This window comes from Rhodococcus sp. Leaf225, from assembly GCF_001426145.1.
Taxonomy (GTDB): Bacteria; Actinomycetota; Actinomycetes; order Mycobacteriales; family Mycobacteriaceae; genus Rhodococcoides.
Map to the genome: position 1 here is coordinate 54598 of NZ_LMRN01000008.1, position 57671 is coordinate 112268.

General features: G+C 65.7%; 56 protein-coding genes (1 of these 56 running past the window's edge). 32 read left to right on the top strand and 24 right to left on the bottom strand.

Features of this window, described 5'->3' with window-relative positions; genetic code table 11:
- The first annotated feature begins 25 nt into the window (after positions 1 to 25).
- Positions 26 to 475 carry an SDR family NAD(P)-dependent oxidoreductase gene (locus tag ASG69_RS03695; RefSeq protein WP_235578841.1) on the top strand — a complete coding sequence of 150 codons (450 nt, stop codon included), beginning with the start codon at positions 26 to 28 and terminating at the stop codon, positions 473 to 475.
- Positions 476 to 555: 80 nt separating this feature from the next.
- Complete coding sequence (locus tag ASG69_RS03700) at positions 556 to 1458, top strand: oxidoreductase (protein ID WP_056449107.1); 903 nt, start codon at positions 556 to 558, stop codon at positions 1456 to 1458.
- Between the two features lie 873 nt (positions 1459 to 2331).
- Here the strand turns inward: ASG69_RS03700 and ASG69_RS03710 are convergent.
- The 10 genes from ASG69_RS03710 to ASG69_RS03755 all read right to left on the bottom strand — a co-directional run bounded on the left by ASG69_RS03710 (position 2332) and on the right by ASG69_RS03755 (position 13181).
- Positions 2332 to 3414 (bottom strand): hypothetical protein, encoded by a 1083-nt coding sequence (locus tag ASG69_RS03710; RefSeq protein WP_056449112.1) that lies wholly within the window; start codon positions 3412 to 3414, stop codon positions 2332 to 2334.
- Positions 3415 to 3515: 101 nt separating this feature from the next.
- The gene (locus tag ASG69_RS03715; protein ID WP_162246795.1) at positions 3516 to 4370 is read right to left on the bottom strand and encodes an EAL domain-containing protein; all 855 of its coding nucleotides are present in this window, start codon (positions 4368 to 4370) and stop codon (positions 3516 to 3518) included.
- Between the two features lie 760 nt (positions 4371 to 5130).
- Entirely contained in the window at positions 5131 to 5919 is a 789-nt protein-coding gene (locus ASG69_RS03720; RefSeq protein ID WP_056449119.1) for an alpha/beta fold hydrolase, read from the bottom strand.
- A gap of 298 nt (positions 5920 to 6217) precedes the next feature.
- Positions 6218 to 8050, bottom strand: coding sequence for a siderophore-interacting protein (locus tag ASG69_RS03725; protein ID WP_056449122.1), 1833 nt, complete (start codon positions 8048 to 8050; stop codon positions 6218 to 6220).
- A 42-nt stretch (positions 8051 to 8092) separates the two neighbouring features.
- Positions 8093 to 9106 (bottom strand): ABC transporter substrate-binding protein, encoded by a 1014-nt coding sequence (locus tag ASG69_RS03730; RefSeq protein ID WP_056449475.1) that lies wholly within the window; start codon positions 9104 to 9106, stop codon positions 8093 to 8095.
- 32 nt (positions 9107 to 9138) lie between these two features.
- A complete protein-coding gene (locus ASG69_RS03735) occupies positions 9139 to 9936 on the bottom strand; it encodes an iron ABC transporter ATP-binding protein (RefSeq protein WP_056449125.1) in 798 nt (265 codons plus the stop codon).
- Positions 9933 to 10910 carry an iron chelate uptake ABC transporter family permease subunit gene (locus ASG69_RS03740; protein WP_056449128.1) on the bottom strand — a complete coding sequence of 326 codons (978 nt, stop codon included), beginning with the start codon at positions 10908 to 10910 and terminating at the stop codon, positions 9933 to 9935. The genes ASG69_RS03735 and ASG69_RS03740 overlap by 4 nt, the downstream gene beginning before the upstream one ends.
- A 10-nt stretch (positions 10911 to 10920) precedes the next feature.
- Positions 10921 to 11886, bottom strand: coding sequence for an ABC transporter permease (locus ASG69_RS03745; RefSeq protein ID WP_056449130.1), 966 nt, complete (start codon positions 11884 to 11886; stop codon positions 10921 to 10923).
- A complete protein-coding gene (locus ASG69_RS03750) occupies positions 11876 to 12835 on the bottom strand; it encodes a siderophore ABC transporter substrate-binding protein (protein ID WP_056449133.1) in 960 nt (319 codons plus the stop codon). The genes ASG69_RS03745 and ASG69_RS03750 overlap by 11 nt, the downstream gene beginning before the upstream one ends.
- Positions 12836 to 12902: 67 nt before the next feature.
- Complete coding sequence (locus tag ASG69_RS03755) at positions 12903 to 13181, bottom strand: hypothetical protein (RefSeq protein ID WP_156380426.1); 279 nt, start codon at positions 13179 to 13181, stop codon at positions 12903 to 12905.
- A 150-nt stretch (positions 13182 to 13331) separates the two neighbouring features.
- On the opposite strand from ASG69_RS03755, the gene ASG69_RS22035 reads away from it, so the two are divergent.
- Positions 13332 to 13556 (top strand): DUF2510 domain-containing protein, encoded by a 225-nt coding sequence (locus ASG69_RS22035; RefSeq protein WP_082544716.1) that lies wholly within the window; start codon positions 13332 to 13334, stop codon positions 13554 to 13556.
- 129 nt (positions 13557 to 13685) lie between these two features.
- On the opposite strand, the gene pabB is transcribed toward ASG69_RS22035, so the two are convergent.
- The 3 genes from pabB to ASG69_RS03770 are packed head-to-tail and all read right to left on the bottom strand — an operon-like array spanning position 13686 to position 16175.
- The gene (gene pabB / locus ASG69_RS03760; RefSeq protein WP_200933757.1) at positions 13686 to 14846 is read right to left on the bottom strand and encodes an aminodeoxychorismate synthase component I; all 1161 of its coding nucleotides are present in this window, start codon (positions 14844 to 14846) and stop codon (positions 13686 to 13688) included.
- A complete protein-coding gene (gene folP / locus ASG69_RS03765) occupies positions 14827 to 15708 on the bottom strand; it encodes a dihydropteroate synthase (RefSeq protein WP_200933759.1) in 882 nt (293 codons plus the stop codon). The genes pabB and folP overlap by 20 nt, the downstream gene beginning before the upstream one ends.
- Before the next feature lie 59 nt (positions 15709 to 15767).
- Positions 15768 to 16175, bottom strand: coding sequence for a 5-carboxymethyl-2-hydroxymuconate Delta-isomerase (locus ASG69_RS03770; protein WP_056449139.1), 408 nt, complete (start codon positions 16173 to 16175; stop codon positions 15768 to 15770).
- Positions 16176 to 16517: 342 nt separating this feature from the next.
- On the opposite strand from ASG69_RS03770, the gene ASG69_RS03775 reads away from it, so the two are divergent.
- The 6 genes from ASG69_RS03775 (at position 16518) to ASG69_RS03800 (ending at position 22670) form a co-directional block, all read left to right on the top strand.
- Complete coding sequence (locus tag ASG69_RS03775) at positions 16518 to 17690, top strand: oxidoreductase (RefSeq protein WP_056449142.1); 1173 nt, start codon at positions 16518 to 16520, stop codon at positions 17688 to 17690.
- Positions 17691 to 17846: 156 nt separating this feature from the next.
- The gene (locus ASG69_RS22040; RefSeq protein ID WP_235578842.1) at positions 17847 to 18365 is read left to right on the top strand and encodes a winged helix-turn-helix transcriptional regulator; all 519 of its coding nucleotides are present in this window, start codon (positions 17847 to 17849) and stop codon (positions 18363 to 18365) included.
- A gap of 201 nt (positions 18366 to 18566) precedes the next feature.
- Positions 18567 to 19502, top strand: coding sequence for an NAD(P)H-binding protein (locus tag ASG69_RS03785; protein ID WP_056449145.1), 936 nt, complete (start codon positions 18567 to 18569; stop codon positions 19500 to 19502).
- Between the two features lie 67 nt (positions 19503 to 19569).
- The gene (locus tag ASG69_RS03790; RefSeq protein ID WP_056449148.1) at positions 19570 to 20931 is read left to right on the top strand and encodes an aminomethyltransferase family protein; all 1362 of its coding nucleotides are present in this window, start codon (positions 19570 to 19572) and stop codon (positions 20929 to 20931) included.
- Between the two features lie 7 nt (positions 20932 to 20938).
- On the top strand, positions 20939 to 21811 hold the full coding sequence (purU, locus tag ASG69_RS03795) for a formyltetrahydrofolate deformylase (protein ID WP_056449151.1): 873 nt from the start codon (positions 20939 to 20941) through the stop codon (positions 21809 to 21811).
- Positions 21801 to 22670 carry a bifunctional 5,10-methylenetetrahydrofolate dehydrogenase/5,10-methenyltetrahydrofolate cyclohydrolase gene (locus ASG69_RS03800; RefSeq protein WP_056449154.1) on the top strand — a complete coding sequence of 290 codons (870 nt, stop codon included), beginning with the start codon at positions 21801 to 21803 and terminating at the stop codon, positions 22668 to 22670. The genes purU and ASG69_RS03800 overlap by 11 nt, the downstream gene beginning before the upstream one ends.
- Before the next feature lie 57 nt (positions 22671 to 22727).
- Here ASG69_RS03800 and ASG69_RS03805 read toward each other — a convergent pair whose 3' ends face one another.
- Positions 22728 to 24092, bottom strand: a complete 1365-nt coding sequence (locus ASG69_RS03805) for an MFS transporter (RefSeq protein WP_056449157.1) — start codon at positions 24090 to 24092, stop codon at positions 22728 to 22730.
- A gap of 47 nt (positions 24093 to 24139) precedes the next feature.
- Positions 24140 to 25081 carry an NAD(P)H-binding protein gene (locus ASG69_RS03810; RefSeq protein ID WP_056449160.1) on the bottom strand — a complete coding sequence of 314 codons (942 nt, stop codon included), beginning with the start codon at positions 25079 to 25081 and terminating at the stop codon, positions 24140 to 24142.
- Positions 25082 to 25324: 243 nt separating this feature from the next.
- Between ASG69_RS03810 and ASG69_RS03815 the strand changes: the two genes are divergently transcribed.
- The 8 genes from ASG69_RS03815 to ASG69_RS03850 all read left to right on the top strand — a co-directional run bounded on the left by ASG69_RS03815 (position 25325) and on the right by ASG69_RS03850 (position 32291).
- Positions 25325 to 26524, top strand: a complete 1200-nt coding sequence (locus ASG69_RS03815; RefSeq protein WP_056449484.1) for an acyl-CoA dehydrogenase family protein — start codon at positions 25325 to 25327, stop codon at positions 26522 to 26524.
- 68 nt (positions 26525 to 26592) lie between these two features.
- Positions 26593 to 27060, top strand: coding sequence for a flavin reductase family protein (locus ASG69_RS03820; RefSeq protein ID WP_082544735.1), 468 nt, complete (start codon positions 26593 to 26595; stop codon positions 27058 to 27060).
- Entirely contained in the window at positions 27057 to 27341 is a 285-nt protein-coding gene (locus ASG69_RS03825) for an antibiotic biosynthesis monooxygenase family protein (protein ID WP_042574427.1), read from the top strand. Before ASG69_RS03820 ends, ASG69_RS03825 begins: the two co-directional genes overlap by 4 nt.
- Before the next feature lie 142 nt (positions 27342 to 27483).
- Positions 27484 to 27675 carry a ferredoxin gene (locus tag ASG69_RS03830; protein ID WP_042574547.1) on the top strand — a complete coding sequence of 64 codons (192 nt, stop codon included), beginning with the start codon at positions 27484 to 27486 and terminating at the stop codon, positions 27673 to 27675.
- On the top strand, positions 27672 to 28883 hold the full coding sequence (locus ASG69_RS03835) for a cytochrome P450 (protein ID WP_042574428.1): 1212 nt from the start codon (positions 27672 to 27674) through the stop codon (positions 28881 to 28883). The genes ASG69_RS03830 and ASG69_RS03835 overlap by 4 nt, the downstream gene beginning before the upstream one ends.
- Positions 28880 to 30271, top strand: a complete 1392-nt coding sequence (locus tag ASG69_RS03840; protein ID WP_056449163.1) for an MmgE/PrpD family protein — start codon at positions 28880 to 28882, stop codon at positions 30269 to 30271. Before ASG69_RS03835 ends, ASG69_RS03840 begins: the two co-directional genes overlap by 4 nt.
- Complete coding sequence (locus tag ASG69_RS03845; RefSeq protein WP_056449166.1) at positions 30268 to 31089, top strand: FAS1-like dehydratase domain-containing protein; 822 nt, start codon at positions 30268 to 30270, stop codon at positions 31087 to 31089. The genes ASG69_RS03840 and ASG69_RS03845 overlap by 4 nt, the downstream gene beginning before the upstream one ends.
- Positions 31086 to 32291 (top strand): NAD(P)/FAD-dependent oxidoreductase, encoded by a 1206-nt coding sequence (locus ASG69_RS03850; protein WP_056449169.1) that lies wholly within the window; start codon positions 31086 to 31088, stop codon positions 32289 to 32291. Before ASG69_RS03845 ends, ASG69_RS03850 begins: the two co-directional genes overlap by 4 nt.
- Positions 32292 to 32296: 5 nt before the next feature.
- Here ASG69_RS03850 and ASG69_RS03855 read toward each other — a convergent pair whose 3' ends face one another.
- Positions 32297 to 33232: a LysR family transcriptional regulator gene (locus ASG69_RS03855; protein ID WP_056449172.1), complete on the bottom strand. Its 936-nt coding sequence runs from the start codon at positions 33230 to 33232 to the stop codon at positions 32297 to 32299.
- A gap of 92 nt (positions 33233 to 33324) precedes the next feature.
- Here ASG69_RS03855 and ASG69_RS03860 point away from each other — a divergent pair, with 92 nt between their 5' ends.
- The 11 genes from ASG69_RS03860 to ASG69_RS03910 all read left to right on the top strand — a co-directional run bounded on the left by ASG69_RS03860 (position 33325) and on the right by ASG69_RS03910 (position 44351).
- Positions 33325 to 34530: an FAD-dependent oxidoreductase gene (locus ASG69_RS03860; RefSeq protein WP_056449175.1), complete on the top strand. Its 1206-nt coding sequence runs from the start codon at positions 33325 to 33327 to the stop codon at positions 34528 to 34530.
- A gap of 33 nt (positions 34531 to 34563) precedes the next feature.
- On the top strand, positions 34564 to 35724 hold the full coding sequence (locus tag ASG69_RS03865) for a CaiB/BaiF CoA transferase family protein (RefSeq protein ID WP_056449178.1): 1161 nt from the start codon (positions 34564 to 34566) through the stop codon (positions 35722 to 35724).
- 1 nt (position 35725) lies between these two features.
- On the top strand, positions 35726 to 36565 hold the full coding sequence (locus ASG69_RS03870; protein ID WP_056449490.1) for an HpcH/HpaI aldolase/citrate lyase family protein: 840 nt from the start codon (positions 35726 to 35728) through the stop codon (positions 36563 to 36565).
- Positions 36566 to 36720: 155 nt separating this feature from the next.
- Complete coding sequence (locus ASG69_RS03875; RefSeq protein WP_056449181.1) at positions 36721 to 38199, top strand: aldehyde dehydrogenase; 1479 nt, start codon at positions 36721 to 36723, stop codon at positions 38197 to 38199.
- Complete coding sequence (locus ASG69_RS03880) at positions 38196 to 38588, top strand: nuclear transport factor 2 family protein (RefSeq protein ID WP_042574437.1); 393 nt, start codon at positions 38196 to 38198, stop codon at positions 38586 to 38588. Before ASG69_RS03875 ends, ASG69_RS03880 begins: the two co-directional genes overlap by 4 nt.
- Positions 38589 to 38628: 40 nt before the next feature.
- Positions 38629 to 39645, top strand: coding sequence for a fumarylacetoacetate hydrolase family protein (locus tag ASG69_RS03885; RefSeq protein ID WP_056449184.1), 1017 nt, complete (start codon positions 38629 to 38631; stop codon positions 39643 to 39645).
- A 2-nt stretch (positions 39646 to 39647) separates the two neighbouring features.
- On the top strand, positions 39648 to 40853 hold the full coding sequence (locus tag ASG69_RS03890) for a VOC family protein (protein ID WP_056070631.1): 1206 nt from the start codon (positions 39648 to 39650) through the stop codon (positions 40851 to 40853).
- Between the two features lie 50 nt (positions 40854 to 40903).
- Positions 40904 to 41701, top strand: a complete 798-nt coding sequence (locus ASG69_RS03895) for an SDR family NAD(P)-dependent oxidoreductase (RefSeq protein WP_056449187.1) — start codon at positions 40904 to 40906, stop codon at positions 41699 to 41701.
- Complete coding sequence (locus ASG69_RS03900) at positions 41698 to 42405, top strand: alpha/beta fold hydrolase (RefSeq protein ID WP_056449190.1); 708 nt, start codon at positions 41698 to 41700, stop codon at positions 42403 to 42405. Before ASG69_RS03895 ends, ASG69_RS03900 begins: the two co-directional genes overlap by 4 nt.
- Entirely contained in the window at positions 42402 to 43472 is a 1071-nt protein-coding gene (locus ASG69_RS03905; protein ID WP_056449192.1) for a maleylacetate reductase, read from the top strand. The genes ASG69_RS03900 and ASG69_RS03905 overlap by 4 nt, the downstream gene beginning before the upstream one ends.
- A 9-nt stretch (positions 43473 to 43481) precedes the next feature.
- Positions 43482 to 44351: a dioxygenase family protein gene (locus ASG69_RS03910; protein WP_056449195.1), complete on the top strand. Its 870-nt coding sequence runs from the start codon at positions 43482 to 43484 to the stop codon at positions 44349 to 44351.
- A 4-nt stretch (positions 44352 to 44355) separates the two neighbouring features.
- Here ASG69_RS03910 and ASG69_RS03915 read toward each other — a convergent pair whose 3' ends face one another.
- The 6 genes from ASG69_RS03915 to ASG69_RS03940 form a co-directional block, all read right to left on the bottom strand.
- Positions 44356 to 45279, bottom strand: coding sequence for a LysR family transcriptional regulator (locus ASG69_RS03915; protein WP_056449198.1), 924 nt, complete (start codon positions 45277 to 45279; stop codon positions 44356 to 44358).
- Positions 45266 to 45796, bottom strand: coding sequence for a hypothetical protein (locus ASG69_RS03920; protein WP_235578844.1), 531 nt, complete (start codon positions 45794 to 45796; stop codon positions 45266 to 45268). The genes ASG69_RS03915 and ASG69_RS03920 overlap by 14 nt, the downstream gene beginning before the upstream one ends.
- A 445-nt stretch (positions 45797 to 46241) precedes the next feature.
- Positions 46242 to 47456, bottom strand: coding sequence for an FAD-dependent oxidoreductase (locus tag ASG69_RS03925; RefSeq protein WP_056449205.1), 1215 nt, complete (start codon positions 47454 to 47456; stop codon positions 46242 to 46244).
- Positions 47457 to 47674: 218 nt separating this feature from the next.
- The gene (locus ASG69_RS03930; protein ID WP_056449208.1) at positions 47675 to 48994 is read right to left on the bottom strand and encodes an oxidoreductase; all 1320 of its coding nucleotides are present in this window, start codon (positions 48992 to 48994) and stop codon (positions 47675 to 47677) included.
- 82 nt (positions 48995 to 49076) lie between these two features.
- Complete coding sequence (locus ASG69_RS03935; protein WP_056449210.1) at positions 49077 to 50015, bottom strand: VOC family protein; 939 nt, start codon at positions 50013 to 50015, stop codon at positions 49077 to 49079.
- Between the two features lie 29 nt (positions 50016 to 50044).
- Positions 50045 to 51565 (bottom strand): bifunctional 3-(3-hydroxy-phenyl)propionate/3-hydroxycinnamic acid hydroxylase, encoded by a 1521-nt coding sequence (locus ASG69_RS03940; protein WP_162246796.1) that lies wholly within the window; start codon positions 51563 to 51565, stop codon positions 50045 to 50047.
- 124 nt (positions 51566 to 51689) lie between these two features.
- On the opposite strand from ASG69_RS03940, the gene ASG69_RS03945 reads away from it, so the two are divergent.
- Entirely contained in the window at positions 51690 to 52547 is an 858-nt protein-coding gene (locus ASG69_RS03945; protein ID WP_056449217.1) for an ABC transporter substrate-binding protein, read from the top strand.
- A 52-nt stretch (positions 52548 to 52599) separates the two neighbouring features.
- Here the strand turns inward: ASG69_RS03945 and ASG69_RS03950 are convergent, their stop codons facing one another.
- Together ASG69_RS03950 and ASG69_RS03955 are read right to left on the bottom strand one after the other, a co-directional pair.
- Positions 52600 to 53082, bottom strand: coding sequence for a cupin domain-containing protein (locus tag ASG69_RS03950; RefSeq protein WP_156380427.1), 483 nt, complete (start codon positions 53080 to 53082; stop codon positions 52600 to 52602).
- 134 nt (positions 53083 to 53216) lie between these two features.
- Positions 53217 to 54233 carry a fumarylacetoacetate hydrolase family protein gene (locus ASG69_RS03955; RefSeq protein WP_056449223.1) on the bottom strand — a complete coding sequence of 339 codons (1017 nt, stop codon included), beginning with the start codon at positions 54231 to 54233 and terminating at the stop codon, positions 53217 to 53219.
- Positions 54234 to 54452: 219 nt separating this feature from the next.
- On the opposite strand from ASG69_RS03955, the gene ASG69_RS03960 reads away from it, so the two are divergent.
- The 3 genes from ASG69_RS03960 to ASG69_RS03970 all read left to right on the top strand — a co-directional run.
- Complete coding sequence (locus ASG69_RS03960; RefSeq protein WP_200933765.1) at positions 54453 to 55463, top strand: ornithine cyclodeaminase family protein; 1011 nt, start codon at positions 54453 to 54455, stop codon at positions 55461 to 55463.
- An 82-nt stretch (positions 55464 to 55545) separates the two neighbouring features.
- The gene (locus ASG69_RS03965; protein WP_200933768.1) at positions 55546 to 56508 is read left to right on the top strand and encodes a dihydrodipicolinate synthase family protein; all 963 of its coding nucleotides are present in this window, start codon (positions 55546 to 55548) and stop codon (positions 56506 to 56508) included.
- Between the two features lie 27 nt (positions 56509 to 56535).
- Positions 56536 to 57671, top strand: partial view of an NAD-dependent succinate-semialdehyde dehydrogenase gene (locus ASG69_RS03970; RefSeq protein WP_056449233.1) — the 5' portion only. Its footprint extends 310 nt past the window's final position; 1136 of the gene's 1446 nt are visible here — the first part of the coding sequence; its start codon is at positions 56536 to 56538; its stop codon lies off the right edge, out of view.

The following is a 57671-nucleotide window of genomic DNA, read 5'->3' on the forward strand; positions in this document are numbered from 1 at the left end:
GGCACTCTGCCCCGCCGTCGACACCGTGTCCCTCACCGACGCCGATCTGGAAGCGACACTTGCCGTCAACGTCCGGGCACCGCATGTTCTCACCGCAGCCCTGGCGCCGGCAATGGCCGAACGAGGCACCGGCGCGATCGTGGTCATCGGGTCGTGGATGGCCACGGTGGGCCATGCATTCGTCGGCCTGTATTCCGCCACGAAAGCGGCCGAAGCGCAGCTCGCTCGAAGCTGGGCCGCCGAGTTCGGACCGCAAGGGGTGCGAGTGAACACTGTTGCGCCGGGCGCCACGCGCACTCCGATCAACGACTCGAGTAGCGACGTCATCAGTCAGATGACGGCCGGCATTCCGGCCCAACGTCCAGGTAGGCCGGAAGAGATCGCGTCGGCCATCGCGTGGGTGGTCTCGGATGAGGCGGCTTACCTGCACGGGGCGACGATTCCGGTGGACGGTGGCATCACCGCAACCCGTTAGGCGGCGGTGGCTGAGGTTCTCGTGGAGTGCACCTTTGCAGTTCGCCGAGTGACCCGCCGCGCACGGCTACTGTCGGACCGGTGACCTCGACGTGGACGACCGCAGACATCCCGGATCAGACGGGGCGGCGTTTCGTCGTGACCGGCGCCAACAGTGGCTTGGGTGCGGCCACGGCCCGAGCCCTGGGTGCTCGTGGGGCGGAGGTGGTACTCGCGTGTCGCAATACCGACAGGGGAGAGGATGTCGCCCGCGAGATCGGGCCGACTGCGACCGTTCGCGAGCTCGATCTCGCCGATCTGGCCTCCGTGAGACGCTTCGCCGACGCAACCGAGCCCTTCGACGTCCTGGTCAACAACGCCGGTGTGATGGCGCTGCCGCAGAAGAAGACGGCCGACGGTTTCGAGATGCAGTTCGGGACCAATCACCTCGGCCATTTCGCGTTGACCGGACTGCTCGTCGACCGCATCTCCGACCGGATCGTCACGCTCTCCAGTCTCGCGCACACGAGCGGACACATCTCGATCGACGACCCCAACTTCGAGCACCGCCGCTACAGTCGCTGGGCTGCCTACGGCCAGTCCAAGTTGGCGAATCTGTTGTTCGCGTACAAGCTTCAGCGGCGCCTGTCGGAAGCGCGCTCCTCGGTCGTCTCCGTCGCGGCGCATCCCGGTATCTCGTCCACGAACCTGGCGTCCCATACCGAATCTGCCCTCGACAAGATTTTCTCGTTGGGAGCGGGCGTCATCGGTCAGAGCTCGAACATGGGAGCATTGCCGCAGCTTCATGCGGCGACGGTCGCCGGCGTCGCGGGAGGCTCGTACATCGGACCCGACGGGTTCCGGGAGATGCGCGGCCATCCGACAGTCGTCTCGTCCAGTAAGCGTTCGCGCGACTTGAAGCTCGCGACCGCTCTGTGGAATCTGTCCGAGCAGCTGACCGGGGTGAGCTACACGAGCCTGCGCCGGGACCCGCCGATTGCCTGAGGGCTCCACTGCCCGGGGGAGCACGCTGCCGAGATGCTGTTCACAGGCAGTCGCGTCACAGCGGAGACCAGCTTCCCATCGGACTCGCGAACCGGGTGATTCCGGCGGACCAGCCAGCACATCGGTGCAGGCTCAGATGGACCTCCGCGCGTGCGGATACCCCTCACAAGGTCGCATTCGGTGAACCATCATCCAAGCCTCTGTCCGCGCCCGGTTCTCGGGCAGATCCACCGCGAAACCGAGGTGCCGTGACAACGTGGTCAGGCGGTGAGCCACACTGCTGTGGTGCAGGTTCACTAGCCCTGCTGCGCTCCGGAGCGTTCCGGAGTCGCGGTAGACCTCCAGCGTCGACACGAGTTCGGCTCCGTTGTACATGTCGTCCAACGTTCGGATACGCACGAGGTCGGCGATGTAGTCGTGGTCGGGTGGGTGTTCGTCCGCGAGGAGGTCGCCGAGCACCGAGGTCGGTCGCATCGACGACCGGACGGGTAGTCGTGGTCTGGTGGTAGGAGAACTTGCTGTGCCGACGAGGCGGTGAGCCGTCGCTGCTGGCGCCGGAAGCGAAATACCCATTGCCACGGTTAGAGTCGTCGTGCCGGCAGGCAGATGTTCCGCGTCGGCGAGTGCCCTCCGCGGCTGCACGATAGAAGCCGCGGTCGGAGCCATTCGATCGACGAGCATGTCATCGAGTGAAAATGGCGTGCCGATCCGCTCGATCCTGACGGTTCCGACGACGATGTCGTCGATAACGACGACTCTCGTGGACGACGTCGAATGGCGTGATGTCAGCAGATCTATGTCGACGTCGGAGGCGTGGAGCGTGCTGACTGCCGCCCCGCACAGTGCACCGCACGCTTCGAGAATCCCGCCTGTTCACTCTTCCTGCGTGTTGTCGTGTCGCTGGCGCTGTCTGGTTCCGTAGGCGGCTTCCTTGACTGCGTCGTCGTCTTCGAGGCCGGATCCGAGGGCGCCGCCGATGGTGGCGATGGAGGCGAGGAGCCAGCTGAGCTCGAGGTAGTCGGCGGTGGTCGCGTCGTGACCGAGGGTCGAGGACAGGACGTGCGCTCGGAGGGAGAGTAAGGCGGTGAAGAGCAGCAGACCGAACAGGGCGATGTGGAGGACGACGACACCGATGGTCAGGGTGATGACGGTCGCGGTGTTGTACAGCCTGGAGCGTTCGCGTTCCTCGTCGGATTCGGGCCGTTCCCACAGTTCGTGATCGATGACGAGCCAGAGGATGAGCGCCACCGTCGACAGGATCGTCGCCGCACACAGGCGCCATCCGCCCATGGTGTCGGCGAACCACCAAATGGTGCTGGTGGACAATGCGAATGCGCCGGTGGCGAAGGCGCCGACGAGCACTTTGGACAGGCCGGTGACCAGCCGCCAAGGCCGGTTGGCTCGCACCATTCCGGAGACCAGTCGGAGCGTGCGCAGTCCCTTCGGTGCGAGGTACCGGGTGCCGGTTTCGTGCTGTTCGGCGGGGAATCGTCTCGCGGCGCTCGTCGGTGCGAGTTCGGGTTCGCCGAGGATGCGTGCAAGGGCGAGTTCGACGACGGTGGTGACGCGTCGAGTGAGGTCGATGCCGCCGACGGCGGCGATGGAGATCAGTGCGAACTTGTGATCGGCGCTGACCTCGCCGATGACGGGGACGGTGTTGTCGCGGCGGGGGAGGTCGGTGAGGTAGACGACGATGTCCTCGTGGTTGGAGTCGATGTCGACGGTGTCGATCACGTCGTCGAGTGAGGCGTGTTCGTCGGAGACGAGGGGTTGTCGGCGCACGGTGGTGGTCCATCGGCGGGGCGGTGATCCTCGTTCGGTGAGGCGTCGGGGTAGGTGGTCCGAGAGGTGCTCGGCGAGGTCTGCGGGTTTGCCGGGGTCGGCGATGAGCAGTACCGAGACACCGTCTCCCGCTGGGCGGGTGGGTCCTTTTCGGTGTGGGTCGTGGTCGGTCATCGCCCGGTGCTACCCGGTCGAGACAAGTCGAAACGTCCGAAAGACGAGCAGACTGTCAGCTGTCCGACCTCCGCCAGGGAGCTGACCGACGACGTGTGCGATCACCCGCGGGCGACCCGACTGCAGTGACGCCGATCGTCAGCTGACCCCAGGGTCGCAGAGGCTTCGGTGCGGCGAGAATGTTCACTACAGGGGGGGGTTCCGTGAGCGGCGGGGGCGGGACGCCCGAGGTGATACCCCTGCAGGAGATGGGCGCCGAGACGGCGGACGGTGCGCAGTTCGGCATCGGACTCGACGCCCTCGAACACCACGGTCATGCCGAATTGCTCGGCAAGGGTCACGGTGCCGGCAGCGATGGCTGCACGCAAAGGATCGGTGTCGATGTCGTGGGTGACGAACGCGTCGATCTTGATCATCTCGGGTCGGACGGTGATCACCTGCCGGAGCCCGGACTGACCGGCGCCGACGTCGTCGAGGGCGATGACCACACCGGCGCCGCGTAGGTCGTTGACCCGTGTGAGGACGGTGTCGATCTCGTGGATGTGGGTGCGTTCGGAGACCTCGAGGATGATGCGGCGATGTCGGGCGGCGTGGCGCAGCGGCTCGGCGAGCAGAGGGTCGTCGGTGAGCGCGGCGGGGGAGAGGTTCACCGCGAGGAACATTCCCGGCGGGAACGATGCCGCTTCGTTCAGAGCGGAGAGCAGCGCGGCGCCTTCGAGTGCCCCGGACAGTCCGCTCTGCGCTGCGCTGTCGAACCACTCCGCGGGGCACGCGGTTGCGGTGGGGAACCGCGAGAGCGCTTCGTAGCCGACGACGTTCAGGTCTGCGGCGTCGACGATGGGTTGGAACACCATGGTGGGTCCGCCGCGACGTACAAGGTCGCAGATGTCATCAGCGGTGACCGGCCGCTGCTGGGCGCGGCCGGAGCGGCTTCCGTCCCCGTCGAAATCAGTCACCGGGAACGCTTGCTCGCACACGACGCCGCACCGGCGGGCGGAACGAGCACACGTGGACTGCAGCCGGCGGCGCATCGTGTCGGGTCTGAGAGATGAGGACGTGGTACCCCCCATTCGCAGAACGGATGCACCACCCCTGAAAGGGTGACAAGCACAAATTCTGCTGGCCATGCTCGCCGTAGGCATGACGTCCCGTCACGCCGGAAGCGGCACGACGGAACCGGCTACGCACTGGGACGGTGGGGACACGCGTGGTGATTGCCGAGGGCGGCTCGGGAACCGACACCCTCCGAGTAGCACCGACGATGCGGCCCTGCTCACGATGCCCATTCCCGGGCAGCGTCGCGGCGACCTCGCCGCCGAGGACCGGGGCGACATATTCGGCCGGCCCCGACTCGTTCAGCATGTCAGCAGTAAGCAGGCACCCGCGCCAGGCAATGCGCCGGGTCACGACCACTCCTGAGCCTCATGCCCGATTGCACGAAGATCGTCGACTCGCTCAGTTCGGGGGAATGCCGGAGGCGTGCTCGTGTGCCACCTGTGAAGTCACCGGACGAGAGGAATGGCGGCCCTCCGGCCCTGCCCGCACGCCGCCTCCGATCTGATGTGCGGGCCCGTACGGATCCCCCGGTGGGACGCGCCGCGACCCTCCCGCGACACCGGGACAGTCGTCACCACGCAGCGAGTTCGCCGGGGGCCGGTCGAGGTCGCCGGCGAATGGTGACCCGCGATCGACATGCACTGGTCGGACCTTTGAGAATCATCCTCCCTCGGTGCGGTCGAGAATCAATCGAGTGGCTTCTCGAGGTGCGTCCCACTGCGGAAAGTGACCGCACCGCTCGAACCAGTGCAGAACGGCATCGGGGAACAGTTCCGATGCGCGTGTGGCTTGCCTCGGCACTGTCACCAGATCTCGTCGTCCCCAACCGATCGTGACCCGCCCGGGCACTGTGCCGGACGGTGCGCCTTCCTGCTTCGGCCCGTGGATGAGGGCGTTCAGAGCGGCCCCGGTCGACGGGGAGTCGGCGAGCCCGCGCACGTCGGGCAACACGGTGTCGCGCGAGAGTGCCCATGGCCGCGCGGACAATTGAGCGAGCAGCAGGGTCCTTCCCGCAGGGTTGCCGAGAAGTGCAGGTAGGAAACGCCGCAACATGTTGACAAGGGCTATGGACGGCCGGAGTGTGGCGCCGAAGACAGCACGTTCGCGGTCGCTCCAGAAACCGCCCGGGTCGAGTGCCACGGTGTCGCCGCCGACTCCCCGTCGAGCAAGTTCGAGGACGATTCGACCGCCCATGGATTGACCGACGGTGGAAATGCCACTCAGATCGTGTTCGCGAATGAAGTCCGCGACGGAGTCGGCGAGAGCAGCGATCGATACTTCGCCCGTCAACGGCGGCGTGTCGCCGAACCCCGGTAGGTCGACCGCGATGACGTCACGGTGTTCCGCCAGTTCGTCGATGATCGGGGACCAGGATCGCCATCCGACGCCCAAGCCGTGTACCAGCAACAGCGGGCTGCCATGTCCGAATCTGACATAATTTAGCGTCATATACTTGACGGTACGCGAATGCCCGGTCGACGCACGGGTTCCGGAAGACCGATGGCATCCGCTCACCCAGCGTTCGAGTCGGCCACTCTTCGCCGGGTACGACTGTTCGGGACCACGTCCCCGGCGTGGCGATTCGCGTTCGCTGATGATCTCGAGATGCCCCGGAGGCGACAGCGCGTCTTCGCGTTCCGGCTCGTCCCGCGGTGAGAACGCAGGTACCTGTCCGGGTCGTCGAGGCCGCGTGCGCGAGGCAGCCGGTCGGCTTCCGGCGAGGTTCAGACGAGAGTCGTCCGGCCCATCACGTCGACGTCCCCGACCGGCCCCGAAATTCGACCACCGTGGACCCCCACCCCAGGCTTCCGACACGTGCGTCGGCACCGAGGGACTCGGCAATCAGCTCGCGCACTTCGGCTTCGGTGCGTCGCCCGGATCCGTACAGGCACAGTCGGACCAAGTCGTCTTCGGTGTCGTGATCGTCGGTGGTCGCCGGGTCGAGCACGTCGGTGACGAGGACGACCCTGCGCGCGGAGGTCGCCAGCATCGACAGCAGCAGGAGGGCGTCAGCGTCCGGGTGAGCGTCGATCAGGTCGACGGCGATCGCGAGGTCTACGGGGGATCCCGACGGGGTGATATCGGTGGAGTCGATGCAGTGCACCGCACCGCGCCGCTCGTCGGCCACGTCTGCCAGGTTCCGGCGGTTGCGGTCGGGATGTCCGACGAGCGTGATCTCGAGGTCGGGACGTTCCCGTACGAGGGTGTCGGCGTAGACGCCTGCCCCGTCGCCGTGGAGTGCGACCGTCCGGACTCCGTCGAGATCGACCGCGTCGGGCAGTGCGGGAGCGCGGTAGACAGCGGAGAACGCCGCTTCCTCGTGGAACTCGTCCGCGACACCGGGCTCGGCCATCTTGTCGGCGAAACGATGTGTCGCAGCGGGTGTCCCGGTCCGGATCGTCTCGGTGAGTCCGAGGAGCGACAGTTCGAGTCGGGTGTGGATCCTGTCGTCGTGCAGCGACTGGTTGAGAAGCGCGTCCGGGTCGGCGAGCAGGGACCCCATCTCGGTGAGGGCGCAACGCTGACCGTCGGTGGTGAGAAGGTCGAGCAGCACGAGGTGCCGCACCAGCTTCGCCGTGGCGCCGGGGTGAGTGCTGCATGCTGCGGCGATCGCGTCGACGGTGTCGGCGCCGCCGTCGACAGCAGCGAACACCCCGAGCGTCACCGCGGTCCTGATCACCAGCGGGGTCGCCAGGTCCGCCATCTCGTGCAGGCGCGCCGCGGCGTCCCTCGCCTGGCCGCTCTCGGCCGGGGACGCGTCCGTTCGTTCCTCGCGTCTACGCCAGTACCCGGCGATCTCGACGAACTTCTTGTCGATCTGCTTGTCCTGCTTCGCCCATCGACGTAGCGGCGTGATGGTCTGTGCTTCGCCGGCCACCCACAGGTACGGCTGCCCGGGTCGCCACGGCGCCGTTCGGACCGCGTCGACGAGCCGGGAGTCGCCTCCGGCTTCGGACCGGTACAGCCAGGTGATGTCGACGTCGGCAGCCGAGCGCAGCTCCTGCCGGTGCGAGCGCTCGGCCACTTCGACGACCACCGTCGCCGGCAGATCAGCGGGCAGCATCTCGAGGCAGTGCGCGATGGCGGGCAGGGCGGTCTCGTCGCCGGCGACGAGCATCCACTCCACCTCGCGCGGCAGGCTCGCGGAGTGTTTCGGTCCGGCGATCAGCACCGTGTCGCCGGGCTCCACCGTCCGGGACCACGTCGCGGCGAGTCCGCCCTCGTGCGCTGCGAAGTCCAGCACCATCTCTCGCTCGGCCTCGTCGAACCGGCGCACGGTGTACGTCCGTGCGTACGGGAACGATCCAGAGGGCCAGTCGACGGTGCCGTCGTCCTGATTCCTGGGAACCGGGAACGGCAGGATCCCGGTGACCGGGTCGACCGGAAGAATCTTGATGTCGTCGTCGAATCCGGTGGTCCGCACCGGAGGCAGCTCGACACCGTCGCGCACGTGCCGGTCCATCGACGGCCCACCCACCACGACCCGTCGCATCCCGGGGGTCACGTCCTCCACCCGCAGGACATCGAGTTCTCGCATGCAGATCGGAAAGACCTGAACGTCGCGCACTGTGCCCGCCATAGGAATCCCTACCTCCTGATCCGTTCTCACCGAGTGGCACTGCTACGCGGCGAACGTCTGCTGGATCTGGTCCAGCGTGGCCATGACCGCGTCGTAGTCGGGTCGGTAGCTCGTCGCCGGGAGCTCGTGGACAGTGCTCGCGGCGAAGGCCGGCAACACCGCGTAGGCCGGATCCTGCTTGAGCTGCTCGAGGGTGCGCCCGGCAACCGGGACGACGAACATCACCGGGGCGGTGGCGACGGAACCGAGCAATTCGGGGCTCACGATGAACGAGTCCCCGGAACCGTACAACTCCGGATTCCCGGCCTTGGTGAGAATGTCGTCGGCTTCGAAACCGACTTCCGACAACAACGTCGGCAATGCCGCGGTCTGTGGAATGAAGGAGGGTTCATTGGTGCTCAGCGACAGGAAATAGGCGACGGGAGACCCGGGAACGGTGATGGAATCCCTGACATCGGCGACCTTGTCCTCGTATGCCTGCAGGAGAGAGTCGACCTTGTCGCTCTCCCCGGCGGCGTCGGCGACTGCCGCGAGTTCGCCTTGCCAGGTGGTGACCGTGGACGGGATCAGCACGGTGGGTGCGATCGCGGCGAGCTGATCGTAGGCATCATTGGCCAGGATGGCGGAGTAGCCCTGCCCGCCACCGATGATGAGATCAGGTTCGGCCTGCGCAATGGCTTCGATGTTCAGCGATTCCCCCGCCGGCAGTTCCACTGTGCCCCGGGCCTCAGCCTTGTCGGCCCACTGTGGAGGGAAGCCGCCGTCGAGGTTGGTCACACCGAGCAGTCGGGTGTCGGTGATGGCGACGGGCGCGTCGAGTGTGTAGAGGTATCCGGCGAATCCGGCGGAGAGGACCGCGATGCGCCGGGGGTCGGCGGGCACGGTCACCTCTCCTTTGTCGGTGGCGATCACGCGGGTCTCGCTCGGTGTCGGCTCGACAGTTGCAGCGGTGTCGTCGGCGGTCGAACTGCACGCGGACGCGCCGAGGACGACGAGCGCCATCGACGCAGCGGCGACGAGGCGGACGCCTCGCCGGCGAAGGGGGGAGTGCACCATGGCGAATCCTTTCGAGAGCACTGTCGTGCGTGTCATGGTTGTGTCGAGGCCGCGATACGCACCTCGTTCCGAGGGCGGGCGTACACGGCGGTCCGCGCGCCGTCGATGTCGTGGACGCGCACCCGGGTATCGAACACGTCGCTCAGGATGTCGTCGTGCATGATCGCGCCGGCGGGCCCGCTGACGACTATCCGGCCGTCCCGCATCGCGACGATGTCGTCCGACCAGGCCGCCGCGAAGTTGATGTCGTGCACCACGAGCACGATCGTGCGCCCCAACTCGTCGGCCGCGCGTCGGAGATGGCCCATCATCGCCACCGAGTGCTTCATGTCCAGATTGTTCAGCGGCTCGTCGAGCAGGACGTACGGAGTGTCCTGCGCGAGAACCATGGCGACGAACGCCCGCTGGCGTTGACCACCCGACACCTGGTCGAGGTGGCGCCCAGCGAGGGTGTCGAGGTGCAGGAAGTCGAGCGCACGGTCGACGTGTTCGTGGTCGTGTGCGCGGAGTCGGCCGCCGCAGTGCGGGAACCGGCCGAACGAAACGAGCTCGCGGATGGTGAGCCGCGCGGTCAGGTGGTTGTCCTGGCGCAGCACCGAGACGATGCGGGCCAAGTCTCTCGTGGCCGTGTGCTGCACCACGGCGTCTCCGATGGTCACGGTTCCGGTGGTCGGCTCGAGCAGTCTGCCCATGATCGAGAGCAGGGTCGACTTGCCCGCTCCGTTGGGCCCGACGACCGAGGTGATGCCACCCTCTGCGATGGTGCCGCTGACCGGTCCGAGCACCGTCTCGCTCTGGTATGTCTTGGAGACGTCCGAGAACGTGATCACAGTCTGCCTTTCCGGAGGACGACGACGAGGAAGAGCAGTCCACCCGCGAATTCGATGACGACCGTGAGGAAACCGGCCGCGTAGAACACGTGCTGCATGACGAACTGTCCGACGACGAGCGTGAGCATGCCGAGCAGGAATGCCATCGGCAGCACGTACTGGTGTTTGTAGCTGCCGGTCACCTGATAGGCCATCGTCGCGACGATGAAGCCGAAGAAGGTCATCGGCCCTGCCAGCGCGGTGGAGAACGACACCAGCAGCGCCACCAGAACGAGCACGAGCGTCAGTTCACGCTTGTGGTCGACGCCGATGGTCGTCGCGGAGTCACGGCCGAGCAACAGCGCATCGAGCCGGAAGCGTCTGCGCCACAACACTACTCCCACCGCGACGCACACCGTGAACGCGAGGGGAAGCATGCCCGGATCCACCCCGCTGAGGCGACCGAACAGGCGAACGGACAGGAGGTCGTACTCGGTGGGGGAGAGCAGACGCTGCAGGAACGTCGAGAGGCTGTCGAAGGCCAGCCCCAGGACGACGCCGACGAGCAGCATCGTGAAGAGACTGCCGAGGCGACCGGAGAAGAGCCAGCGATAGAGGATCGTGGCGAACAGGACCATGGTGAGGGTCTGTGCGATCACTTTCGGGGTGCCGTCGGTCCGCGCGATGACGGAGCCGCCGAAGACGAACACCATGACGGTCTGCATCAGCACGTACAGCGAGTCGAAACCGACGATGGACGGAGTGAGCAATCGGTTGTCGGTGACGGTGTGGAAGACGACGGTGCCGAGCCCGTGGGCGAAGGCCGCGACGGCCATGGCGCCCAGCATCGTGGCGCGGCGTTCCACCGCGAACTCGAAGGAACCCCGGACGAACAGGAGAAGGAAGCAGGCGATCGCCCCCGCCAGCACCGCGGAGGCCACGAGAAGTCGTCGGCGCGGACGTGGTCCCGAGTCGGTGCGTACCAGCGTCGACATCGAGGGTGATTCACGCAAGAACATGACGTCGCTGCCTCACCGCGAGAAGGACGAAGACCGCGGCGCCGAGCGCGCCGAGAATCACCGAGGCCGGAATCTCCATGGGCGCGACCACCGTGCGCCCGATCAGGTCGCACGCCAGCAGCAGTCCGACGCCCAGCACCGACACCCACGGGAGGTTCCTCCGTACGTCGTCTCCCAGGACCATGGACACGATGTTCGGCACGATGAGGCCCAGGAACGGGATGAAGCCGACCACCACGCTGGTGACACCGGTGCACACCGCCACCATCGCGACGCCGAGCACGACGGTCGCGTCGTAGTTCAGTCCGACCGTGGTGGCGAGGTCCTTCCCGAGGCCGGCGACGGTGAAGCGGTGCGCGAGCAGGCAGACGAGCACGGCGATGACGACGACGGCCCACAAGGGTTCGTAGAAACCGCGCACGATGCCGCTGAATCCGCCGGACCGCCACGCGGACATGGACTGCAGCAGGTCGAATGTGCCGGCGAGGAAGGTGGTGATCGCGCCGACGACGGCGCCCAGCATGATGCCGACCAGGGGGACCACCAGTTGTTGTTCCAACGAGATTCGACGCAGGACGCCCACGAACAACATGGTGCCGACGAAGGCGAACGCGGTGGCGATCAGCATCTTCGGCATCGGCCCCAGATTCGGCGCCAGCAACAGGGCCGCGAGAATGCCCAGCCCCGCCCACTGGCTCGTGCCGGCGGTGGTGGGCTCGACGAACTTGTTCTGAGTGATCATCTGCATGACCACGCCGGACACCGCCATCGCGACGCCGGCGAAGATCAATGAGAGGGTCCGCGGGACGCGAGAGATGAGGAACATCTCCCGCGCCACCGGGTCGGTGAGCAGTGTGCCGAGCGAGATGTCGAACTCGCCGACGAGCAGCGACGCCGCGACCAGGGCGGCGGTGACGACCGCCGAGCCCAGAAGTGCTGTCCTACGATGCATTCGAGAAGGCGTCCGCGAGCTGCTCGTACGTCTCGGCGTACGCCTGGATGCTCTCGCGCGTGTAGAAGTACGGATCGAGGTAGACGATCTGGTCCTCGGACGCGAACGTCGTGCGGGCGAACGCTTCCTGCGCATCGATCACCGACTTCGCCGGAGCTGCACCGGGTTCGCCGGCCGCGGCGTCGCGGTCCAGCACGATCATCCACTCCGGGTTCGCCGCGGCGACGGCCTCCGGCGCGAGGCCGGAGTCGCCGTGCACGTCGCCGGCCTCACCGGCGAAGACGTCGCGCAGGTTCAGTGGTTCGATGATCCGACCGATCCGTCCGGCACCGTTGTCGATCTTGCCGCCCGAGACGACGGACAGGAACACCGACTGGCCGGTGGTCCGCTCCGCCGCGTTGTCTTCGGCGGCGTCGAGAGCCGCAATGATCTCGGCCGCCTGCTCCTCGCGGTCGAAAACGACGCCGAGAGAGGCGGTCTGGCGCTTCAGTGACTCGACGTAACCACCCTCGGCATCGTCGGACGGCGCGATGTCCAGCGTCGGGGCGATACGACCGAGTTCGTCGGTGTACTCCGAGAAGCGGTAACCGCCGATGATGAGATCGGGTTCCGCCTCGTTCACGATCTCCAGATTCGGCTCCCTGTGCGTCCCCACGTCGAGGATGGCGTCGTCATCGATCCAGTCCTCGAACCCTTCGTACGGCATGATCGGCTTGGGCAGCGCCACCGGTTCGACGCCGAACGCGCGCAGGGTCTCCAGCGACGTGTTGTCGAGGGCGACGACACGCTGCGGGTTCTGGGGGACCTCGACAGGTCCGGTGGCGGTGTCGATCGAGACGGTGGTGGCGGAGTCCGCGGACGTGGTGTCGTCGGTGCTGCAACTCGCGAGCGCGCTCACCGTGATCACGGTGGCGAGGAGGGCGAGGATCGGGGTTTTCGGGGTCTTCACGAGGCTCCAGAGGGTGTGATGTCTTGACCGAACCTTTACTCGCTGGAGCGTAGCGACTTAGGTAAGGCTACGCAAACCAGTCCCGCGTGGTTGTGACGGTCTCATGGTCCGCGCGTGAATCGGCGTCCTGTCTGAACCACCGACATGTCACCCCGTACGACGCTCCGAGCCGCACGGCGGTCACCGTCAGCATGCTGCTGAGGCTGTTGCTGCCGGAGAACATCGTGACGGCGATAGCGACGATCAGCACGGCATAGTTGATGGCCACGAACATCATTCGGTATCTGGACCGGCCAACTGCGGCGCGGCGGTCGGCGAGGGAGGCGCTGAGAACGGAGCTGCTCATGACAATGGCATACTTTTCCGTCCGAACCGGGGAGCGTTCGACGCGCTCGCAAGGGGGCGCACCACGCTCAGTTCAGATCAAAGGGTCCGCCAACCCGGTGCTGTGATGTACGCCTTCGCACCACACCGAGCGGTCTGATGTGTATGTCCGGTGTCGATCGGTGCGGGGTGGTACCCCGACCCTGCAGGCGAAGCGCAGCACCGGTGGTGGGACGGTACGCAGTGGACTTCCGACACTCGGAGCCCAGACGATCGGCCGCCATCCCTTCGAGGCGGGAGGGTGCTTGGGGGCACACCGGCCCGTCGCGTCGCGTCGCGCGGACATTCACAAGTGTCGACCGGCACCGGGAGGCCGAAGCGCGCTGCTGTGGCGTAAGGGATGCCGCGGGCGTGGAGGAGGCCTCCGGATTCGACTGATGTGAGCAAGCCACTCGATGTGTCGACGGTTCTCATTCACCAGCCGATCCGGATCGCCACGATCCGTCCAGGACCGGTCCGATATCGATCACTCGACCTCGCGCGCGTCCAAGACTGCTGCCTTGGTGAGCATTTCGTCGTACTCCAGGTCGGCTCGGGAGTCCCACGTGATCCCACCGCCTACACCGTAGGTAGCGACACCGGTGACACGGTCTGCCACGACCGTACGAATCGCTACCGAGAATCTCATCCGCACCTCCGAACCCGGCGGCGCCAGCACACCGACGGCGCCGCAGTAGACGCCGCGCGGTGACGGCTCCAGTTCTTCGATCAGTGCCATCGTCGATCGCTTCGGCGCGCCGGTGATCGACCCGCACGGGAACAGTGCGCGAAAGATATCCGTCAGCCCGACCGCCGGGTCGAGCTGCGCCTCGATGTCCGAAGTCAACTGATGCACAGTTTCGTACATCTCGCATCGAAGCAGATGCGGAACTCGCACAGATCCGATTCGTGCGATGCGCGCGACGTCGTTGCGCACGAGGTCGACGATCATGATGTTCTCAGCACGTTCCTTCTCGCTCCCGAGCAGTCGACGAATTGCAGCCTCGTCCTGCATCGAGGTGCGTCCTCGCGGAGCGGTTCCCTTCATGGGCCGCATCAGGATCCGATCCCCGCGTACCTCGAAGAACAACTCCGGACTGGCGCTGGCCACGACGAATCTTCCAAGGTCGAGGTAGGCGTTGTACTTCCCGCCCTGGGCATTGACCAGAGCGCGATACAGCTCGAAGGGATGACCGGTGAAGGGCGATGTCATCGCGGTGGTCAGGTTGCACTGGTAGCTGTCACCCGCGGCGATGGCGCTACGAACTCTGTCGAACGCTGTCGCATAGCGAGTCCTGTCCCACTCTGCTCTCCACGGTCCCCACCCTCGACTGTCGAGCGGTGGCTCGACGACCGGCTCGACGACAGGTGCGCCGGTGATCGCGAACCACACCAGCGGGAGGCCCTTCACTGTCGGGCCACTTGCCAACGTGTCGTCCAGCCCAGCGGCCGCCTCGTACGCGATGAATCCGTGAGCCCAACGCCCCCGGGCGACCGCTGCCTCGACTCGATCGAGGGCTCTTGTCACATCCTGGCGACGATGGGTGGCGACGATTTCCTCGGCTGTGCCGAAGACCTGTGCAGAACCGGCCACCGCATCGTCGAAGCGCGCGCGACCGGTCACCACGTCACCGTGGGACTCGACCACGGCCACCGACTTCGGTCTCGACGCCGTGCCGCAGGTGTGACAGCACTGCGATCGCGTCGACCGATGCGCTCGCCTGGTGCACCCGGACACCCCACACGCCGGCAAGCGCCGCTGCGATGGTGACCGCCACCGTCGCGTCGTCACGATCTGTCGCCGCTCTGTGCTCGCCGCCCCGAATTGCCGCGGCCAGGAACCGTTTTCGGGATGCACCGACCAGAACAGGAAGTCCCAGATCGACGAGGACGTCCAGGTGCGCAAGGAGGTCCCAGTTCTGTCGACCGTACTTCGCGAATCCGAGACCGGGATCGAGTATCAGTGAGGACTGCGGCACACCCGAATTCACAGCGTCCTCCACCCTCATCACTAACTCGTCCCGAACCTCCGACACCACGTCGGTATAGACTGCAGAGGCGTACATGTCCCGCGACGTCCCCCGCGAATGGTTCAGGACCCACACAGCGCCGGAATCAGCGACCACGTCGGCCATAGCCGGATCCGCCAGGCCCCCGCTGACGTCGTTCACCACTGTCGCACCCGCGTCGACACAGCGACGAGCCACCGAGGCGCGCGTGGTGTCCACACTCACCACGACGCCTGCAGACGAGAGTTCGGTTACCACGTCGAGGACACGCAGGAGTTCGACCTCTGCGCTGACTCGCCCAGCCCCCGGGCGAGTCGATTCACCCCCGACGTCGACAACCGCCGCGCCTTGCTCCCACAACAATGCCCCACGCTTCACCGCTGCGTCGATCGACTCGAAACGCCCGCCGTCGGAGAACGAGTCGGGGGTAACATTGACGATGCCCATCACCACGGGCAGGCCACCGGGGGTCGGTGCAACCACGTCGTCGACCGATGTCATCACCAGTGGTTCGCGTAGCCGGGGCGGCCGAATGCGAGCTCGATGGACGCCATCGACCGCTACCGCTCAGGCCGCGGTACGAACACGGGCGAGCCTGCAATACTGCCACCCGAACGAGTGATGGCCGGATCGAACTCGAACACCTCGAGTTGGAAACCGACCGGTCGAGCGGTACACAGGTCGGTCAGAGCGGTGGACAGAGACGCATAGAGCTCGTCGACGATGCGGCGGGTGGTCTCCTCGTCGCGCCCGCCGGCGATCTTCACTCTCACGTGGACGTATCCATTGGCCCCTCCGACGGCGTCGTCGGCGATACGAAACATGTCGACGGTAGATGCGAATGTCCTGATGCCCCAGTGCGGAAACACTTCTGATCGCTGCGCCGTCGAGTGCAGTGCGTCGACAAGCGTTGGAACGTCCAGACTGTCGACCAGGTTTGCCGTGTACTCGATCGCGATGTGCGGCATCGAAGCGATCCTCTCTCGACCAGGGCAGCGTCGTTCACCCGACGCGGGTCAGTGGCAATTCCGGTCCCTCGTCTGCGACACGACCGGTCCGTTGTCGGCCCTGCGATTACCTTGTCTTTCTCCTCGACGTTCTACAACACCGCAACGTTGTCCGTCACCATGCGTAGGACGCATGATCTGTTCTCAGCCGTGTGACCGGAGTCGGTCGCCGAAGGAACCACAAAGTTCCTGATTGTCAGGCTCATTGTGACGCACGTAACGTGACCCGGAACACCCCCTTGATGGTCGAAAGGCATTCACATGCAACCGGATACGTTATTGGCCGACTCGAATTCGCCGGCGGTGGACACTCTGTTCTCGCCCATGATGCTCAACAAGACCACGGTTCGGAACAGGTTCTTCCTGCCGGCGATGCAGCGAGGTTCGCGCGGCTACAAGCCGACAGTCGGGATGGCGAAGACCCTGCGTACGACGGCCGAACAGGGCCCGGGCATCATCATCACCGAGGGCGCGGCACCGGAACATCCCGCCGCGTACTGGCAGCCTGCGTTCAGCATTCTGGGGCGCGAGACCACCGACGAATGGGGCCACGTGGTCCGAAAGGTCCTCGACACCGGAGACGTCGTCGTCCTGATGCAGTTGTGGCATCCAGGTGCGTTGCGTCTCGTCGTCGATGGCATCGAGAATCCGTATCCGGATCACCCCGCCTGGAGCCCGTCGGGTCTCATCCAGTCCGGGCGGCCCAATGGTGTGGCCATGACCACGCGGGATTTGGAGGACACCAAGAAGGCGTACGTGGACAGCGCCGTCATCGCGCACTCGCTCGGCGCGCACGGGATCGAGTTGCACTGCGCGCACGGTTACCTCCTCGATCTGTTCCTGTGGCACGAGACGAACATCCGTAGTGACGAGTACGGTGGCGGCACTCTGACCGAGCGCGCGTCGTACCCAGCCGAGATCATCGCGGCGATTCGTGCGGCAACGGGGCCCGACTTCGTCATCTCGGTGCGGTTCTCACAGTGGAAGGAAGTGGATTACGGTGCTCGGATCGCGCAGCATCCGGACGATCTCGGTCCGTTCCTCGAGCGGTTGGAACTGGCCGGCGCGAACGCTTTCCACATCTCGGCGCGGCGGTTCGATGCGCCGGGTTGGCCCGAGCTCGACCCGAGGCGCAGTGTGGCGTCCTTCGTCAAGACCATGACGAACGTGCCGGTCATGACCATCGGTAGCGTCGGTCTGTCCACAGATCTGGCGAGCGACGTCTTCGACAACAAGGATCCGATGCTCCAGGTCGAGGACGACATCATCCGGGTGCGCGCGGGATTGGACGCCGGCGACTTCGATTTGATCGGTGTCGGCCGTGCACAGATCTCGAACCCCGATTTCGTCGACCGTGTGAGGCGAGGCGACTACGCCGACCTGCGGGAGTTCAGAAAGTACCGAGATCTCGCAGAGGCATACGAAAGTTACTCCCACGAAGGCCAACTGGTGGATCAGTCTCGTAAAGGCGACTGATCGACCGGCCTCGAGCATGCCGTGGATGGAGATGGCCGCTGATGGGGCAGAACGCGAGGTCGATACGTCGAAGCGCACCCATCGCGCCGCTGCAGCTCTAAGGTGAGGGACCCAACACCTTCGCGCCACCCCGACGGGTCGAGGAGTAGAAGTCTCGTGGACTCTCACGGCACCGCCGCCGGCTCGTCGCCGGTGGACCTCGTGATGAACGACATCGAACTCATCCTTCGGGGGGTACCGGCGCCGTCGGACGGGCGAGAAGAACTCTTCCGAAATCTTGCCTCTCTCCTCACCGAGTTCGACCGAGACAGGGGAGCTCCGGTCGTCGGGGTCGTGGGGCACGTCGGAAATTACTGGCGAAACTGGCTGCTCGTCATATCCCGCGCCGGCCCGCTACGCCCTTCGGCCATGCGCCGCCTGCTCGAAACCCTGGACCCCACGCATCCGTTGTCGCAGAAAATGCTGACTCAGAATCTGCGAATTCTGGAGCGTGACGGCATGTTCACGCGGACGGTCATCGCCGACGTTCGACGGCACGTCGACTACAGCCTCACACCGCTGGGTCGCGAACTGTCGGATCTCATCATGAATCTCATCGACTGGGGTTTCCGGCATTCGGGCGAGATCGATCAAGCCCGTCGGGCATTCGACGAACGGCTTCCGCGCGTCACCTGAGGTCGCGCAGGGCCCGTACGGCCTGACGTCATCACGTCCGTGATCCAGCCGCGGGCGGGATCATGCGTGAGAGACATGGTGCCGTCGACAGGGTCGGCATTGTGCTGTGGGCCCGTCGAGCCGCACTCTGTGATCCAAGCAACTTTTTCAACATTCGTTCGCATCGCTGGCTCAACGAGGGCCGAGAATCGAGGAAACACAGTGAGTCGAATAGTCATCAGTGGCGCGTCGGGCGATCTCGGCCGGCGCGTCACGCTCGACCTCCTGCACCGGGACCCTCATCGCGATCTGACACTGGTGACGCGAGACCCGGCGAAACTGACCACCGAGGGCGCCGGAGTGTCGGTCCGACCGGGCGACTATCAAGATCGTTCGTCACTGGACGAGGCGTATCGGGGCGGTGACATCTTGTTTCTCATCAGCGGCCTCAATCTGGGAAGGCGTGTCGAGGAACACCGGAACGCCATCGCTGCCGCCTCTGCAGCGGGGATCCGCCACATCGTCTACACCTCGGTGGGCGGCGTACAACCGGGCAATCCGGCGCTCTCGGCGATCGATCACCTACAGACGGAGTCCGACCTGCGCGACAGTGGGATCACCTACACGATCCTGCGGAATCAGTTGTACGCAGAAATAGTCGCGTCCATCTGGCTTGCGCCCGCCGCCGAGCAGGGCGTGCTGGAGATGGCCACCGGGCACGGCTCTCTGGCGCCGGTGTCCAAGATGGACATAGCCCGGGTGGTGGCTGCCGTGCTCGCCGATCCCACGCGCCATGCAAACGCGGTGTACGAGATCACCGGTCCGGACTTGTTGTCCATGGACCAGATCGTGGAGCTCGGCCGCGCGGTGTGGAACAAGGACATCGAGTACCGGCCGGTGTCGGAGAACGCGCGGCTCGCCTTCTTCGACTCGGTAGGCCTCCCACGCACGTACGACCCCGCGATGCCGCCCAGCGCAGACGGTCACCTCTGGGCCAGTGACGAATTGGTGTCCGCGGATCTGGCGGTGGCCCGGGGTTACCAAGCAGTCCTGTCCGGTCACGTCGAACAGATCACCGGCCAGGCGCCCGTCGCGCTGCGCTCGATACTCGAGCACTTGCAGGGCGTCCGGTACGACGAGATCGCCCTCTCCCGCTGACCACCCCACCGATCAACAGATAAGCGAGTGTGTTTCCACCATGTCCGTACAAGATGAAACTGTCTCGATGCCACTGACCGCATCGCTGTCCGATGTGCCCGCGTATCCCGACGTGCCCACCTATCTGAACATCCTGGGGAGCCTCCACGTGTGGGAGGGCGACGGATGGAAGAAGGAGTCCATGTCGTGGAAGGAAGGGGCATATATCGGGTCGAACCTCAGCGGAATACCCGAGATGACGTTTCGAGGACCGGATGCGCAGGAGTTCCTGTCCCGGCTCAGCATCAACAACGTCCACACATGGCCACTCGGGAAGTCCAAGCATCTGGTCATGCTCGACGACGACGGTTACATCGCCAATCATGGTCTGGCAGTCAGGGATGGCGAGGAGTCGTTCCGACTGTTCGCGTCCATGCCGTGGCCGCTCTACAAGTTGCCGACGATGGGCCTGAACGTCGACGTCGCGCTGCGCGACATCTTCATATTCCAAGTGGCCGGTCCGCAGTCGTTGGCTGTCCTCGAGGAACTGACGGGGACCCCGCTGCGATCGTTGGCGTTCCTGGGCATTCAGACGATCGAGGTGCCGGGAACCGACGCATCGGTCGAAATCGAGCTTTCGCGAATCGGGATGTCCGGCACATTGGCCTACGAGGTGCGCGGACCGCTCGAGTACGGGCCTGCGGTGTTCGACGCTGTGTACAAGGCAGGTCGTGCATTCGACATCACGCGTCTGGGTTGGCGCACCTACGTGGTGAATCACACCGAGGGTGGGTTCCCGCAGCAAGGTTGCACCTTCCTTCCTGCCGCGTTCAAGGATCCCGGTTTCGTGTCCCACCCGATGTTCGGGGCCACGCTTCCGCCGCATCAGGTCAACGGACAGTTGAGTGGAAGTGCGGAGTCGGCGGACATCACGAAACGGCTCCGCACACCCTTCGAGGTCAACTGGGGGTGGATGGCGAAGTTCGACCACGACTTCATCGGTCGCGCAGCTCTCGAGGCCGAGGCGGCGTCGCCTCGTCGTAAGACCGTCGTCCTCAAATGGAACAAGGATGACGTTCTCGACGTGTTCGCTTCCCAGTTCGAGCCGGGCGAGGAGTACCGGAACTTCGAGTTTCCGACGACTCCGCAGTCGCCCGCGGGAGACCACGCTGACATCGTGACGAAAGACGGTGTTGAAGTAGGGATTTCATCTCTCGCCGTATATTCGTACTATTACCGTGAGATGTTGTCGCATTCGACGATGGACGTCGGTCTGGCAGAGATCGGCACCGAGGTGGTTCTCCACTGGGGCCATCACGGCGAGCGGGTCAAGCAGATCCGGGCCACGGTCGAGCGGTTCCCGTACCTCGATCTTCCTGCCAACAAGGACATCGACCTGGTCTCTGCGGGAACGACTGTCGTCGGTTCGTCCATCAGCGCGGAGGCATGAACCGGCGATGACACAGGAGAGCTTGAATTCTGCCGACCTGGGCACTCTGGTCATTCAGGGTGCCGATCGTGAGGGGATCGTCGCGTCGGTGTCGTCCCTGTTGACGAAGTACGGTGCGAACATCGTGTCGCTGGACCAGCATTCCACGGATCCCGAAGGGGGTCGCTTCTTCCAACGCACGAGATTTCACCTCGACGATCTCCCGGTTCGACTGCCGGCGCTGAGGGAAGACCTCGATCAAGTTCTGGGGCAGTTGGAGCAGACTTACAAATTGACCGAGGTACGGACACCGAAGCGAGTCGCGATCATGGCGTCCAAGACGGATCATTGCCTTCTGGACCTGCTCTGGCGCCGACGTCGTGGAGATATACACATGAACGTGGCAATGGTGATCTCCAATCATCCAGACCTGGGTGATGACGTCCGCGGGTTCGGAATCCCTTTCTTTCATGTGCCGGTGGACAAGTCGTCCCGCGAGTCGGCGGAGGCCCAGCACCTGAAACTGCTCCGAGGCAATGTGGATCTGGTCGTGCTGGCCAGATACATGCAGATTCTCACCGGCGACTTCCTGGACGAGGTCGGCGTTCCCGTCATCAACATCCACCACTCGTTCCTCCCCGCCTTCATCGGTGCCGGCCCGTATCAGAAGGCCAAGGATCGTGGAGTCAAGTTGATCGGTGCGACCGCCCACTACGTGACTCAGGATCTCGACGAGGGTCCGATCATCGAACAGGACGTCGTGCGGGTTTCGCATGTCCAATCCGTGTCCGAGCTGCAGAGGCGGGGGGCCGACGTGGAGCGCCAGGTGCTCTCCCGTGCGGTTCAGTGGCACTGCGACGATCGCGTCATCCTGGACGGAAACCAGACCGTTGTCTTCTGACTCGAACGGCGCAGTTCTGCTCGACGGGCGAGCCGTGTCGTCGTCGATCCGGGAATCCTTACAGGTCGAGGTAGCGGAGATGGTGAGCCGGACCGGACGGCGCCCCGTGCTGGCAACTGTGCTCGTGGGTGACGATCCTGCGTCGCACACCTATGTCCGCATGAAGGTCGCTGCCTGCGCGAAGGTGGGTCTGGAGTCCCGCCGTGTCGATCTGCCCTCATCGTCGACGACCGAGCAGGTGGTATCCGTCGTCGAGTCGTTGTCGACGGATCCGAGCGTGGACGGAATCCTGGTTCAGCACCCCATGCCGGTCCGAGTCGACGAGCGGGCGGTCTTCGAGGCGATCGATCCGACCAAGGACGTGGACGGCGTGACGATGACGTCGTTCGCCGCCATGGGGTTGGGCGTGGCCGGTTACCGGTCCGCCACACCAGGGGGAATCATGCGGCTCCTGGATGCGTACGACATCCCGATCGCGGGGCGCCGTGCAGTGGTCATCGGTCGTAGTGCGATCCTCGGCAAGCCCATGGGCCTGTTGCTGCTCGCCCGCGACGCGACAGTGACCTGGTGTCATTCTCGGACGGAGAATCTTCGAGCCCACGTCGAGAATGCCGAGATCGTCGTGGCGGCGGTGGGATCCGCCGGACTCGTTCGAGGGAACTGGGTCAGCCAGGGGGCGGTGGTCATCGATGCGGGATACGCAGACAATCGCGGCGACGTCGACTTCGACGGCGCGTCGCGACGGGCTTCCCATATCACTCCGGTGCCCGGTGGAGTCGGTCCGATGACCATCACCACGTTGCTGGAGCAGACGGTCCGCTCCGCGCGAGAGCGGGAACGATCTACATGGATCGCATGAGCTGACGAGAGAACCCGATGTCGCCCGTAGGCGGCATCGGGTTCTTTCCGTAGGAAGTCAGTGTTCGTAGGTGTCGAGGTTCCTGTCCTTGCTCTCCTGTGCAAGCGCGATGAACACCGCACTGACGATCGTGAGTCCGATCATGTACAGGCCGACGAGAGTCGTGGACCCATCGGCCGCAGCTTGCAGAGACACGAGAATCACAGGAGTGAAGCCGGCGCCGAGCAGTGTCGCGGCCTGATATCCCAGGGAAGCGCCTGTGTAACGCGCGGACGTTCCGAACTGCTCCGCGATGTACGCCGCCATGGGACCGAACGTAGCGGACTGCACCACACTGAAACCGAGAACGAACGCGACTGTCACCAGGAGTGCGTTACCGGACGACAGCAGCGCGAGCACGGGGAACACGAGAACCGCGAAGGTACCGAGGCCCGCAAGCATGACGGGACGGCGGCCGACACGGTCGGACAGTCGCGCGAATCCGAGCAGTGCGAAGATAGCCACCAACTGGCAGACGGCGAATCCGAGCAGGACATCGGACCGGGCGGCGCCGGACTTCGTCGCATGGCCGATGGCGAAGGTTGCGAACATGATCTGGATGGCGACGGCGGCCATGCACCCGCCGGCCACGAGAATCAGATTTTTCGGGCGGCGCAGAATGCTCATGACGGGGGCGGCCTGGCGAGCGGTCGAAGCCTCAGCCGCGCTGCGCGCGAGCGCTTCTCGGAACACGGGGCTCTCCGAGACGCGGCTTCGGACGAACAAGCCGACGACGAGCAGGCCGGCCGAGAGCAGGAACGGGATACGCCATCCCCAGGAAAGGAAGTCGTCCTCCGGGAGCAGTGCCACCACTGCAAGGGCGAGGGTACCGATCAGTGATCCGGTCGGGGCACCGGCATTCGTGAAGGCGGCAGCGAAGCCACGACCTCGTCCGCCCACGTGTTCCAGCGACATGAGGGTGGCGCCGCCCCATTCGCCGCCGATGGCGATGCCCTGCAGTACGCGCAGCGCGACGAGGATGATGGCCGCCCACGAGCCGATTGCCGAGGCCGGCGGCACGAGCCCGATGAGAAGCGAGGCTGCGCCCATGACAGTCATGGAGACCATCAACATCGACTTTCGCCCGTGTCGGTCACCGAAGTGTCCGAAGATCAGTCCGCCCAGGGGCCGTGCCAGATAGCCGGCTGCGAAGGTCCCCAACGAGGCGATGGTCCCCGCGACGGGCGAGAGGTCGGAGAAGAAGACCGGAGCGAACACGATGGCCGCCGAAGTCGCGTACAGCAAGAAATCGTAGTACTCGATCGTGCTGCCCAGATAGCTGGACAGCACGACACGTCTGATCTCACGCCGCCTGGCGTCACTCGGTGATGGGGTCGTCGCGAGGGGTCGAAGTGGTGGTGTCGGATCCACGTGTGAGCTCATGTGCAATGCAGGCTTTCGTCGTTCGAGGAATCGGGTGGGGGATGAGGTCACGCCACGGGGGCGTCGATCTGGTCGTACCGAACTGCGCGGACCCGCTCCATCACGGCCGCCAGCGGCTCCGGCTCACGACCGGTTATCTGCTCGACGTGACGGCTCTGCAATGCCTGGTATCCCTGCGCAACTGCCACTTCGGCGGAGACGAGCTCGTCACTCGCCCACAGGTGGCCGTCGGGACTGGGGGGCATGTTCGGGTCGTAGGTTCGCGGGATCCCGATGACGTCGAAGAAGTCGAGACGCGCGTCCTCGGTGACCGGTCGGTACTCGAGTGGGGACGAGTGCACATGCGCGGCCAGGGCGGCTATGTCGTGGAAGTTGAACAGCTCGGGTCCGGTGATCTCGTAGATCCGCCCGACGTGCGCAGTCGGGTTCGTCAGGCAGGCCGCAGCGCAGCGCGCAACGTCCTCCTTCGCGACGGGAGCGAGGTAGCCGTCTCCGGTCGCCTGGGACAGAACCCCTGACGGGACCACGGGTGCGACGAGGACGTTGCTGACGATCTCCGCGTACAGATGGTTCCGCAGGAAGGTGTACGCAATTCCCGAAGCGCGCAGATCGGCTTCTGTCTGCAGATGGTCCATCGCAGAGAGTGCCGGGTTGCCCGGCTGTACGCCCCCCACCGAGGTGTAGACGATGTGCTCGACCCCCGCGTGTCGTGCCGCGGCGATCGCTCCGCGGTGCTCCGACACTCGCCGCCCGAGGTTGAGGCCGCTGATGAGGAACAGAACATCGCCGCCCTCGTACGCGTCTCGAACGCTTTCCGGATGCCGGTAGTCGCTGTATCGGATCCGCACCGTGTCCGAAGCCAGGTCCGCGAGCTTCTCCGGTGTGCGGGTGGTGAGAATCAAGTTCCGTCGAGGGTTCTCCTCGAGAAGAAGGCGCGTCACTCTGCGCCCCAGATCGCCCGACGCTCCGCTGACGATGGTCCTACTCATGCGTGCTCCTTCGTGTCGTCCTTGTGACGTGCGCTACATCGGACCACCGCTTCCGCTGTACGTACACAGGCGCATTCGTGGGCTCAGGCATACGTAAGCAGCATTGTGTGCTGATGTGCTCGGCGTATGGAAGCCGTCAACATTTCGGCGTTGTGGGAGCGGCCGAACGAATCCATGCTGAAGACGCCGGACGTGATCGGGGTCACTGACTTCGAGGACGTCCTCGACCGAGAGAGAGACACCATGACGCAGACAGCCGGACCCGAAATCTCTGACCTGGACACCCTCGAGGTGTCCGCCGCGGACCTGGTGGCCCGAGCCACCGCCCTGATCCCGCTCGTTCGCGAACACGCCGCCGACGCCACGAAGAATCGCAAGGTCTCGCCCGAGGTGATCGATGCGATCGCCTCGGCCGGCTTGTTCCATGTGATGGTCCCCAAGCGGTGGGGTGGACAGGGTGCGACGTTCAAGACAGCGTGCGACGTGGTCGCCGAGATCGCTCGCGGCGACGGATCGACCGGCTGGGTCACGGCGCTCACTCTCCTCGCGACGGCCTACGGAGCCACCAACACCACCCAGGCGCAGGACGATGTCTTCGGTGCGAACCCCGGTGCGCGCATCTGCGGGATCTTCTCCCCGGGTGACAAGAGCGAGAAGGTCGAGGGCGGATATCTGGTGAGCGGCAAGTGGCCGTATGCCTCCGGTTCGTTCGCGGCCCAGTGGGCGAGCCTCACCATCACTCTCGAAGGTGGCGCACCCGGTATGGCATTGATCCCCGCCGAGGCGTTCACCATCGAGCCCACCTGGTTCGTCGCAGGCATGCAGGGAACCGGTAGCGACACCATCGTGGTCAAGGATCATTTCGTGCCGGAATACCGCGTCCAGCCGGTCGCCGACATGTTCTCGTCCAAGTTCCGCTCACCGTTCACCGAGGAGCACGTCGCCTCGATGCCGTTCAACGCGGTCGCGGCAGGCATCCTCGTCGCGCCTCAGATCGGTCTGGGCCGTCACGCCCTCGAGCTCACCCGTGAGAAGCTGCCGAAGAAGCCCGTTGCCTACACCGCGTACGGCCAGGCAAAGGACTCGCCGACCCACCAGCTGGGTGTGGCGCGCGCTGCCACCAAGCTCCGTCTCGCCGAGCTGCTGCTCGACGCGATGGCGGCGGACATCGATGGCGCCGCAGAAAAGCACGAGCTGCCGAATCCGGAAATTCTTGCGCGCATCCGCAACGACACCGGCGTGGTCGCCGAGTTGGTCAAGGAAGAGATCGACTACCTGCTCACCGCCAACGGCGCCGGCTCGTTCGCCGACGTCAACGTCCTCGGCCGCGTCTGGCGCGACAGCGAGACGGCTGCGCGGCACGCGCTGGTGACGCCCGAGATCGGCCGCGAGGCCTACGGCCGTCAGCTTCTCGGCAACTACGATCCGACGATCGGCTTGTGAGGACGGTGACCGCCGCCGTGGCGCAGACGTTCGCAGGTCAGGCGAATGTCGAGGACTACCGTCACGTAATGAGCCACGTGCCCACGAGCGTCTCGGTGATCACCGCGATGACCGAGAACGGTCCGGCGGGTATGACCGTCGGAACCTTCACCTCGGTGTCGCTCGACCCGCCCCTGGTCGCCTTCTACGTCGATCTGGGTTCGACTACCTGGCCGGTCCTGGCCGAGGCGGACCACTTCGGGATCAACGTTCTCGGTGCTCACGCCGGCGATCTCTGTCGCGCGTTCGCCCGACGGGGCGCCGAACGCTTCCTGGGGGTCGAGTGGAGTCCGTCCGGACACGGTGTGCCCTGGTTGTCCGACGCCATCGTCTCGATCGACTGCAGTCCGCACTCGGTGGACCGCATCGGTGATCACCTGCACGTGGTGGGTCGAGTGGAAGCCATCGCGCAGCAGCGTTCCGACGAACCATTGATCTTTCTGCGAGGTGGTTTCGTGGACATGTCGGCCATCGCGGACCGAGGTGTCGACCGATGATCGCCGAGCACGTGGAGATCCGGGTCAGGGAGGGGTGTGCCGGCGACCTCGAGAGCGGGTTCGACGAGATCCGCACTCTGCTGCTGGCCGCACCGGGATGCTCCGACGCGGCGCTCGCCGCCAGCGTCGATCGTCAGGACACGTACCTGCTGACCGCGCGGTGGGCACGGCTCGAGGACCACACCGAGACGTTCGCAGGTTCGGAGTCCGGCGCTCGTGTGCGCCGCATCCTGGAGCCGCTCTGCGCAGAGATGCCGCGGGTGACGCACTACTGCTGCTGAGTCATGAGCCACTCGGCTACTCGCGCCCCTGCCATATTTTCACGCTATGGCAGGGGCGTTTTATTGATATTTGTCAAATGGTTGGAGCCGGCGAAGACTGTGTTCCACGCCATAAATTTTCGACCGAGTGAGGATGTTCGCCATGATCGACGTCACTGTTGATTTCGCCCGATGTGATGCCAACGGCACGTGTGCCGCGCTGATGCCCGACGTGTTCCGTATCGGCGACGACGGATTGTTGGTCCAGCTCGCAGAGTCCGTGCCGGACGATCGAGACCAGGACCTCGACGAAGCGATTCTCTGCTGCCCGATGGGAGCGATCTCGCGCTCATGACGACCTCACACGCTCTGGATCCGTTCGCACCCGATTCGCCCACCCATTCCGGTGGCGCAGCCGATGGCCAGTCGGTCATCCGCGGCGAGTACGGATACGCCGTCCTCGACTTCGCGCTCGCGACCACCGTTCTGCGCGACATGCGCTTCGTCAACGCTGCGCTGACGCTCATGGAACAGTTCGGCATCACCGACGGTCCGGTCCACGATTTCCGGGCCCGCAGCCTCATCATGGCCGAGGGCGCACGGCACATTCGGCTGCGGACCCCGCTCGCTCGATTCATGGGCCCGACGATGGTCGAGGACATTCGCGTCGAGCTCCGCACAATCCTCGCGGACATCGATCCGGGTGGCCGGTCCGACGGCCCGGTCGACTTCAACGAGACCGTGGCGCGGAAGATCCCGGCGCGGGTCTACTGCCTCCTCGCCGGAGCGCCCGCCGAGGACGCACCTCTGGTCGCCAGGTTGTCCGCGGGCACTCTCGCGCTGCTGCAACGAGATCCGAGTCTGAAGGACTCGATCTTGCAGTCCTACGACGAACTGTTCGCATACCTGACCTCGCTCATTGCACGCAAGCGCGAACAGGGACTGGGCAACGACATGCTCTCGTTCCTCATCGGCCAGGAGATCGAGGGAAAGCTCGATGCCGAGGAGTTGCTGAGCGAGGCGACGGCGATGCTCGAGGCCAGTTCGGTGAACACCTCCCACCAGACTGCTCTCGTCGTGTGGACACTCCTGCGGGAGCGGGAGACGTGGAAGCGCTTGCAGGAGGACCGATCCCTGGTTCCTGCCGCGGTCGTCGAGGCATGCCGGCTCTACCCCCGTCCCGGCATCGTCAGCAAGATCGCATCCGAGGACATCGACATCGCCGGCACGACCGTCCCGGCCGGATCCGATGTCCATGTCGCGGTGTGGTCGGCCAATCGCGATCCCGAACGCTTTCCGAACCCGGATGCCTTCGACATCGATCGTGAACGCGTGCAACCACTGACCTTCAGTACAGGTCTGCACGGATGCCTCGGACAGAGCCTTGCCAAGGTGGAGATGGAGGAGGTGGTGGGCTTCCTGCTCGACCGCTACCCCGATGCGACGGTGGTCGACGAGGGGACACGCATCGGACATGCCGGCGGACGCTGGCTCGTCGACTCGCTCGCCGTCGACCTCGGGCCCGCACGCGCCGGCCGATCTGTCGCGGAGGCCACGCCGTGACCGCGGCAGCGCAGACGATCACCGAACACCTTGCGGCGCAGTGGGCAGACACGACGTACGACGATCTCCCGCGCGATGTCGTCGACGCCGTCAAGGACCACATCCTCGACACGCTGGCCGTCGCGCTCGTGGGTGCGAGCACACCTGAGGTGATGGCCGTGATCGACGCGTTCGTGTCGTTCTCGTCCTCGCCCACGGGATCCGTCGTCTGGGGGACCGGACACCGGTTCACCCCCGCGCATGCCGCCCTGGTCAACGGTACGTCGGCGCATGCCCGCGATTTCGACGACGGTGGCGGCGCGGGCCACGCCGGCTCGACGGTGCTACCTGCCGCACTGGCCGTCGGTGAACATGCCGGATCGACCGGGCGACAGGTGATCACCGCGGTCGTCGCGGGTTACGACGTGGGGTATCGCGCACTGCAATCGCTCGGTGGTTTCGCCGCGCACACCGATCGCGGCTGGCACACCAGCGGCACGATGGGCAGCCTCGGCGCAGCCGCAGCGGCGGCGTCGCTTCTCGGCGCCGACCGCGGAGCCTATGCCGACGCTCTCGGGATCGCGGGATCGTTCACCGGAGGTGTGTGGGCGTTCATCGACGACGGTGCGCTGACGAAACGTATCCACCCGGGCAAGGCCGGTGAGACCGGCGTCGACGCCGCGGTCCTGGCCGTCGGAGGCATCACCGGACCTCGGCGCATCTTCGAAGCCGAGTGGGGCGGCCTGCACTCGGTTCTCGCCGACGGGATCGGCCATCCCGAGCGCGCACTGCGGGATCTGGGTGTCGACTTCAACGTCGCGACCTCCTATCTCAAGCCGTACGCGTGCTGCCGCGGGAGCCACTCCGCCGTCGACGCGGTGCGGAGGTTGATCGCCGAACGCGGCCTCGGTCCGGAGAACGTCCGGTCGGTGACGATCACCGCCGGCACCACCGCGGTGAACATGCTGTCGGTCTCGCCGATCGAGAACGTCTTCGACGCCCAGTTCAGCCTTCCTTACGCTGTCGCTCTCGCGCTGTGTGGCAGCGACCTCGGGCTTGCCGACTACGACCCGCCCCGTCACGGCGAGGCACGGATCGCCGATCTTCTGACGGCGATCTCGATGGAGGTGGACGACTCCATCGAGATCGAGGACGGTCCTCGGCTGTCCTTCGTGCTCACCGACGGCGAGACGATCACCGTGGACGCCGGAAACCCCACCGACGCACGCGGATCCGCGGTGCGCCCGCTCTCCCACGACGAGGTCGTCGCCAAGGCTACGTCGGTGCTCCGCCCACTGGGCGGGGACATTGCGTCTCGCCTGGTTTCTGCCGTGGAGAACCTCGACGACGCTCCCGACCTCACCGAACTCCTCGCCGTGCTGGCGGCCGAAAGGGTACCCACATCATGACCACGCCCGAGACGATCGCGCGGACCGAGGTGATCTCGGCCGAACCGGTCGAGTCGATGGCCGCACTTCTCGACATCGACGTTCCCCACGCACTCGGTGACACCGTGCCGCCGATCTGGCACTGGCTGCACCTGCTTCCTCGTGACCCGCAGGCAGATTTGGGTGAAGACGGACACCCGCTGACGGGGATCCCGGCACCGCCCGGTGGTGGTCGCCGGCGCATGTTCGGAGGAGGTCGCGTGACGACCTTCGGGGAGTTGCGGATCGGGGAGCCCGCGACGAAGGTGACCTCCATCGCGAAGTCGGTGGACAAGGTGGGCCGCACCGGTGCGCTGACGCTCACCACCGTGCTCCAGGAGATCACCCAGAACGGCGAACTGGTCATCCGCGAGGAACAGGACATCGTCTACCGGGAGGGTGGTTCTGCGCCCCTCCCGACACCCGCTCCGGCGGTCGATCCGGTGCGTGAGCCGTCGCTGTCCCTCCCGGTGAACGAGGCGCTCCTGTTCCGGTTCTCGGCGTTGACCTACAACGCGCACCGCATCCACTACGACCTCGACTGGTGCCGCCGAGAGGGATACGACGGGTTGGTGATCCACGGACCACTGCTCGCGTTCCTGATGGCCGATCACATGCGTCGCCAGGGAATCTCGCTGCTGAACCGGACGTTCGGGTACCGACTGGTCTCACCGATGACGCGGCCGCAGACAGTCACCGTGACCCCCGATGCCGACGGTCTCCAGGTCGGCGCCGAAGCGCGCAGCGCCGCGGGTGTCGTGTGCGCGGTGGGCACGCTGTCCGACGGGCCGCAGCGATGAGCGCCGAGACCGACGTTCTGATCGTGGGGGGGTCCGTGGCTGCGGTCCGTGCGGCCGAGGCGATCTCGCGGCATGCGCCTGCGGTTCGAGTGACGATGGTCAGCGACGAGCCGCACCTCCCGTACGAGCGGCCGCCACTGTCGAAGACCGCACTCGACGGCACCCTCGACCTCTCGGCATTGACCTACCCCTCCGTCGCAGGTCTACGCGAGCACGGAGTGGAGTTCGTGACCGATACCCGAGTCACCTCTCTCGATGTCGAGGGCCGCACGGTCTCCACGACCGCCGGTGACATCACGTACGGCGCAGCGATTCTGGCCACCGGATGCGAACCGATCTTTCCGCCGATGTTCCGACAGCTCCCCGACGTGTTCGTGCTGAGGCGCTTCCAGGACGCTGTCGCCCTCCGCGCCGCGGTGGCCGATCGACGAAAGTCGGTGGCCGTCATCGGGGCCGGCTTCATCGGTGGGGAATTCGCCGCCACCCTGGCGACGGTCGGACGACCCGTCACCATCGTCGATCTCGCTACGAAACCTCTGGGCCGGTTCGGGGATCCGGTGGCTTCCGAATACGCGGCGCTGCATCGAGATTCCGGTGTGACGCTCGTGCTCGGGGACGCGGTGACCGGAGTCGAGGACGCCGAGCCGGGCAGAGTGCTCCGCTTGGCCAGCGGTGCCACCGTCCCGGCCGACGTCATTCTTCTCGGCATCGGCGTGCGACCGTCCACCGGGTGGATGGAGAACTCAGGACTGACGCTGGACAACGGTGTGGTGTGCGACTCGACGCTGCGTGCGGCGGACGGCGTGTACGCGGCCGGCGACGTGGTCACCTGGCCCAACGGGCGCTTCGGTGCATCTATGCGCATCGAGCACTGGACCAATGCGGCCGAGCAGGGACGCGCAGCCGGAATCAACGCGGCCAACGCCGTGACGGGTCTGGCCCCGATCGACTGTGTCACGGTGCCCTACTTCTGGTCCGACCAGCACGGTGTGCGTATCCAGTTCTCCGGATTCCTCCGCGGTGACGAGGAGATCATCGAGTGCCCGGGTCCGGGCGGATCCCTGTACCTGTACGCCGGCGGCAACACGCTCCACGGTGTGCTGGCATTCGAGCGGCGCGCCGAGTTCGTGAAGATCCGCGCGATGCTCCGTCGTGAGACGACGGTCGGCGCGGCCCGTGACATCCTGTCCGTCGGAGCCTGAGCGTGTCAGTCCGTCGACCGTTGCGTCGCCGAACTGCCGTCGCCGCGGCGGTGCAGCACGTCGACGAACTGTGCAGCGACAGGGGTGATGACGCCTCCTCGACGGGTCACGACGGCGAGCGGCAGATCCGGCCAGCCGCCCTGCACTTCGACCGTCACCACACCCGGGTGATGCTCTGCCAGAACGGTACTGATGACGGATATTCCTACACCGGCGGCGACGAGACCTGCCGCGGTTTCGACGGTGGGGACGGATACGACCGACTCCGGGCTGCCGCCGACGGCGGCGAATCTGTCGTCGATCAGTCGGGACAGGCTGCGTGCCCCCGGCACTCGGGACGGCAGGATCCACCGCTCGCCCCGCAGATCCTCGAGAGCAACCCGCTTCTGCGCGGCGAGGTGCGACGACCCCGACACCACCAGCGTCAGTGGCGAGTGCGCGATGATCGTCGTGTCGAAGGCGACGTCGTTCACCGTGGGCAGTGGTTCTTCCACCAGGACGGGAACGACGGCAAGATCGAGGTAGCCGTCCGCCAGGTTCTCGAGCAGAACCAGAGGATTGGCGTCGGCGAGTTCGAACGTGATCCGCGGATACTCCGTCAGGAAGTCGGATACCGCGCTGTTGACCACGTGCCACAACCCGATCGGTTCCGCGCCGATACGGAGTTCACCGTCCAGACCCTGCCCCATGGACCTGAGCGCCGCCGTGATGCGCTGCTCCTCGGCCACGAGGCGCCTGCCCGCGTTCTGCAGGTATCGCCCTGCGTCGGTGAGGGTCACTCCGCGCGGATGGCGCTCGAGAAGCCGGACGGCGAGCTCGGACTCCAGTTTGGTCATCGCGGAGCTGAGCGGGGGCTGCGACAGATGCAGGATACGTGCCGCCTCGGTGATGGATCCGGCATCCGCAACGGCGAGAAAGTAAGTGACGCTCCGGATGTCCATGCGCCGAGTGTATGGCAGGGCCACTGCAATGGCATTGGCCTTTCGGGGACGAGTGCAGGATCGTGAACAACCAGGCGAGTGATGGAGGAACAGTGTCCGAAGATCAGCAGGTGACAGTGATCGGGGCCGGCCCGACGGGGCTCCTGACCGCCCTCGGCCTGGCCCGACAGGGCGTCACGGTCACGGTCGTCGAGCGGGGCCCCGGTCTGCAGGACACACCGCGGGCCATCGTGTACCACTGGTCGACCCTGGACGGCTTGGCGCGACTCGATCTACTCGACGACGCCGGTCGTGCCGGATTCTTCAAGCAGGACTACGCCTATCGAGTCCGTGCCACCGACGAGATCATCTCGTACGGTCTCGCGGCGCTCGACGGCAAAGTCGAGCGACCCCACAACCTGCACCTCGGTCAGGGCGCCCTCGCCGCGGTCGTACTCGGCAGACTCGAGGCTTTCGACAACGTCCGGGTGCTGTGGGGCCACGAGGTCACCGCGATCGAGCAGGACGCGACCGGAGTGAGTGTGTCGGTGCGCGGTGCCGACTCGGAGGACGTCCTACGCTCGGAGTGGCTCGTCGGTGCCGACGGGGCCGGCTCGGCCGTCCGTCGCCTGTCGGGACTCGAGTTCGAGGGCATGACATGGCCGGAACGGTTCGTCGCCACCAACATTCGCTTTCCCGACGACCGTGAGGGATGGGCGCAGTCCACCTTCTACCTCGACGACGTGTACGGCGCGATCATCGCCAAGATCGATGAGTCGGGTGATCACGGACTGTGGCGGTACACGTACATGGAGGACGCGGATCTCCCCGCGGATTCGATCGACGACCGCATGCCACGCTTCCTGTCCGCGGTGTTCGGGCGCGAGGTGGCCGACCGGATCGAGGTCGTCGCCACGTCCCCGTACCGGATGCATCAACGTGCCGCATCCGCCTTCCGGGTGGGCCGGGTGCTGCTCGCCGGTGACGCCGCCCACGCGACGAACCCGACGGGTGGACTCGGGCTGACCATGGGCCTGTTCGACGCCTACTCGCTCATCGAAGGTCTGGGTGCTGTCGTCACCGGTCGAGCGAGCGACGACGTTCTCGACGAGTATGCGCGACAACGACGGTCGGCCTTCGTCGACAAGGCGAGTCCGCGCGCGTCGTCGAACAAGAAGCTGCTGTTCCACTCGTCCGATCCCGTACAGCGAGATCGGGATCTGGAGATGTTCCGCCGGATGTCCCGGGACCGCGAGTTCGCGGCCGACGTCCTGTACTTCACCAAGACCCTCGAAAGTCCGTCGCTGCTCTCCGTGTAGCGCGACTACCACCCGAAACGAAGGTGTACCACCATGAATCCTCTCGACGGACTCACGATCGTGTCGTTGGAACAGGCCGTCGCCGCGCCCTTCGCCACGCGGCAGCTCGCTGATCTCGGCGCCCGCGTCATCAAGATCGAGCGACCCGGCGTGGGCGACTTCGCCCGTGGCTACGACGAGACCGTGCACGGGCTGGCCAGTCACTTCGTGTGGCTGAATCGTTCGAAGGAATCCGTGGCGCTCGACCTCAAGTCGGACGAGGGGCGTGCGGCGGTCCACGCGCTCGTCGGTCAGGCCGACATCTTCGTGCAGAACCTCGCCCCGGGTGCTGCCGAGCGGCTGGGGCTCGGTGCCGAGGACCTGCGTGCCCGCCACCCCCGGCTCATCCATGTCTCGATCTCCGGGTACGGACGCGGCGGACCGTACTCGTCGAAGAAGGCGTACGACCTGCTCGTGCAGTGCGAGGCCGGTCTCGTCTCGATCACCGGAACGCAGGACGAGCCGTCGAAAGTCGGAATCTCCATCGCGGACATTGCATCCGGGATGTACGCCTACTCCGGCGTCCTGACCGCGGTGATCCGCCGCGACCGCACAGGTGAGGGCGCCACCATCGAGGTGTCCATGCTCGAGGCGCTCGCCGAGTGGATGGGGTTTCCCCTCAACTACGCCATGTACGGCGGATCGTCCCCGTCGAGGACCGGCGCCAGGCACGCGGCGATCGCCCCGTACGGGCCCTTCACCTGTGGCGACGCGAACGAGGTATTCCTGGGTATCCAGAACGAGCGCGAATGGGCGACGTTCTGCGACGTCATCCTCGATGCCCCCGCGCTGGCGCAGGACCCGCGGTTCGTCCGCAACTCGAGCCGGGTCGAGAACAACGCAGAGCTGCGCAGTGCCATCGAGGCCGTATTCGCCGCCCACACCGCGGAATCGGTGGCGGAGAAGTTGGAGCAGGCGGGTATCGCCAACGCGCTGCTGCGCACGATGGACGGTCTCGCGGCGCACCCGCAGCTCGCCGCCCGAGATCGGTGGCGGACCTACGATTCGCCGGCCGGTCCGCTGCGTGCGCTGGTACCGCCGGTCACGATGTCGGACGCGGCGCCGGTCATGGGCGCAATTCCCGAGGTCGGCCAGCACACCGATGCCGTGCTCGCGGAGTTCGGCATTGCGTCACCGGTCGCCACCGGTGCGTGACGTGCGGCCCGATCGACCGTCGGTCCACCACGCCTCCACGTTCCTCTTCGTTCCCGGAGATCGCCCCGAGCGGTTCGACAAAGCCGCGCGCGCCGGCGCCGACATGGTCATCCTCGATCTCGAGGACGCCGTGGCAGAGGAGGCGAAAGCCGCAGCGCGCATACACGTGGTGCGTTGGCTGTCGGAGGGCGGAATCGGCTGTGTCCGGGTCAATGCGGTCACGAGCGATCACCACCACGACGACATCGAAGCTCTGTCCGACGTCGCGGGCCTGTGCAGCGTGATGGTTCCGAAGGCGGACGTCACCGTGGACTGGGCCGGAATCGAGCGGAGCGTGCGCGGACAGGCCGTCGCGCTGGTCGAGACGGCCGCGGGCCTGGACTGCGCGGCTGCTCTCGCACGCGACCCGGACGTGGCGCGGCTGGCGTTCGGCCACCTGGACTACGCCGTCGATCTCGGCGCCGAACCGTCTCGGGCGGCGATGATGCACGCCCGGTCCCGGTTGGTCCTGGCATCGAGATTGGGCGGCAAACCACCGCCGGTCGACGGCGTCACCACAGCGCTCGGCGACGTGAGTGCTCTCACCGACGACATCAGGCACGCGCAGGAGATGGGTATGGGCGGCAAACTGTTGATTCATCCGTCGCAGGTCGACCCGGCCAGGCGCGCGTTCGCGCCCTCCGACGATCAGGTGGAGGCCGCGCGCAGGATCGTCGCGGCTGCTATGTCGGGGGCTGCCGTGAAGGTCGACGGGTTCATGGTGGACGCGCCAGTGCTTGCTCGCGCTCACCGCGTCCTACACTCCGCCGGCGTGGGTTCCGCGCCGTCTTCGGCCGGATAGCGCGAGCGTCGGAACTGCAGTGATACGCCGCAAGCATGGTGGCCGGGAACATCCTGGCATTGCAGCGACTGTGTGCCGGCGAACAGACTCGACAGTGACCGGAGTCTCACTCCACGGTCGTCGCCCTTCGTTCCGAGTACCGAGGAGAATCCCTGATGTCCGTCACCGTCGACAGGCCGAGCAGTCTGGATCGCACCCGCTTCTTCATCGACGGCGAGTGGGTCGATCCCGTGCGGATCGAGCTGCGGGACCAGATCGAGGCAGCCACCGGTGAACGCCTCGGCGTCGCTGCCCTCGCCGGCGAGGCCGACATCGATCGCGCCGTCCGCGCGGCCCGTCGGGCACTGGACGAAGGCCCGTGGGGCCGCACCACCGCGGCCGAGCGCGCCACCGTGTTGCGCGCCTTCGCCGACGCCCTGGACGCGCGAGCCGGAGACACGGCCACCCTGGTCAGCCGCGAGAACGGCATGATTCTCGGTCTGTCGCACGCACTCAACGGCGGTGCGCCCGGAGCGTTGCTGCGGATGTACGCCGACATCGTGGAGGCGCTTCCGCTCGAGTCGGTGCGACCGAGCCAGGCGGGTTCGACCATCGTCCGTCGTCTCCCTGTCGGTGTTGTCGGCGCGATCGCGCCGTGGAACTTCCCGCAGGCGCTCGCGATGTTCAAGATCGCGCCCGCTCTGGCCGCAGGATGCACCGTCGTTCTCAAGCCCTCGCCCGAAACTGCCCTGGATTCCTATGTTTTCGCCGATGCGGCCCTCGAGGCCGGCCTCCCGGCGGGTGTCCTGAACATCGTCCTGGGCGACCGTGACGCGGGTGCCGCACTGGTGTCGCACCCGCTGGTCGACAAGATCGCGTTCACCGGTTCCACCGAGGCCGGACGCATCATCGGTCAGGAGTGCGGACGACTGCTTCGGCGGTCGACGCTGGAGCTCGGTGGCAAGTCCGCCGCGATCGTCCTCGAGGACGCCGACATCGACACGGTGCTCGCGGGTCTGGACAACGCGTCGTTCCTCAACAACAGCCAGACCTGCACCACACAGTCGCGGATCCTCGTCGCCCGGTCGCGGTACGAGGAGGTCGTCGAGGCCATCGGACACTTCGCCGACTCCTACGTGCTCGGTGATCCCCTGGACGCCGCCACCACGATGGGCCCGATGGCTACCAGCGGCCATCGCGACAAGGTGTTGGGCTACATCGACATCGCCAAGAACTCCGGTGCACGCCTCGTCGCGGGCGGCGACCGTCCTGCACATCTCGACCGCGGCTGGTTCGTGCAGCCGACGGTCTTCGCGGACGTCGACAACGGCGATCGCCTGGCGCGCGAAGAGGTGTTCGGCCCCGTGATGGCACTGATCCCGTTCGAGGACGACGCCGACGCCGTTCGGATGGCCAACGACAGCAACTACGGGCTGGGCGGTTCGGTGTGGAGCGCCGACGAAGACCGGGCGTTGGCGGTAGCCCGTCAGGTGCGCACCGGGACGATCGGTTTGAACTACTACACACTGGATCTCGGTGCACCGTTCGGCGGGTTCAAGGATTCCGGCCTCGGACGCGAACTCGGTCCCGAGGGGATCAACGCGTATCTGGAGTACCAGTCGGTCTACGCTTCGACGCGCTACCTCGACGCATGAGCGGCCAGTCGCCGGCCGATGTCGTGACCGCATACTTCGCCGGGGTCACCGCCGGCGACGCCGGCGCAGTGACCGCGCTCTTCGCACCCGACGCGGTGCTGAGCAACGCCGCCGGCACCCTGACCGGATCCGCAGCTATCGGGCGGATGTACGAGGGTGGGCTGAACGGCACCACCACGATGCGTCCGTCGCCGCGTCGTCTGCTGGTCGACGGCGACGACGTCGCCGTGGAGATAGACCTCGACGTGAACGGCAATGTCGTCGTCCTCGGCGACTTCTTCACGGTGCGCGACGGACTGATCACCTCTCTGGCGATCTACAGCCTCACACCCGCCGGAGGACGCCTGCTCGACGACGTCGGGGTCGATCCCTCCGCACCGACGACGTGACTCGGTCACCACTGACTCACTCACCACTACAGGGAGATTCATGAAGATCGCAGTTTTCGGACCGCACCGCCGCGTGGGAGCCGTCGTCGACGGCACTGTCGTCGACCTCCATGCGGCCTATATCGCCTACCTGACGGAGAAGGAGCCGAGCCCACGGGCATCGGCACGAGCGGATCACGAAGTCCCGTCGGACCTGAATTCGTTCATCGAGCAGGGGGACAGCGCGTTGGCCGGTGCCCGCGCGGCACTCGATCACCTCGCCGAGCGACCTGATACGAGGGGAGTCGACGGGGAGCAACTGGTATTCGACCTCGGCGAGGTCACGCTGCACGCGCCGATCGAGAGCCCGTCGCGCATCTTCGCCGCGCTGGCCAATTTCGCGGACCACATGCAGGCGGCAGCGAACAACACGTCGAGTGGAACCGACAAGGCGACCCTCGACCGATTGGTGTCGGGTGGGCCCAAGTACTTCATCAAGGATCCCCGAGTGGTGTCTGCGGACGGTGACGATCTGTCCTACCCCGCCCGCACCGACTTGCTGGACTACGAGGCCGAGGTCGCCGTGGTCCTGGGTCGGCGCGGGAAGGACATCGCCGCAGCGGATTTCGACCGGTACATCTACGGCTACACCCTGGTCAACGACTGGTCGATCCGAGACAACATCTCCTTCGGACCGGACTTCCAGTATTCGAAGAACTTCGACGGTGCGGCGAGCGTCGGTCCGTGGATCGTCGTCGACGAGGGACTGGATGCGCAGGACATTCCCGTCGAGGCACGCGTCAACGGTGAGGTCCGGCAGAGCGGTAGTACCAAATCCATGATCCACTCGTTCGCCGCGTTGGGGGAGTACCTCTCCCGTGACTCCACCCTGTTCCCGGGAGATCTCATCAGCGGCGGCACCCCGAAGGGCACCGCCGTCGACTCGAGCACCAAGAACGCGGACGGCGGCTTCGACGACGATTCCAAGTTCCTGAACCCCGGCGACGTCGTCGAGATCAGCTCGACTGCACTGGGTTCCATCACCAACACCGTCACCGGAACGCGGAAGGGGCACTAGTCGTGGCCGCGAAGAAATACTCCGTCGGCGGAGTGACGTACGACCGCCCCTTCAAGATCCGCCGGCTCAACCACTTCGGAATCAGCGTCGCCGACACAGGTGACGCCGTAGCGTTCTACCGCGACCTTCTCGGATTCGTGGTGGCCGACATGCTCGACCTGAACAAGTACGACCCGGGACCCTGGCTCGACGGTCTCCCGGACACCCGCATCTACTTCCTGCGCCACAACAGCGACCATCACACCCTCGTGCTCATGCCGCGGGCCTGGGTGGACAAGAACGAGAGCCCGGCTCGGGACGACATCACGGTCAACCAGATCACATGGCAGGTCGGTTCGCTGCGCGAGGTCGTCGAGGCACGTCTGTGGCTCGAGGAGCAGGGCTCGAAGGTCGACCGGTACGGGCGCGATCCGGGGTCCAACTGGCACACCTACTTCCCGGATCCGACGGGTCACACGAACGAACTCGAGTACGGCATCGAGCAGGTCGGTTGGGACGGGGTCAGCAAGCCGGAGATCATGTGGCCGTGGGCGAACGAGCATCCGGCGCTGCCCACCCGCTCGGAGGGAACCGAGCTCGACGATGCGGAGAAGGCCGGCATCGATCTGACCTCGGGACACCGGTGGGTCGACACTCTCCCCAAGACGCACGACGTGGGGGGCGTGCTGTTGTCCCGTCCGTTCAAGCCCGTACGCATCGGCCCCGTGAGCATCTTCGTCTCCGATCTCGATGCCGCTGTGCGCTTCTACACCGAGACGCTCGGCCTCGTCGTGTCCGAGGAGACGTCGGTACTCGGCCATCGCGCCGTTTTCCTGCGTGCCAACACCGAGCACCACAGCATCGCTCTGTTCCCGGTGGAGGCACGCGAACCGCTCGGGTTGGGTGACGAAACGACGCTGCTCGCCTTCGGTGTCCAGGTGGGATCGTACGAGCAGCTGCGGGCCGCACGGACTTTCCTGGAGGGCAGGGGCGTGAAGCTCGTCGACCTCCCGCCGGAGATCCACCCCGGCATCGACTACGTCCTGCACGCGGTGTCACCGGACGGACACGTCATGCAGCTCTACTACTACATGGAGCAGGTCGGCTGGGACGGTGCCGTGCGTCCGCAGTCGGGTCGTCGTGTGGTGGAGGCCGGCGTGTGGCCCGAGACCCTGGAGCCGATGTCCGACACATACGGCGGCGAGACCTTCTGGGGTCCGCTCGGCTGATGTCCGCTTCTCGGCGAACCCGTCCGTTCACATCACGTCATAGGAGATCCGTGTCCGACCACACCACCGTCACCCGCGTCGCCGCCGTCAGCGGCGCAGCACAGGGCCTGGGAGCCGAGATCGCCGAACGTCTGGCGAGAGCGGGCTTCTCACTCGCTCTCCTCGACCTGCAGGACACGGGCCTGAAGAACACCCGAGCCCACATCGAGGAGCTACACCCCGGCATCGAGGTCATCACCGTCGTCGCCGATCTCGCGGACGAGGCGGCCGTCGTGGCGGCGTTCCAGCAGATCGACGAACGCTTCGGCCGACTCGACGCCCTGGTCAACACTGCGGGAGGTAGCGGCACGGACCCGGTGCGCTCGCTCGCGGATCTCGGGGTGGACGTGTGGCGCAGGGTGGTGGACAACAATCTCACCAGTGCGTTCCTCTGCAGCCGAGAAGCGGTGCAGCTCATGCTCCGGCACGACTACGGCCGCATCGTCAACTTCTCCTCGGCAGTGGCGAAGGGACTGTCCGGGCCGTCCGGCACGGTGGGCGCTCGGCTGCCCTACGCGGCGAGCAAAGCGGCGGTGAACGGTTTCACCAAGCAATTGGCCAAGGATCTCGGGACCACCGGCATCACGGTCAACGCCGTGTCGCCAGGGCTCGTGCTGCCGGACGCCGGTCGGGTCCGGGACATCTTCGAGGCGCTGCCGGCCGATGCGCAGGCGGCCACTCGTGCAGCGATACCGCTGGGCCGCACCGGAACCGGGTCGGAGATAGCCGAAGCGGTGGTCTATCTGGTGTCCGAGCACGCGGGCTTCACCTCGGGATGCATATTGGCTGTCGACGGAGCAGCGACATGACAGCACTCCCGCTCGTCTTCGTCCCCGCACTCGGGTCGGACGAACGTCTCTGGCAGCCCGTCGCCGACCTGCTGGCGGACTCGATCGAGACGGTCGTGGTTCGCGGAGAAGGATCATCGATCTCGGCGATGGCGGACAGCGTCCTCGAGCAATGCCCCCCACGGTTCGCCGTCGCGGGGAACTCGATGGGAAGCTATGTAGCCCTGGAGATAGCGCTCCGGATGTCACCTCGGGTGCACGGCCTGGCTCTGCTGAACTCGTCTGCGATCGCAGCGGACGCCGGGCGTCGGGAGAACTCTCGTCGCATCATCGAGATGGTGCGCGGGGGACGCTTCGACGAGGCGGTGACCGCGATGTCCGGTGCTGTAGCACCCCGTCGGCCGGAGGTCGCCGATCTCGCCGCGACGATGGCACGCGACCTGGGGGAGGACGTCCTCGTCGCCCAGCAGGTCGCCGTGATGACCCGACACGATCGTCGGGACGAACTGTCGTCTCTCACCGTGCCCACCCTGGTGATCGCCGGCACCGACGACGCCATCACACCGAGTGACCTGGGTCGTGAGGTCACCGACCTTGTTCCGGGCGCCGAATTGGTCGTGCTCGCCGGCGTGGGTCATCTGTCGACGCTCGAAGCACCGGAATCCGTCGCCGCGAACCTCGCTCGCTGGCATGCCGCGCTGACCCACTCGGTGGCCCGAACATGATGGCCTTCGACCACACCACTCTCGCGCAGCGCGTGTTGTTCCAGCACGGTCACGTCGTCGACAACGTGGAGGCCGCTGTTGCCGCACTGTCCGGCGCTCGAGTTCTGCTCGTCGCCGACGCCTCGGTGGCGGCGGTGGCGGACGCGGTGGCGACGCGGATCCCTGTGGTCGCCAGGATCGGCGAGATCGTGCAGCACGTACCCGTGGAACACGGCGACGCAGCCGTGGCGCTCGCCCGGAGCGAGAACGCCGATGTGGTGGTCTCCATCGGGGGAGGGTCCGCCACCGGACTTGCCAAGTACGTCGGTCGCGACACCGGGACACCGATCGTCGCGGTTCCGACGACATTCGCCGGATCCGAGGCGACCGACGTGTGGGGGCAGACGGAGGGCGATCGTAAGACGACCGGGTCGAGTCCGGCTGTACTTCCTCGGACAGTCGTCTACGACGCCGAATTGTTCGCGACGCTGCCCACCGACCTGGCCGTGGCGTCGGGGCTCAATGCCCTCGCGCACGCGGTGGACGGCTTCTGGGCGCCCCGCGCCGACCCGATCAACACCGCGCTGGGGACCGAGGGGATCCGGGCACTGGTTCCAGGGCTCCGTGGGATCGCCGCCGACGCGGACAATCTCGATGCACTCGAGCGCACGCTGTACGGCGCGTATCTGGCGGCCGTCGCCTTCGCGTCGGCGGGAAGCGGACTGCATCACAAGATCTGCCATGTGCTCGGTGGTGCTTTTTCTCTGTCCCATGCGGAGACGCACGCCGTCGTGCTTCCGTATGTCATGGATCTGTTCGCACCGGCGGTTCCGGATGCCGCCAGTCGCGTGTCACACGCGGTGGGCGGCCCCGACGCCGCATCCGGCCTGTTCGCCCTGCGCGAGGAGCTCGGTGTGGTCGGATCGTTGCGGGAACTCGGTATGCCGGAGGGCGGCATCGACGATGCTGCAACGCGGGTCGCGGCACTCGTACCACCGTCCACTCCGCGCCCGGTCGACGCATCGACGCTGCGCGGGCTCATCGCCGCTGCGTGGGCAGGTGCCCCTGTGGGACGCCGCGACTACTGAGGAGCAACCATGTCCGACGATGTACAGACAGAACGCGAGCAGATGCTCGTCGACACCGTGGTGCGGTCCTTCGACGGAGCACCCGACGACCGGTTACGGCAGATCATGCAGACGGTGACCCGCCATGTTCACGCCGCGGCCCGCGAGCTCAGGCTCACGGAGACCGAGTGGAACACGATGATCGACTTCCTCACCAGGACAGGGCAGACATGCACGGACACTCGACAGGAGTTCATCCTGCTGTCCGATGTTCTGGGGCTCTCCATGCAGGTGATCGGGATGAACAACCCGCCCGTGGACGATGCGACCGAAGCGACCGTGTTCGGACCGTTCTTCGTGGACGGTGCGCCGCAGATCGAACTCGGCGGCGACATGGCATTCGGCGCTGTGGGGGAGCCGTGCTGGGTCGTCGGGACCGTGCGGGGAACCGACGGTTCGCCGATCGCGGGTGCACGTCTGGAGGTGTGGGAGGCGGACGAGGACGGCCTGTACGACGTTCAGTACGGCGACGATCGTTCGGCCGCACGGGCGCACCTCTACTCCGACGACGACGGTGCGTTCCGATTCTGGGGTCTGACGCCGACTCCGTATCCCATACCGCACGACGGCCCGGTCGGGTCGATGCTCGCGGCGGTGGGCCGTTCCCCGATGCGGGCCAGTCACCTTCACTTCATGGTGACCGCCGAGGGGTATCGACGGTTGGTCACGCACATCTTCGTCGACGGCGACGAGATCGGCTGGGAGGACGCAGTGTTCGGCGTCAAGGACTCGCTGATCAAGACGTTCGTCCGGCACGAGGACACGCCGACCCCCGACGGCCGTTCGGTGCGGACCTGGAGCGAGGTGGTGTTCGACATCGTTCTCGCGCCGGCCGTCTGAGCGGTCAGGTCGTGGGCAGCGGAGAGAACTCGATCTTCTCGTCGAGCGTCGATTCGTCGTACGACCCGGTCACGAAGTCGAGGAATGCCCGCGCGGCACTCCCGGTGGGGCCGTCGTTGCGTGTGATCACCCCGTAGAAACGGAATGCGTCGGCGTCGGTGATCGGGATGGTGATCGTCGACGACCGCTGATCCGCACGCGGAACCGGCACGATGGCGATTCCGCTGCCGTGCCGCACCAACGCGCGAAGTGTGGACAGTTCGGTGGCCTCGATGCTGATCGACGGTGTGCAACCGGCATCGTCGAACAATCTGTCGACCACGTGTCGCAGACCGTAACTCGGCCCGAGAGCGATCATGGGCCGGCGGGAGATCTCCGCGATGGAGATCTCGCTGCGATCGGCGAACTCGTCGCCGGGCGGAACTTCGAGACACAGCAGCTCGCGACCCAGTGGAACCCACGTGAGATCCTCGGCGATGGGTCGGGGAGCGACGAAGCCGACGTCGATCCGTCCGGAGCGCACGGCCTCGACGATGGAATCCGCGGCGCCACCCTCCAACTCGAAGGACGTGAGGGGCGCCTCGACGTGGTACCGATCGAGTAGTGACGGGACCAGCCAGGCACCGAACGAGTGCAGGAATCCCAGTGACACGACACCGCGCTGAGGATCGACGAGAGTGCGGATGCGCTCCTCGCCCTGGGAGAGTTCCTTCATCGCTCGCTCGGCGTGAGCGCGGTAGATCTCACCGTACTTGTTGAGACGCAGACGATTCTGGTTGCGGTCGAACAGCTTCACGCCCAGTTGGCGCTCGATACGAGCAAGTGCTCTCGACAGCGTCGGCTGGCTGACGTGGAGCTGAACCGCCGCATTGGTCACGTTCTCGGTCCGCGCCAGCACGACGAACCATTCCAGCTCACGAACCTCCATGTGACGCGCTCTCTCTCGCAGTGACGTCGACCGCGGCACGCAGTGTCGACGCGGTGTCGGCGTCCACGATACCGTCCCGCAGAAGTCGAGGAAGCGTTGTGGACGAGAGTAATTCGACGGAGTCTCCGTCGTCCAGACCGACGAGTACCACCCCGTCGGCGACGCCTGCCGCGCCGATGTCGGCGATGAGTCCGGCGAGCCCTCCGGGGGTACCGACATACCGAACGGTCGTGGCATCGTCCGCATCGAGTCCACGGTTCCGGTACTCGATTCGTGCGGCTCGAGCAGTCGGCGCGATCAGGAACTCGACGTCCAGCACCGCGATCACGGCGCCGGCCGGATCGCTCAGGTCGTCGTGCATCGCTGCTGCGCGGCGCAGGTCGGTGGCGCGGACACGGTGGACCGCGGAGCCTGTCGGCTGTGTGTCGAGCGCGACGTGCAGACGTCTCGGGCGTCGAGCAGTCACCGACGGATCTGCCCACCGAGGCGGGTTCGTGGTGCGGGAGGGGTGGGACATGCGTCCAGTGTTGCAGCGATCACACTCCCTGACCTGGTCTAACTTTCACAGGCGACCATACTGGAATGGTATGGACGCGATCCGGTCGAGGCGGATGAGCCGTCGTACGGGGATCTTCCTGACTCGTGCGTGCTTGGATGGCGGAATTCTCGGCCATCATGAGAAGTCCTCAGGTTCGGGCGCTGCTGGATCATGAGGTGATGACATGACCAGCCCTGACGTCGCAGTCGACTGCTCTCGGAGCGCTCGACCACTCGGCGTGTGGGTCGAGCGCTCCGGCCGAGAGCCAGCTCGATCGTTGATTCGTCGACGATCGAAATCGGTACCGGCCGAGCGAGTTATCCGTCTGACAACCGTGCCGTCGGCGACAATCGTCTCCTCTTCACAAGGACTAAGACATCGTCAGTTCCAGTATTTGTGGAAACGTCGCCGGTGGCCCGGAAGGTCACAACGACCGCAGCGCGCCCGGTTCGGGATCTTCGATCGCATCCAACTGGGCACGAACGTGTCGCGGCCAACTATCTCCTTGAGTTTTCTGGGCCAGGGGAGTGTGATCGAACAACCAATCTCTCACCGGCCGCAAGACTCGCGGCATGTGGTGGAACAATTTGCCTGCGTGATACGCGTCCTGCGTCACCTTCGAGGTGTGCGGCTTCCTGCCGTCCTCGAACCGTTGGAGAGCCTCCGACACGGCGCGCGTGTCGGACACGTCGGTGTCTGCCAGAGCGCAGCCGAGGAAGTAGCCGTCTTCGATGGACATGCCTGCTCCATAGGCCGCATACGGACTCGTGGGATGGGCGGCGTCTCCTACCAACGTGACGCGCCCTCTCGACCATTGTGACCGGGGGACTCGATCGCGAATCTCCCACCTGTGAGTGTGCTTACTCTCAGTACGTGCGATGAATGACGGCAGCGGTTCGGCGAAGTGGCCAACTTTCTTTTTCGCATATTCTTTGACATCGGCCTCGAATTTCTGCGCGGGATTCCACGCTTCGAGGACCCACCACTCGTAGCCGTTTTTTCCCTCATGACGAATCGGGGTCCAGCTACCTTGGGTCTTCCGGTCGTGGGAGAATACGCCTCGTGTGCCGATCGGTTCGTCAGTGAAGAAGAAGCCGCCCAGAAGATGCAGTCTGTGGTGTCTGATCGGCTCGTCACCCCAGAGGCACGCGCGCACCTTGGATTCGATTCCGTCGGCTCCGATCAGAAGGTCGGCTCGATACTCGGAACCGTTGTCGAAGTGGACTGTCACGCCGTTACCGTCGTCCACGAAACCCGACATCCTGCTGTCGAGGTGTAGAACGCCGTTCGGGAGCGCATCGATCATTCTTTTGTACAGGCCCCAGCGGAGTAAGCCGATGAAACCGCCCTGATACTTCTCGACGATGTCCGAGGGAATGATGAAATCGGCACGCTTGTGTCCGTCGAATCGTTGCAACTGCGTGAGCGAGGCAGCCCCGAGATCGACGGTGTCCACGCCAAGGACCTGCAGGACCTTCTGCGGTGCCGGCCACAGATTCAAGATATTGCCAGCGGCTTTGATTTCTCGATGGCGCTCGAACAGGGCAACTTCGAATCCCTGCCTGGTGAGTGCGAGCGCGGACGCAAGGCCCGCCGGCCCGGCCCCGATGATCGCTACGCGCCCTTTGTGTGATTCCATGAATGTTCCTTTCAAATTTTGCCGAGTCCGACTGAAGAATAGATCGAATTTTGGATGTCAGTCGCGGAATGTGTCGGTTTCGTGCGCTGCGCGCGTGCGGAGGAATTCCCATCTCACGACGCAACATCCCCACTGGAACACGAGGTCAGGTAGGCATCATCGGTCGGCGACGATATGAGAAGCCGCCGGTGTAGGTAGTGGGGGTGCTCGAACCGTGTTTATTCTTGTCGTCTCGCGCGCGCGCCCTTCTTGGCGGCCAATTTGCTCGCGATTCCCATCACTCGCGTCGATCCGGCGAGGCCGATGACCGCGTCCTCCACCGGCCGACGTAGCACGCGGGAGAAGGGCGGTCGCTGTCCTGGCTCACGAGCTTCGCGACCCATGGTCGGATTCTGGTGACACCTGACCGGAACATTGAGGATGAGGCGACGGAGACACGAGTTCTGGTGGTCGCACCACACGATCTCGTCCTCCCGCCCGTGCTTCAGCTTGTCGGCGAAGGCGGGGTCTGCGAGTAGTTGACGCGCCAGCATCAGCGCATCTGCTTGTCCCGACTCGATCGCGGCAGCACCCATGCGCGGGTCATAGGTACTGCTGAGGAAGAGTGGAACGTCTCCGACCTTCGATCGGAATATCGCGGGTTCGCCGTGCTCCAACATGGTGCCGGACTCGGACGGGACGTTGATGTCCATCGACTCGTAATTGCCGTCGGTCATGGCGATGTAGTCGATACCGGCACGTGCGACTTCTGCTGCGACATCGGCGAATCCCTCTGGTCCCTGTCCGCCCTGCATATGGTCGTTTACGCTCATACGCAGGCCGATGGGATAGTCGGATCCGAGTTCGGATCGCAGTGCTCGCAGGACGTCGACGAGGATGCGAGCGCGGTTGGCGGCATCGCCTCCGTACTGGTCCGTCCGTCGGTTGCTCAACGGCGACAGGAACGATGAGTAGAAGTAGCACATGTGCGCGGCGATCTCGATGCCGTCGAAGCCGGCGGATCGCGCTCTGGCCGCTGCTGCGACCACGTCGCGCTGAACCTGTGCGATGTCCCGCTCGGTGGCCTCCTCGGGAGTGGGCGTGACGCGGCCTCCCGGAATGAAGAGGCCGGGAGGAAGATGGTCCTCGCTCATGTGGACGTTTCTGGCGCTCGCAGCGAGGATGGGTCGCCCGGGGCCGGGGTTCCCCATCCGTCCGAAGCCGGAGAAGATCTGCGCGACGATGGGAGTTTCGTGTTCGTGAACAGCGTCGGTCACCCGCCGTAACGGGGGGACGGTGCTGTCGTTGTCGAACCGCAGGAGTGGTGAGAACGGCGCTTCCGCGACGCCGCGTGCGGTTGCGGCGGAACCGCCGACGATGATCATGCCGACACCGCCTCGAGCGCGTTCTGTGAGAAACGCCCGCGTCTGGTCGCTCGGCGTGCCGTCGGCGTGAGGTTGCAGAACCGCCATGGGGCCCATGATGATCCGATTGGCGACTCTCAATCGATTGATGTGGAAGGGAGTGAACAGCGAACCGTAGGGAGCGATGTCGTTCATCGTGAGTCTCCTTGTCGCAGGGCAGATGGGGGGCGGGCCGCGGTGCGGCCCGCCCCCGGATGATGTGTCGTGGACTGCTGAATCACACGGGCGGTGCGGTGAACAGACCCTTGTCGGGGTCGTTGAACATCTGGCTGCTCACCCATTCGTCCATCGGATTCGCGGTACCCCACTGATCGGAGGTCTCGGGGTCGGCAGTGTTGTAGATGCTGGGATGCCAGGTGTCCTCGTCGAGCTGGAGGAGCTCGGTCGTGTACTCCATGGTGTTGCCGTTCGGATCCTTGAAGTAGGAGAAGGTGTTGTCCCCGGCAGCGTGCCGCCCCGGACCCCAGATCTTCGGAATCTCTGCGCGCATCAACCGTCCGGTGGCGAACATGTACTCGTCGAGGCCCCTCATCTCGAACGAGATGTGGTTCAGCGAGGTGTGCGGGCATCGCGACACGGCCATGCTGTGGTGCTGGGGACCGCACCGCAGGAAGTACATGAGTCCACCGAGACGCGGGTGGTCGAGTGTGTCCGACAGGCGGAACCCGAGATGCTTCTCGTACCAGGCCACCGTCTTCTCCGGTTGCGGCGAGTTGAGTACGACGTGGGAGAGGCGTACGGGGATGGACTCGCGGACCTCGATCTTGCGGTGCTTGCGCACAGCGACGTCTGCGGACGCCTCGACGACTCGGCCGTCGCCGTCGAAGAAGCGGAAGCCGTAGCCGCCGCCCGGGGTGTTCAATGCTCCGGGCTCGGTGATCAGGGTGACGCCGCCGGCGATGAGGGACGAGGCGAGTGCGTCGACTGCCGCGGCGTCGGTGACGCCGAAGGCGATCAGGTCCAGTCGCTTGTCGACGTCGTCGCGGACGCGGACGATGTACTGCTCAGGCGATCCTTCGGCGGCGAAGTAGGTCAGACCGGACTCGGTCTCGGTAGCGGTCAGACCCCATCTCCCGCCGTAGAAGTCGACTTGCTTGGCGAAATCCGGAACGGCGATGTCGACGTGGCGAAGATGGGTGATGGGACTGAAGGTCATGATTCTCCTGACGAGGTGACGGTCGGCGACTACGAGTGAGGTGTGGGAAGAGTGGAGTCGTCGAGGGTGAGTCGGACGGACGGGATCATGGTGACGATGCTGCTGAGATCGTCTGCTGTGTCGGCGATGCCGAGGACGTAACGGTCGGGCCGCAGAACTGCAGCGGCGCCCTCGGTTCCCGCGAGCGCGGTGACGGCCATCGGGTCGGTGACGACAGCGGTGCGAGGGTCCTCGGAGAGTGCCCGCCGAATGGACGACGGCAGCGCCTCGAGCATGGAGGTAGGCGCAGCGACGAGGAACCGCGGACCGACCTCGTCGTCCAGCCGGCGGTCGTCGCCGAGCCACGGCTGAGGTGCGAGAACGCCGGCGCGAGCATCCCGGTCGCCGATGTGCAGTCCGGGGCCCAGCGAGGGTGGGGGCGGCGGCGCGGATGCCAGAGGATTCTCACGGATGTGGGCGTCGCGATGCGCGGCGACGTTCGGGTCGATCGTCTGCAGGATCTCGGCCATCGTCGCAGCCTGGCTGACCCAGTAGTGGGCGTGTGGCTTGCGTTCGCTCTCGTAGGTGTCGAGAAGATCCGGCGACGCCGTGCCGTCGGCGACCAGTCCGATCTTCCACGCGAGATTGGCGATGTCACGCATGCCGGCGCAGAGCCCCTGTCCGAAGAGCGGCGGCGCCTGGTGGGCTGCGTCGCCCGCGAGAAACACGTTGCCTACTCGCCAGCGAGTCGCGACACGTGCTCGGAACGTGTAGATGGCAATGCGGTCAGGAGTGAATCGGGATTCGGGGAGTGCGCCGTGGCTGATTCGTTCGAGTGCTCGGGGTGTGACGATCTCGGTCGGGTCGTCGTCGGGCATGACCTTGAATTCCATACGAACACGGTTGCCGGGCAGTCGAACCCACAGGGCCGGTCGAGAATGGTGACCGAGGAAGACCATGTCGCCGTCGATGGGGTAGGTGTCGCCGTCACGCTCCAGGAGGCCGTCCACGACGAGCCAGGGGTCGTCCTTGCCGAGTTTCTCGGTCTCGATTCCGGCGAGTCGTCGAACCGTGGACGTTGCACCGTCTGCGGCGATGAGCCACCGTGAGGTGAGGACGTACGTGCGTCCGTCTGCGTCGCGGACCGTGCTGCGCACGACGCCGTCCGCTTGCTCGAAGCTCGTCAACGTGGTTCCCGGGCGCAATTCCGTGCCTGCGTACGAGATAGCTTTGTCGCGAACCAGGTGTTCCATGTCGGGCTGGTGGAACATCACGTCCTCGTGCCACCCTTGCGGACCGAGAATCCCGGTGGGGTAGGAGAACAGCGTCTCGCGGGCCTCGTTCTCCATGCGCAGGGATTCCATCGGGTTGCAGATCGCCATCGCCTCGTCCGCGACTCCCAGCGTCTGCAGGCTGCGCATGGTCTCGCCGTCGAAGTGCACGGCGCGGGCCTGCGTCCACACCGACGATTCGCGATCGATACAGATGGCGGAGACGCCCGCCTGGCCCAACCCGGCGAGCGCACTCACCCCTACGGGGCCACCCCCGATGATCACTACATCGCAGTCCACGATCACTCCTTGCTGTACTAGACGTCTCGTATCGCTCAAGCTAGCATAGGGTGATGCGACGCACATCACAATCACCCGACGAAATCTTCTTCGATCACAACCACGCGGATGCGATGTGGGTCCTGTGACCATCACTCAATCGGTGTTCGTGGTTCCGGCGCTGCTCGCTGTCGCACACCGTGAGGGCTACTTCGCCCGGCACGGTGTCGACGTCGCGACGGTGCACACGCCCTCGTCGATCTCGCAGCGCGCGGATCTCGACAACGGCGTGGTCGAGGTGGCCGTGACGGCGACCGACAACCTTCTCGCTTGGAATGCGACCGGTTCCGACGTGGTGTCGATCGGGCAGATCGAGACCACGACCGATCTTGCGCTGACGTGCCGTGCCGGACTGGGGTCGCCGGCCGACGCGGGCAGGATCCGTCTCGCGGTCGATGCCCCCACCAACGGGTTCGCCATCGTGGCCTACGCGATGCTCGCCGATCCGTCACTGTCGGCCGGTTACGACGTGGTCGAGATCGGTGGTGTGCGCGAGCGTCTGGCTGCGCTCGGCGACGGGTCGGCCGACGTGACGCTGTTGGCGCCACCCTTGGATCAGGCAGCGACGGAGCAGGGAATGTCCGTCGTTCGACGACTCTCGGACTGGCTGCCCTCGTACCCGGGTCTCGGCCTGGTCACCACGCGCCGGTCATTGGAGCACTCGCGCGACGAACTGCAGCGATACGTGTCTGCACTCGTCGAGGCCAACGAGTGGATGCGAACCGCGACTGCCGCCGACCTCGCCGCGGCTCTCGCGGAAGCCGGAATAGTGGGGGCTGCAGTCGAGTCGGTGACGGCGCGCATCCCGTCGTCGTTGGCACCCACCGTCGAGGCCTTCCGTGTACTCGAGACGCTTCGTCGCGATACCGGCGCGGTGATCGACGGTGCCCCGGCTGCGGAATCGATGGTGGAGGCCGGGTTGGTCGACGCCGCTCACCGATAGGGAACCGCGTGCGGGTGGCGACAGCGCGCGGACTGTCGCCACCCGCGACTCGTCATGCGATGGACGAGGCGACCGCGTCGGCGGCGAGCGCAGTGCGCGTGCGCGCGATCTCTTCCGCCGACTGCGGTTCGGTTCCGATGAGGACGAACAACATTCGAGCAGTCGTCTCGGTGCGATTGGACCAGGCGTGCGACGTGGCGCGTTGGACCACGACGTCACCCGCTCGCAACGTCGACTCGTCGCCGTCGAGGATGAGGGTCACCTCGCCGCTCAGCACCACCGCGTAGTCGATCGAATCGGTGCGGTGGAACCAGAAGTGCTTGCTCTGTGCTCGTTCCTGTCCCGCGTCCTTTTCGGCGTGGCCGTCGAGTTGGTCGAAGATGACATTCTCGGCCTCGGCGGGGTAGACCGCGTCCGGTGGGAAGTCCACTATGCGCATGATGGTCTCGCCGGTCGCCGGAAACGAGGGAATGGTCGTCTCGGCAGAGGCGGCATCGACGTCCGAGGAGTGGTCGATGGGACCGGCGGTCGTCATCCAGGGTACGGTGGCACCGAATCCCGGGATGGTCTCCGATGTCCAGTGGTGCGGGGAATTCCCGTCGGACAGGACGATCGAGCGCCCTTCGTCGTCGTGTCCGGTCACCACGCGACGCACGGGTGGCCGGGCGCTCACAGCGACCACTCCTCGTGGGGGTAGGGGCGTGGGGTGGGCCACCACGGCGCTTTCTCGCGCTCCGTCGACACCGGGGTGCGCAGTGTTCCCACGCCCTCGAGTTCGAGTTCGAGCACATCGCCCGGTTGAAGGAAGCGGCCGATCTCGACTCCGGCGCCGAAACCCATCGTCCCGGATCCGATGATGTCCCCGGGCTGCAGGCGGTCCGCGATGGACACATAGGCCAGCAATTCGGCCGGTGTATAGACGAAGTTCTCGACCTTGGTGTCCGACACCACGTCTCCATTGACACGGACCTGGCCGACCAGGCCTTCTATCGACGCGATCTCGTCCATCGTGGTGATCCACGGTCCGATGACGTAACCGAAGTCCTTGCACTTCTGCGGGCCCATGCCGATGGCCATCTCGGCGCCCTGGACGTCGCGCGCACTCAGATCGTTGAAGATCGTGATCCCGAAGAGATGGTCCAGCGAGTTGTCCGGCGTGAGGTCACTGCCGGATCTGCCGACGACGTAACCGATCTCGAGTTCCCAGTCCAGTGCATCGGTGTAATCGGGGTACGGCAGGACCTGATCGTGGCCGTACGACTTCGCAGTCGTCCCCTTGAAGTACCCGGGGCGCTCGTAGAGCGAACGTGCGGGCTGCGCCTTGGCGACCACGCGATGGAAATTCTGGATGTGGGTCTCGAAGGTCAATCCGTCCCGGATGACCGGCGAGTCGACGGCGGCGCGCCACGACACCTCGTCGATCGAGTGCGACGCATCATCTCCGGCCTCGAGTGCCTGATGAGCTGCATCGAGGAAGAGGTCGCCCCCGCCGATCGCCGCAGACATGCTCGAGGGAAACACGGTGCGCGAGATCGCGGTTGCGCGATCCGCGTCTGCTCCTCGGCGAGCGAGTGTCAGTGCGTAGGCGCGGGCGAGGTCGACGACACGACCGGCCGCAGTATCGACGGACACGATCCTGAGTTGTTCGCCGTCGGGCGTGGGAACCGCTGTACGTCCCAGTTTCACGTGATCTCCTGACTTCGGGGTGCGGTGGCCCCCTGCTCGGCGGCATGGATGCGGGTCACCTGTACGAGTCGTATCGTATAGGTTTCAGGTGTGTCGTCGGGCGCTTTCGGCGACGCAAAACGAAATCATCGAAAACAACCCGCCTCGGAGGTCGGATAGATACGATACGAACCGTATTGGACGGCAGTGACGCCGACGCCTCGAAAGGATCCGCATCCAGTGAGCTCAGACAGTCGGCAACCGAGCCGTATGCCCCTCTTCCTCACCGACGACGATGTCGACGCGATGTCGGACTGGGACGACGCCATCTCCGCTGTCAGATCCGCCTACTCGACGAGCGCAGACGAACGGCGCACTCCCGGAAGGATCTTCGCGCAGACCGAGCAGGAGTGGATGCGCATCATGCCGTCGGTTCCGGCCGGTGGGCGACTGTTCGGCGCGAAGTCGATGGTCGGGTCGTTCGCGGACGGTCTTCAGGTCAGTTACCTGATCACTCTGTTCGACAAGGACACGGCCGAGCTCGCGGCGCTCGTCGACGGCAATCGTGTCACCGGTCTGCGCACGGCAGCGACGACGGCCGTCGGAGCGGCGGCCCTCACTCCCTCCCGAGCGGTGACGCTGGGAGTAGTCGGATCGGGCTTCGAGGCGCGCTCCCACGTGGCCGCGTTGTCACACGTGCTCGACATCGCCGAGATCCTGGTCTACAGCCCGACCGCCGCGAATCGAGAGCGCTTCGCCGCAGACGTCACAGATGTGGTGGGCGTGCCGGCACGGGCGGTCGACACGGCGAGAGACGCTGCCGGGTGCGACGTCGTGCTGTGCGCCGCGCGCTCGCGGGACGAGACACCCACCGTGCTGGCGGACTGGGTCGGACCCGACTCCACGGTCCTCTCCATCGGATCCACGACACCCGCGCAGCGCGAGCTCGACACCGAACTGATCCGACGAGCCTCGATCGTGGTGGTGGACACCGTGGACGAGGTGGTGCACGGCAGCGGCGACATGCTGCAGGCGCGTGCCGACGGAGTCGACGTCGACGATCTGGTCGTCCCACTGTCCGACGTGCTGTGCGAGAAGGTCGAGCCGGACCAGGACCGAGGGATCCGCATCTACAAGTCGACGGGCTCCGGCTTACAGGACGTCGTGGTCGCGGAGATGCTCGTCGACCGCGCACGCGCAGAAGGCCGAGGCACCGTCCTGCCCGTCAGCATCGTCACGAGTCGAAAGTGAACTGAGGAGCCACCACATGCTCGACTACACACCTACAGAAGCCCGTTCATGGGCGCGCGGAACCTTCGACGGAACGATCGCCGTGACGCAGCCGTCGTTCTCGGCGGATTTCACGCGCATCGACGAGGCGGCGATCGCCCACGACGTGCTGAAGCTGAAGGACCTCGGGTTCTCCGGCACACTCCTGGTCGCCGAGGTCAACATCACCCCCGAGGAGAACGCGCGCGTCACTGCCGTCGCTCGGGAAGCGGGCGGTCCCGACTTCGCCCTGTTCTTCCACGCGATGTTCCCGACCCTCGAGCAGAACGTTCACGCTGCCCGGTTGGCGGAGGCGGCGGGTGTCGATCGCGCACTTCTCGCGTACCCGTCCTCGTTCTGGCCGACGTCGTACGACGAGGTCTTCGACTACACGAAGACCTTCTGCGACGAGACCGGCCTCGCCACTATGCTCTTTCCCCTGCCTGCGTGGGGATTCGAACGAATTCATCCCGCCGGGATGAGCGTCGACTTCGTCCGACGAGTTCTCGACGGTGTGCCCAACATCGTGGCCATCAAGTCCGAGCAGGGTTATCCGGGGATTCCCGGCGTCATGGAGATGTACCACCACTTCCGCGAGGAAGTCGTGATCTCGTGCCCGATCGAAGCCGAGACGATCCCGCTCATGTCCGCGCTGGACTTCCAGTTCTCCGGCACCAGCAACACCCATTGGATGAGCGACTACTACCCGCGTGCATTCGATCTCGCACGCACGGGCAAGTGGGAGGAAGCCATGGAACTCTACTGGCAGGTGCACCCGGCACGGCTCGCGAACAGTGCGGTCTCGGCGACCTCGACTCCCGGGACCAGCACGATCAATCGGACTCAGTGGAAGTACCAGGAGTGGCTCGCCGGCTTCCACGGCGGGGCACTCCGGCCTCCCGCCCAGCGGCTGCCCGATCGGTACATGAAGCAGTTGCGCGCCGCTCTCGTCGCGTCCGGACTTCCCGTGACCGATTCCCCCGACGAGGACTTCGTGCGCGGGCGCGGAGCCGACCGACACCACTGAGACACGACGAGTTACGGAGATACTGTGATGACGACGACCACGACGATGCGGCGCACCGACCTGTTCATCGGCGGTGAGTGGGTCGACACCGCCGACGCCCGGATCGAGGTGATCGATCCCTCCGACGGAACAGTGCTCGACACGGTCGCCGACGGCGGCATCGAGGATGCGATCCACGCCGTCGACGCCGCTGCGGACGCCCTGCAGGCCTGGTCCGCGACACCTCCCCGCGAGCGCGCCGAGATCCTCAGGCGCAGCTACGAATTGATGGCCGAACGCGCCGACACGCTGGCCGAGTTGATCTCCTCCGAGAACGGCAAGGCGCTGGCGGACGCTCGTGCGGAGGTCTCCTACGCGGCCGAGTTCTTCCGGTGGTACTCGGAGGAGGCGGTGCGGAACATCGGGTCGATCTCACTGGCTCCGTCGGGCCGCAACAGGATCATGGTCGAACACCGCCCCATCGGAGTCTGTGTCCTGATCACCCCGTGGAACTTCCCCGCCGCCATGGCAACTCGGAAGATCGCGCCCGCGCTCGCGGCAGGATGCTCGGTGGTGCTCAAGCCCGCCACTCTGACACCGCTCACCGCCTACGCCATCGCCGACATCCTGGCCGAAGCCGGTGTTCCCGCCGGTGTGGTCAATGTGATCACCACCAGGAACACCGGCCCGGTGGTGTCGGCGATGCTGCAGGACCCCCGCGTCCGTCTGCTGTCCTTCACCGGCTCCACCGAGGTAGGGCGAGTCCTCCTCCAGCAGGCGTCCGGGCAGGTGCTCAAGTGCGCCATGGAACTCGGTGGCAACGCGCCGCTGATCGTGCTCGAGGACGCCGATCTCGAGGTCGCGCTGGACGGCGCCATGCTCGCGAAGATGCGCAACGGCGGGCAGGCGTGCACAGCGGCCAATCGGATCCTCGTCCATCGGTCCCGTCACGACGACTTCGTGGCAGGACTGGCGTCGCGAATGAGCGCCCTCACCGTCGGCTCCGGCGTCGATCCGGCGACCGAGTGCGGGCCCCTCGTCGATGCGAAGAGCGTCGACAAGGTGCACGAACTGGTCCAGGAAGCGATCGGTCGCGGAGCCACTCTGGTCACCGGGGGCGAACTACCCGGCGGTCCGGGGTTCTTCTACCCGCCCACCGTCCTGACGAACGTCGACCCCGAGTC

Coding starts and splice junctions, on each gene's coding strand:
- purU (WP_056449151.1), top strand. CDS start 20,939: ATGACACAGGAGAGCTTGAATTCTGCCGACCTGGGCACTCTGGTCATT.
- ASG69_RS03725 (WP_056449122.1), bottom strand. CDS start 8,050: ATGGCGGGCACAGTGCGCGACGTTCAGGTCTTTCCGATCTGCATGCGA.
- ASG69_RS03900 (WP_056449190.1), top strand. CDS start 41,698: ATGACAGCACTCCCGCTCGTCTTCGTCCCCGCACTCGGGTCGGACGAA.
- ASG69_RS03710 (WP_056449112.1), bottom strand. CDS start 3,414: ATGACCGACCACGACCCACACCGAAAAGGACCCACCCGCCCAGCGGGA.
- ASG69_RS03835 (WP_042574428.1), top strand. CDS start 27,672: ATGACGACCTCACACGCTCTGGATCCGTTCGCACCCGATTCGCCCACC.
- ASG69_RS03930 (WP_056449208.1), bottom strand. CDS start 48,994: ATGAACGACATCGCTCCCTACGGTTCGCTGTTCACTCCCTTCCACATC.
- ASG69_RS03770 (WP_056449139.1), bottom strand. CDS start 16,175: ATGCCGCACATCGCGATCGAGTACACGGCAAACCTGGTCGACAGTCTG.
- ASG69_RS03920 (WP_235578844.1), bottom strand. CDS start 45,796: ATGTCCCACCCCTCCCGCACCACGAACCCGCCTCGGTGGGCAGATCCG.
- ASG69_RS03825 (WP_042574427.1), top strand. CDS start 27,057: ATGATCGCCGAGCACGTGGAGATCCGGGTCAGGGAGGGGTGTGCCGGC.
- ASG69_RS03855 (WP_056449172.1), bottom strand. CDS start 33,232: ATGGACATCCGGAGCGTCACTTACTTTCTCGCCGTTGCGGATGCCGGA.
- ASG69_RS03905 (WP_056449192.1), top strand. CDS start 42,402: ATGATGGCCTTCGACCACACCACTCTCGCGCAGCGCGTGTTGTTCCAG.
- ASG69_RS03885 (WP_056449184.1), top strand. CDS start 38,629: ATGAAGATCGCAGTTTTCGGACCGCACCGCCGCGTGGGAGCCGTCGTC.
- ASG69_RS03910 (WP_056449195.1), top strand. CDS start 43,482: ATGTCCGACGATGTACAGACAGAACGCGAGCAGATGCTCGTCGACACC.
- ASG69_RS03805 (WP_056449157.1), bottom strand. CDS start 24,092: ATGAGCTCACACGTGGATCCGACACCACCACTTCGACCCCTCGCGACG.
- ASG69_RS03845 (WP_056449166.1), top strand. CDS start 30,268: ATGACCACGCCCGAGACGATCGCGCGGACCGAGGTGATCTCGGCCGAA.
- ASG69_RS03915 (WP_056449198.1), bottom strand. CDS start 45,279: ATGGAGGTTCGTGAGCTGGAATGGTTCGTCGTGCTGGCGCGGACCGAG.
- ASG69_RS03950 (WP_156380427.1), bottom strand. CDS start 53,082: ATGACGACCGCCGGTCCCATCGACCACTCCTCGGACGTCGATGCCGCC.
- ASG69_RS03755 (WP_156380426.1), bottom strand. CDS start 13,181: ATGAGCAGCTCCGTTCTCAGCGCCTCCCTCGCCGACCGCCGCGCCGCA.
- ASG69_RS03935 (WP_056449210.1), bottom strand. CDS start 50,015: ATGACCTTCAGTCCCATCACCCATCTTCGCCACGTCGACATCGCCGTT.
- ASG69_RS03740 (WP_056449128.1), bottom strand. CDS start 10,910: ATGTCGACGCTGGTACGCACCGACTCGGGACCACGTCCGCGCCGACGA.
- ASG69_RS03790 (WP_056449148.1), top strand. CDS start 19,570: ATGCCACTGACCGCATCGCTGTCCGATGTGCCCGCGTATCCCGACGTG.
- ASG69_RS03745 (WP_056449130.1), bottom strand. CDS start 11,886: ATGCATCGTAGGACAGCACTTCTGGGCTCGGCGGTCGTCACCGCCGCC.
- ASG69_RS03875 (WP_056449181.1), top strand. CDS start 36,721: ATGTCCGTCACCGTCGACAGGCCGAGCAGTCTGGATCGCACCCGCTTC.
- folP (WP_200933759.1), bottom strand. CDS start 15,708: ATGACATCGGTCGACGACGTGGTTGCACCGACCCCCGGTGGCCTGCCC.
- ASG69_RS03720 (WP_056449119.1), bottom strand. CDS start 5,919: ATGACGCTAAATTATGTCAGATTCGGACATGGCAGCCCGCTGTTGCTG.
- ASG69_RS03850 (WP_056449169.1), top strand. CDS start 31,086: ATGAGCGCCGAGACCGACGTTCTGATCGTGGGGGGGTCCGTGGCTGCG.
- ASG69_RS03820 (WP_082544735.1), top strand. CDS start 26,593: ATGAGCCACGTGCCCACGAGCGTCTCGGTGATCACCGCGATGACCGAG.
- ASG69_RS03865 (WP_056449178.1), top strand. CDS start 34,564: ATGAATCCTCTCGACGGACTCACGATCGTGTCGTTGGAACAGGCCGTC.
- ASG69_RS03730 (WP_056449475.1), bottom strand. CDS start 9,106: ATGGTGCACTCCCCCCTTCGCCGGCGAGGCGTCCGCCTCGTCGCCGCT.
- ASG69_RS03810 (WP_056449160.1), bottom strand. CDS start 25,081: ATGAGTAGGACCATCGTCAGCGGAGCGTCGGGCGATCTGGGGCGCAGA.
- ASG69_RS03925 (WP_056449205.1), bottom strand. CDS start 47,456: ATGGAATCACACAAAGGGCGCGTAGCGATCATCGGGGCCGGGCCGGCG.
- ASG69_RS03815 (WP_056449484.1), top strand. CDS start 25,325: ATGACGCAGACAGCCGGACCCGAAATCTCTGACCTGGACACCCTCGAG.
- ASG69_RS03830 (WP_042574547.1), top strand. CDS start 27,484: ATGATCGACGTCACTGTTGATTTCGCCCGATGTGATGCCAACGGCACG.
- ASG69_RS03880 (WP_042574437.1), top strand. CDS start 38,196: ATGAGCGGCCAGTCGCCGGCCGATGTCGTGACCGCATACTTCGCCGGG.